Raw genomic sequence first — 56,461 nt, 5'->3', positions numbered from 1 at the left:
CAGCAGGAAGAGCGTGGCCAGGAAGTTCAGCACGCGTAGCTTGTGCGAAATGCGATCCAGACGCCAGATGACAAACAGCCATGCCAGCGTCGCCACATCCATGACGGCCACCGGCCATTTGCCTTTGAGCAGCATCAGCGGGATGCTGGGCAGGGCGGCGGCGCATCCCAGAATCATGACGATGGGAAGGATGGTCGCGAACACCTTGACGCGCCAGCGCGCGATGTCATCTGGAGGAACTGTCATGAAGCATCCTGTTCGGCACGCCGCACGGAGTTACTCCGGAGCATAGTATTTTTCTTGATACAAATTCTATGCAGTTGTCATGTTGCCTGTCACGCACAATCTGACAAGCTGTTGTTCCAATGAAACGGCGCGCATCGCGAAGGCGGTTCAGTCGCGCTATGTTCGTCAGTCGGGGCCCGCTTGCGCCAGCAAATCGCTCAATTGCACCGTGTTGATGGGCTTGACGAGGTAATGGTCGAACCCTGCCTGGGTTGCCTGTTCGCGGTCCTGCTGGCGGCCGTAACCCGTGGCGGCGATCAGCGTCGCGCCCTCCATCCCGGGCAATCTGCGCAGGCGCCGCGCCAGTTCATTGCCATCGATCTCGGGCAGGCCGATGTCGAGCAGGCACACCTGTGGTGTAAATACGGTGGCGACATCGATCGCATCCAGCGCGCCGTACACCACCTCCACCCTGTGCCCGCTCGCGCGCAGGAACAGGCTCAATGTGTGGGCGGCGTCGAGATTGTCGTCCACCACGAGGATGCGCAGCTGGCCGACGGCGCTGGCGCTGGCGCCCAGCGGCGACACCGCCGGACTGGCCAGATTCTCCTGGGCGAAGCGCGGCAGGCGCACGGTGAACGTGCTGCCCATTCCCGGACCGGCACTCATCGCGCCGACGCTGCCGCCGTGCAGTTCGACCAGGCTGCGGGCCAGTGCCAGGCCCAAGCCCAGGCCGCCCTGCGAGCGGTCCGGGGTGCGCTCGGCCTGCGTAAACAGGTCGAACACGCGCTCGACGAGGCGCGCATCCATGCCGATGCCGTCGTCCTTCACGTCGATGACCCACGCGTCGCCTTCCAGCGTCAGTTGCAAGGTGATGTGGCCGCCCTCCGGCGTGTACTTGGTCGCATTGCCCAGCAGGTTGGCCACGACCTGCACCAGGCGCTTGTGGTCGCCCTTGACGCTGGCCGGTTCTGGCGGCATGTCCAGCACCACCTTGTGGCGGCGGGCGAGCATCATGGGCCGGATCTGCTCGGCCGCGTCGTCGACCACTTTGCGCAGGTCGAGGATCTGGGTCGACAGCGTCACCAGGCCGCGTGTCACGCGCGAGACGTCCAGCAGGTCGTCGACGAGGCTCGTCATGTGCTCGACCTGGCGCGCGATGATGGCGCAGGTCTGCGTAATCTGCGCATTGTCCGAATGCAGCAGCTTGAGCAGATGGGCGCCGGTGCTGATCGGCGCGAGCGGGTTGCGCAGTTCGTGGGCCAGCATCGCCAGGAATTCGTCCTTGCGCTGGTCGGCCGCGCGCAGCTCGCGCTCGGCCAGGCTGCGCTGGGCTTCTTTCTGTTGCAGGTGTTCTGCCATCTCGTCCAGGGCCGCGGCCAGCCGGCCGATTTCCTCGCTGTTCGACCCGATGCCGGTACGGGCATCGAGTTCGCCGGCGGCGATCCGGCGCGCCACTGTCATCAGCGTGCGTACCCGCCGGACAATCAGCTTGTCGCCGGCCAGCCAGGCCGCCAGCAGGGCCAGGATGGTCGTCAGGCCCAGGCCGAGCAGCGACATCAGCTGGGCCTCGCGCGCCACGCGCGTGATGGTCTCGGTCGGCACGCCGATCGTGACCGTATAGTCCGACAGCGTGGGCGGGCCGACGCGCGCGAACGCATGCAGGCGCTCGACGCCGTCCTCGCCCTGGATCACGCGGGCCTTGTCGTGCGGGCCGCGCATCGCTGCAAACAGCGTGGCCGGAACACGCTTGCCGAACCAGCGCTCGGGATCGGGGCGGCGTGAAATCAGCTTGCCCGAGGCGTCGGCCGTTTCGAGGATCGAACCGGCCGGCAGGCTGATGTCGTTGACGAAGGTATCCAGGCCCGCCAGGTCCATCGCTGCGAACACGACCGCCACCACCTGGCCGTCGCGGTCGGTGACGGGGTAGGTCAGGTTGATCGTGTGCCGGCGGATCACGCGCCCGAAAATGTAGTCGCTGGCGATGAAGCGGCGTTCGGCGATGGCGCGCTTGAAGTGGGGGCGGTCGCCCAGGTTCACCGGATGCAGCATCGGCACCGCGCTGCAACTGACGTCGCCATTGAGCTGGATGAGGCCAAAATTGACATACAGTTCGTTGCGATCGAGCACGTTGACCAGCAGCGCATTGCAGTCGGCGGTATTGCCCATCAGGTCCGGCACGCTGGCCAGGTCGACCAAGATCTGGCGCGCGCGGTCGATCGACTGCGCTTCGTTGGCGGCAGCCAGTGCCGTCAGGCGTTTCAGGTTCTCTTCGGACGCGCGGATCGCGGCTTCGCGCTCGCGCAGCCCGCCGAGCACGGTGACGATCGCGATCGGCGTGATGGCCAGCAGCACCAGCAGCATCAGCCGGCTGCGCAGGCTGTTCAGGCGAAAGCGTCCAGGTGACTTGTTCATCGTTGCGGCCCCCGGTATGGTGTGCCGGCGACGGCGGGAAGCGCGATCTTCTGTGCGAGGCGGAGCATGGCTGGCGAACGATTCATCGATAAAAACCGCAACGTAATGCGAAGGAAATGACAGCGAAGTTTCCTGATTGTACTAAAAATTGACTTGTCCATCGTGGATCAGTCTCGCGTGCGCCACGCCCGTTGACATGTCGTGAAGCAGCACAGGTAAGATAGGCGCCATGCCAGTACAGGAGAGACCATGAACATCGTCTGCGTCGGCGGCGGGCCGGGCGGTCTGTACGCCGCCCTGCTCATGAAACTGCGCGATCCGCGCCGCACCGTCACGCTCGTCGAGCGCAACCGGGCTGGCGACACGTTCGGCTGGGGTGTCGTGTTTTCGGATCAGACGCTGGGCAATCTGGTGCTGGCGGATGCACCGAGCGCGCGCGCGATCGAAGGCGCGTTCAAGCGCTGGGATGCGATCGACGTCCTGATCGGCGGCGCCGCCGTTACCTCGCACGGCCATGGTTTCTGCGGCATCGCGCGCAAGCGCCTGCTCGGCATCCTGCAGGCGCGCTGTGAACAGGCCGGTGTGGCGCTCGTGTTCGATACCGAGGTGGCCGACGAGGTGGCGCTGGCGCGCCGCCATGGCGCCGACCTGGTGGTGGCCGCCGACGGCGTGCACAGCGCGATCCGTACGCGCCATGCGGCCGTGTTCCAGCCAGAGTTGCAAGAACAAAATTGCCGCTACGTCTGGCTCGGCACGCGGCGTCGCTTCGCCGCGTTTACGTTCGCGTTCGAACCGACCGAACACGGCTGGTTCCAGGCCCACGCCTATCAGTATGATGACCAACATGCGACCTTCATCGTCGAGACACTGGAATCGACCTGGCGCGCCAGCGGCCTGGCCGACATGGACCCAGCCGCCACGCTGGTGTTTTGCGAGCGCTTGTTCGCCAGTCTTCTTGGCGGCGAGCCGCTCCTGACCCAGGCCACCCGTGGCGGCGGCGCCATGTGGAATCGCTTCGCGCGCCTGGCCTGCCGCCAGTGGGTGGATGCGATCGACGTCGACGGCCGGCGCGTGCCGCTGGTGCTGCTGGGCGACGCCGCGCACACGGCGCATTTTTCCATCGGCTCGGGCACGAAGCTGGCACTGGAAGACGCCATCGCGCTGGCCGCCGAGCTGCCGGTGGACCAGGCTGGCGCCGCCGGCCTCGACGCCGCGCTGCTGCGCTACCAGGCGGCGCGCGCGGTCGACGTGAGCAAGCTGCAAAGCGCGGCGCGCAATTCGACCGAATGGTTCGAGAACGTGGCCCGCTACAGTGCCATGGACCCCAACGTGTTTGCCTACTCGCTGCTCACGCGCAGCCAGCGCCTGTCGCATGAAAACTTGCGCCTGCGCGACCCCGCCTATATAGACGGCTTCGAGCGCCGCTTTGCCGCGCAGGCGGCAGCGCAGGCCGGCGTGGCCGCGCCGACGGTGTCCACGCCGCCGATGTTTACGCCATTGCGGGTGCGCGACCTGCTGCTCAAGAACCGCGTGGTCGTCTCGCCGATGGCGCAGTACGCGTGCGTCGACGGCGTAGCGGGCGACTTTCACCTCGCGCATCTTGGCGCACGTGCGCTGGGCGGGGCCGGCCTGGTCATGGCCGAGATGACCTGCGTGTCAGCCGACGCGCGCATCACGCCGCGCTGCGCGGGGCTGTACCTGCCCGAACACACGCTGGCCTGGGCCCGCATCGTCGACTTCGTGCATGCGGCGAGCGACGCGAAGATCGGTATCCAGCTGGGCCACGCGGGCGCCAAGGGTTCGACCCGGCCGATGTGGGAAGGGATCGACCAGCCGCTTGCGCACGGCAACTGGCCGCTCGTCTCGGCGTCGCCCCAGCAGTATCTGCCCGGCGTGTCGCAGGTGGCGCGCCAGGCGAGCGAGGCCGACATGGCGCAGATCGAAGCCGATTTCGTGCGCGCCACGCTGGCGGCGCGCGAGGCGGGTTTCGACTGGCTCGAACTGCATTGCGCGCACGGCTATTTGCTGTCGAGCTTCATCTCGCCACTGACCAACCGGCGCATTGACGCCTATGGCGGCAGTCTCGAAAACCGTTGCCGCTTTCCGCTGCGGGTGTTTGCCGCCGTGCGCGCGGCCTGGTCGGCGCACCTGCCGATCAGCGTGCGCATCTCGAGCCACGACTGGGTCGATGGCGGCACCACACCGGGCGACGCGGTGGACATCGCGCGCCTGTTCCGCGCCGCCGGCGCCGACATGATCGATTGTTCGTCCGGACAGGTGAGCAAGGCCGAGCAGCCCGTGTATGGCCGCATGTACCAGACGCCGTTTTCCGACCGCATCCGCAACGAGGCCGGCATCGCGACGATCGCCGTCGGTGGCATCAGCGAGGCCGACCACGTCAACAGCATCATCGCCGCCGGTCGCGCCGACCTGTGCGCCGTGGGCCGCCCGCACCTGGCCAATCCGGCCTGGACGCTGAACGAGGCGGCGCGCATCGGCTACACTGGCGCCGCGTGGCCGCGCCAGTACGCGCCCGGCAAGCAGCAACTCGAACGCGCTCTGGCGCGCGGGCGTCCGGGCGCGTGACGCGCTCTTTCATTTTCCAATGCGTCATCAGGAGCAGTGCATGCATGATCCAGCGATCAATCGAACAAGCCTGACCGGCTACGCGGCGCAGCACGTCGGCTTTGTGCTTGATCCCGCGACGCGCGTGGCGACCCTGACGCTCAATCGGCTCGATCGGCCCGAGCGCAAGAACCCGCTCACGTTCGCCGCCTACGCCGAGCTGCGCGACCTGTTTCGCGCGCTGGCATATGCCGACGATGTCAAGGCGGTCGTGCTCACCGGCGCGGGCGAGAACTTCTGCTCGGGTGGCGACGTGCACGAGATCATCGGACCACTGACGCAACTCGACATGCCGGGCCTGCTGGCCTTTACGCGCATGACCGGCGACCTCGTGAAAGCGATGCGCGCCTGTGGGCAGCCGATCATCGCGGCGGTGGACGGCGTGTGCGCCGGCGCCGGTGCGATCCTCGCACTGGCCTCGGACATCCGCTATGCCACGGCGCGCAGCCGCACCGCCTTTCTGTTTGCGCGCGTGGGCCTGGCCGGCTGCGACATGGGCGCCTGCGCCTTGCTGCCGCGCGTGATCGGGCAGGGCCGCGCCACTGAATTGCTGTACACCGGTCGTTCGATGGATGGCGAGGAGGGCGAGCGCTGGGGTTTTTTCAATCGCCTGTGCGCGCCAGGCCAGGTGCTCGAACAGGCGCAACTGTTCGCCGCGCAGTTGGCCGCCGGCCCGACGTTCGCGCACGGCATGACCAAGAAGATGCTGCACCAGGAATGGAATATGGGCGTCGACGAGGCCATCGAGGCCGAGGCGCAGGCGCAGGCCATCTGCATGATGGCGCAGGATTTCCAGCGCGCCTACCAGGCGTTCGTGAACAAAGAGCCGCCGCGCTTCGAGGGCAATTGATGGCACACGATGCTCTCGACTGGCCGTTTTTCGATGCGCACCACGGCGTGCTGGCGCGCGAGCTGGACGCCTGGGCGGCCGTGAACCTGTCCGACGCGCACGGGGCCGATGTCGATGCGGTTTGCCGCGCACTGGTCGCGCGCCTGGGGCAGGGCGGCTGGCTGCGCCACGCCGTGGCCGGTGCCGAGCACGGCGGCGCGCACGCCGCGATCGACACGCGCGCCATTTGTCTGATTCGCGAAACGCTGGCGCGCCATGCGGGTCTGGCCGATTTTGCGTTCGCGATGCAGGGCCTGGGCAGCGGCGCGATCTCGCTGTTTGGCAGCGCTGCGCAGCGCCGCAGCTGGCTGCCGCGCGTGGCCGATGGCAGCGCCATTGCCGCCTTTGCGCTGTCCGAGCCCGCTGCCGGCTCCGACGTCGCGGCCCTGCAATGTGCGGCGCGGCGTGACGGTGACGCCTGGGTACTCGATGGCGAAAAAACCTGGGTCTCGAATGGCGGTATCGCCGACTTTTACGTCGTGTTCGCGCGCACGGGAGAACCGGCCGGGCGCAGCGCGCGCGGTATCTCGGCCTTCATCGTCGATGCGGCCACACCGGGCCTTGCGGTCGCCGAGCGCATCGACGTGATCGCGCCGCACCCGTTGGCGCGCCTGCGCTTTGCTGGCTGCCGGGTGCCGGCCGCCTGTCAGGTCGGCCTTGAGGGCGATGGCTTCAAGATGGCGATGGCCACCCTCGACGTGTTTCGCACATCGGTGGCGGCAGCAGCGCTGGGCTTTGCACGGCGTGCGCTGGCCGAAGCACTGGCGCATGCGCAGGCGCGGCCACTATTCGGCAAGTTGCTGGCCGACTTCCAGCTCACGCAGGCCCGGCTCGCGCAGATGGCGCTCGAGATCGACGCCGCCGCGCTGCTGACCTACCGGGCGGCGTGGCTGCGCGACAGCGGCAAGCGCGTCACAAAAGAAGCGGCAATGGCCAAGCTGGCCGCGACCGAATCGGCGCAGCGCGTGATCGACGGCGCGGTGCAGCTGTTCGGCGGGCAGGGCGTGCAGCGCGGTCAGGTCGTCGAGGGCCTGTACCGCGAAATCCGCGCCCTGCGCATCTACGAGGGAGCCAGCGAAGTGCAGCTCCTGATCATCGCGCGCGAACTGCTCGCGCAGGAAGCCTGAGGCCGCATGCCGGAAGAATCGATGGAGTTCTTGCAACCGCCCGGCTGGCCTCGTCCGAAAGGCTACGCCAATGGGGTCGTCGCGCGCGGCCGTCAGGTCCACGTCAGCGGGATGGTCGGCTGGACCCCGGCAGGGGTGTTCGAGACCGATGATTTCGTCGCGCAGTCGCGCCAGGCGCTGGCCAATATCGTGGCCGTGCTGCGCGAAGCCGGCGCCGGCCCCGAGCACATCGTGCGCATGACCTGGTATGTGCTCGACAAGCGCGAATACCTGGGCGCCGGGCCGGCGCTGGGCGCAGCTTACCGCGACGTCATTGGCCGCCATTATCCGGCCATGACGGCGGTGCAGGTCGCCGGCCTGATGGAAGATCGTGCGCGGGTCGAGATCGAGGTGACGGCCATCGTCCCGGACTGAACGCCGCCGGTCGGACCTTTCTGTTACCTTGGTCTTCAACCAACACCCAGGGAGACCAGCATGACCAATCCAATCGTCCGCATGATCCAGGATTTCGCGCTTGCAGAGCAGGTTCGGGACGATTTCCTGGCCGCAGGCTTTAGCAAGGACGCCGTCGTCCTGTCGCCAGTTGGCGACGAAGCCGGGCCGGGTCAGTCCAATTTCACCGTCGGCGATTCGTCCGAGGTCAAGGGCGGCACCGGCTACAACGATGTGTTCCGTCCCGAAGGCGACGTGCACGGCGCCTGCATCCTCAAGATCATGACGACCGACGCCAGCCAGGAAGACATGGCCAATGCTATTTTTGCCCGGCACCACGCGGCGTCCCCGCATGCAATGAGTGCGCAGGGCGTGCCATAACGTCTGGCGGGTAGCCTCGCTCCAAGTTCAGCCTGTCGACGAGCATCTCTGTTGAGCGTCGATCGGCACCCCTTGGTCCACCTTCAAACGAACGAACGGCCCCCAATTGGGGGCCGTTCGTTTTTACGCGGCATTCTCGTGGTGACTGCCTGGGGCAGTCACCACGGGTTGGCTTAGCGGCGGGTTGGGCCGCGTGCGTCACCGCGTTCGATGAACGCTTTCATCTGTGCCAGGTCGTCATCCATCTGGCGCTGTGGGTCGACACCCAGCATGCGCGCCACGCTATGGCCGAGCACGCCGGCTGGCGGGGTATAGCTGATGCGCACCGTCGCGCGCGTGCCGCCATTGCTTGGCTCGAACGTGACGCTGCCGTCCTGTTCGATTTCCGAACCCGGCTCGCTGCGCCACGACAGGCGATCCGGACGCGACTGCTCGGTCATGACTGCGTTCCACGCGTACTCCATACCGCCAGGGCCGCGCACGACCCAGTGCGAACGGCGATGGCCGAGGTCACGCACTTCGGTCACGTGCGACATGAAGCGCGGGAAGTTTTCGACATCGGACCAGGCATCGAACACTTCGCGTGGCGAGGCATCGATGAAGACGCTGTTCTCGACCTCGACCCGGCTCGCTTCGCCGCGGTGACGCAGCGAATCGACCAGGTTGCGGCCACGGTCGCTGCGCAGCAGCACTGCGAGCGCGCCCAGACCCAGCAGGGCGACGGCCGGCGAACGGCGCGCCAGGCCAACGACGCTCAGCGCGCTGGTGCCGAGCAGGGCCGAGTTGGTCAGCGTCGGGCCGCGCGCGCCGAAGGCTTGCGTCAGGTGATCGGTCCATTCGCGCACCTGGTTGCCCACGGCGTTGGCACGGGCACGGGCGCCGTTGCCGGCGCTGTGCGCGGCCTGCGCCAGGTTCTCACGGGCGGTGTCGGCGCGTTCGCGTGCGCGATCGGCAGCGTCATCGGCGCTGGTACGGGCCTTGTCGGCAGCGTCACTGGCGCTGCTGCGTGCCTTGTCGGCATTGTAGTTGGCGCGCTCGCGTGCATCGTTGGCGACGTGCTGCGCGCGCGAACGGACGTCGTCCGCGTAGTCGCGTGCATCGTCAGCGGCGCGGGCGGCGGCGCTGCGGGCCGTGTCGGCAGCATGCGAGACGCGATCACGGGCCGTGTCAGCGGCGTGCGAGACACGGTCACGGGCGTAATCGGCCGCGTGCACGGCGCGGTCGCGCGCATCGTATGACGCTTCGGCCAGGCGGCCGCGCGCGTGTTCGAGGCGGTCACGCGTCTGGTGCGATGCTTCGGTCAGGCGATCGCCGGCAGCATGGGCAGCGCCTGCCAGGCGCTCGCCTGCGCGCAGGTACACCGATTCGGCACGTTCGCGCGCCGAATCGAAGCGCTCACCGGCAGTATGAAGGGCGTGTTCGAGTTTGTCGGCGCCGCGATGACGCGCATCGCGCAGTGCGCCCTTGGCGCGCGCACGGCGTTTCGGGCCGCGGTCCGGGTCGAAGGCGTACATCAGCAGGGCGCCTGCCACTGCGGCGCCAATCCATTTGCCTGCGTTGTTTCCCTGATCGTTCGATTCGTTCATGTCGGCTCCTCTCGGTTAGATATACGGTATTGCGTCGGACCCAACCCCTACCGGGCAGTGCCACATGCAGCCTGGCGGTTCGGTCCGTCACTGGTCTGTGTTAGTTGAATGCATCGTGCATTCGCACCCATAAAAAAACCGCGCCGCTTCGCAATCATGCGTTGCAGTGCGGCCCGGCGAACCATTGCCCGGTTCACGAGGAACCTGATGCGCAGGTATCTGCGTGCATTGCATTTAGCATACACCACGGTTTCACCGCACCGGCGTTCGTTTGCCGCTGGGAAATTCGACGTGATTTGATCCTGCTCGACTTTGATTGCCAGGGGATCAGACTTCCTGGCCGGCATTGGCGAACAGCTGGGCCGTCCAGTCGGAGAATGCCCGCATCGCCGGCGACAGAAAGCGCTGATGCGGGTAGAGCAGTGATACCGGAACCGGGGCGGGGCGCTTGTCAGCGAGCACTTCGATCAACGCCCCTGTGCCCAATTGGTCTGCCACCAGAATCTCGGCCAGCTGCATCAGGCCGGTTCCGTCGAGGCCCAGCTCGATGTACAGCCCGGTTTCGTTGACCGCCACCGTGCCAGCGACCGCAACGGTGACGCTGTCTCCGTCTTCGGAAAAATGCAGCTCGCTGCCCCGCCGCGTCGTGCTGGAAAAATAGTGGACCGCCCGGTGTCGTGCCAGATCCACCAGCTCTTTGGGAATGCCTTGTTCTTCGAGATAGGACGGTGCCGCGCAGGTCACCCAACGCAACGCGCCCAAACGGCGTGCAACCAGCGTCGAGTCATGGAGATTGCCGGTACGGATAACGCAGTCGACGCCTTCCTGGATCAAGTCCACCTGACGATCATTTACGCCGATCATCAGGTAGACATCGGGGTAGCGCTGCTGAAACTGCGCCAGCTGCGGCAAGATCAAGGCATGCGCGATGCCGCCAGGCACATCCACGCGCAGCTTCCCCTGCGGACGCTCGGCAGGGCCTTGCAGACTGGATTCCGTGTCGGCAATCAGATCGAGTATCTCGCGGCAGCGGTGGAAATATTGCTCACCTTCCGGCGTCAAGCTGAGGTTTCTGGTGGAACGGTTCAGCAAGCGTACCTGCAGATGTTTTTCGAGCCTTTTGATGATGCCTGTCACCGATGATGGCGGTAAGCCAAGGGTATCTGCTGCGCGAACAAAACTTCGGCTGTCGACCACGCGAAGAAACACCTGCATTGCCTGAACGCGATCCATCGTAGGTCCTGATAGCGATAAAGAAAACGGCACTATAGCCCAACATTGTTCGCATTTTCTGCATGATGAAAACCGCCAGGGCTACTTTTTCCGCGTTGCCATACCCGCTACCGTGCAGCTATCGAACCCACAGGAGCAATCAACAATGTCCAATCAAGACCATCCACTGGCAGTGTCGCTGACGAACCAGGCCAATCCGAACGCCATGTCCCGGAACATTCTCGTGCTCGGTGCCGGCGAGCTCGGCCTGCCGGTGCTGCGCAGTCTTGCGCAGCGCGCCAGGAACTTCGACGGTGTGACCATCAGCGTGCTGCTGCGCGCTAGCGCCATCCAATCTACTTCGCCTGGCAAGCAAGGTGATATCGCCGAGATCCGGGATCTTGGCATCCAGATCGTCCCGGGCGACCTGGTGAAGAGCTCGATCGATGAGCTGGCCGCAGTCTTCGGGCAATATGACACGGTCATCGGGTGCGCCGGCTATGCGGCGGGCATCGATACGCCAATGAAGTTGGCGCGCGCTGCCCTGCAGGCGCAACTCCCAAGGTACTTCCCATGGCAGTTCGGCGTCGATTTCGACGTGATCGGTCGTGGCGGCCCGCAGGACATCTTCGACGCACAGCTGGACGTGCGCGAACTGCTGCGTGCTCAGGATCAGACCGAGTGGGTCATCATCTCGACCGGCATGTTCATGAGCTATCTGTTCGAGCCTGAATTTGGCGTGGTCGACCTCAAAGAACATGCCGTCCATGCCCTCGGCAGCCTCGACACCGCTGTGACGCTCACGACGCCGGATGATATCGGCATGCTTACTGCCGAGATCATGTTTGCCCAACCCCGTATCCGCAACGAGATCGTGTTTCTGGCTGGCGACACCGTGACGTACGGAGAAGTCGCCGACAAGCTGCAGGCGGCGCTTGGCCACCCTTTCAACCGTGCGGCATGGAGCGAAGCGGATTTAATGGACGAATTGGCGCGCGAGCCGGACAATATGATGCGCAAGTACCGCGCCGCCTTCGCGCAAGGACGCGGTGTTGCCTGGGACAAGAGTGGCACGTTCAACAGCCGTCGCGCGATTGCCGTGACCGACGTGGCAACCTGGATCGCTGCGAACCTGCCGTCTGGCCGCAGCGCGTAATCGTCAGGTAGCCGGCTCGGGCGCGTGCGCGCACCAACCCGGCGGATTCAGCCGAGCTGGCTGGCGTGGAAACGCAGATGGTCTTCGACAAACGTCGAGATGAAGTAGTAACCGTGGTCGTAGCCGCTCTGGCGGCGCAGCGTCAGCGGCTGGCCGATGCGGGCGCAGGCGCCTTCAAAGGCCTCTGGCCGCAGCTGCTCGGGCAGGAACTTGTCGCCCAGGCCCTGGTCGATCAGGATGCCGCCAGGGAAGGGCGCCGTCTCGTGCTTTGCCATCAGCGCGCTGGCGTCGTAGTGCTGCCAGGTGCTTTCATCCGGGCCCAGATAACCGCCAAACGCTTTCACACCCCATGGGCAGCGGCTTGGCGCGGCGATGGGCGCAAACGCCGACACCGAGCTGAACAGCTCAGGATGACGCAGTGCCATGACCAGCGCGCCATGGCCGCCCATCGAGTGGCCGAAGATGCCCACGCGCGCCGGATCGGCCGGCAGCAGATCGAGCACCAGCGCGTGCAGTTCGAGCAGGTAGCTGTGCATGCGGTAATGCGTCGACCATGGCGCTTCGGTGGCGTCCAGGTAAAAGCCGGCACCGACGCCGAAGTCCCAGCTGTCGGTCTCGCCCGGCACGTTCGCGCCGCGCGGGCTGGTGTCGGGCGCCACCAGGATGATGTCAAGTTCGCTCGCCACGCGCTGGGCGCCGGCCTTGGTCATGAACGTTTCGTCGGTACAGGTCAGGCCCGCCAGATAGAACAGCACGGGCAGCTTCTTGCCGTTTGCCTCGGGCGGCAGGTACACCGAAAACTTCATCGGCAAGCCGATGGCGCTGGAATCGTGCTGGTAGAAACGTTGCTCGCCGCCGAAGCAGGCATGTTGGTTCAGGAGTTCGGACATCGTCATGTGGTGGACAGTGAAAGATGCGGCCAGTATGCCGCGTCCTGCGCCAGCATGCCAACTACACCAGTCCAAGCGCGCCAAGCACGGCGCCGGCCGCCAGCATCCACAATATGTGCAGGCGCGTGCGCCAGATGACGAGGCAGCTCGCCACCGACAGCAGCCACAGCGGCCAGCGGTCCGGATCAACGCCCCCGCCGGTGGCCAGCAGCCACGCGGTCGACAGCAGCATCGCAATAACGAGCGGGGCCATGCCCTGCTTGAAGGCTCGCACGGCCCGCCGTTCACGATTGCGCTGTGCCCATTGCGCCACCTGATAGGTAAAGACGGTCGACGGCAGCATGATGCCCACCATCGCGATGACCACGCCGCACAGCGCGGCCAGCGTGCTGCCGTTGTTCAGGCCGACGTTCCAGCCCAGCAGCGCCACGAACAGCACATTCGGTCCGGGCGACGACTGCGCCAGCGCGACCGAGTCGTTAAATTGCGCCGGTGTCAGCCAGCCCTGGCGCTCGACCAGGTAGCGCTGCATTTCGGATGTGGTCGAGATCGCACCGCCAAGCGACATCAGCGACAGCGCCAGGAAGTGCGTAAACAGGCTGACCCAGTCGTGCCAGGTGAACACCAGCTGCGGCGCGCTCATGGCTTGAACCTGCGCCAGGCCAGCACGCAGCCCAGGCCACCAAGGCCGAACACGACCGTTGCCAGCGGCACCCGCACCCAGGCCAGCAGCACGAAGCCGAGCACGGCGATCAGCACGCAGGCCACGAGCGGCAGCACGTTCTTGCCCAGCGCGGCCGCCATCTTCAGGCCGGTGGCCGCCACCAGCCCCGCGGCCACGGCCGCCATGCCGCGCAGCGCGCCCTGGACCGCCGGCATGTCGGCGAAGCGGGCATAGACCAGGGCCAGCGCCAGCACCACGACCAGTGGCGCGGCCAGCAAGCCGGCCAGTGCGCTCATCGCGCCGGCCAGGCCGAAGTGGCGCTGGCCAATCATCATCGCCAGGTTGCACACGTTCGGCCCCGGCAAGATCTGCGCGACCGACCATTCTTCGATGAATTCTTCATTGCTCAGCCAGCGTTTGCGCTCGACCATTTCGCGCTGGATCACGGCCAGCACGCCGCCAAAGCCCTGTAGCGCAATCAGTGTGAATGAGACGAACAGGTCGGTGCACGATTCGGGAACGGGGTGGCTGGTGGCCGGTGCGCCCGGCTGCGCGCTCGGGGAGGGAAGGGGCGAAGGACTCATCCCGTTATTATCGCTGCTGCGCGGTATCCGCGCTTTCCACGAGCAATGTATTCGCACATTGATACAGCTTTGCCATTGACTTTGCATCTGCTTGGCCAATAATCGTGGTGCATGACACATCCACCATGATCGGAGATCAGCGATGAAATTACCGCACACGCAAGACATCCATCCATGCGTTGCCGGCGCGTCCGAGCTGCGATCCAATGCTGGCCAGCGTGATGTCGTCACGCGCGGGATTGCCACATTGGGCGAGCTCGGCGTCGTGCCGGCGGTCGAATACCTGAAGTCCAACGGTGTAAGGGCGAAGGTCATCGAGCGCGTGCTGCTTGAACCCGAACGGCGCCGCGCGCTGGCGTGATCTGCACGGTGGCGCGCTCGCTGTCAAGGGTGCGACTGCCTTTGTTTGCGCCCAATGTGCAGTTGTCACCGTCGTTGCCTTCCCAATAGGCAAATTGTTGAAAGCCGCCCCGCAGGCCGTGTTCAGCCTGTCAAGCCCCCTCTTTTCCACATAGTTATTCACAGACTTTGTGGATATCCAGAAAAGGTTTTATTTGTCCGGGGCTTACCGATGGCACTTCAGGTCGGGCCTGATCTTGCGAGCGGGCAAGCATGATGGTCGTGCGATTTAGCGCTTGCGGACCGATACTGGATAAATGTACAGTATCGCTTTCTCCGCTTGCCACTCCATGACCACCGCTACCGCCGCGCCCGCCATCGAAGACCCGTTCGCCAGCCTGAATCCGGCGCAGCGCGCCGCGGTCGAGCACGATATCGGTGTGGAGGCGCCGCGCCCATTGCTGGTGGTGGCCGGTGCGGGCTCCGGCAAGACCAACACGCTGGCGCATCGCGTGGCGCGCCTGATCGGGGCCGGCGCCGATCCGCAGCGCATCCTGCTGCTGACCTTTTCACGCCGCGCGGCTGGCGAAATGACCCAGCGGGCCAGCGGGGTCCTGCACCGGCTGCTGGGCCGCGCCAGCTCGGCCCGGTCCCAGGCGCCGGTGGCGCTGCCCTGGGCCGGCACCTTTCACAGCATCGGCGCGCGCCTGCTGCGCGAATTCGCCGGGCGCATCGGCCTCGATCCGCAATTCACGATCCACGACCGGGGCGACGCCGAAGACCTGATGGGCATGGTGCGCCACGAGATCGGCCTGTCCCGCACCGAAAAACGCTTTCCCATGAAAGGCACCTGCCTGTCGATCTATTCGCGCGTGGTCAATAGCCGCGATCCGCTCGATCAGGTCTTGCAGGCGTATTTCCCGTGGTGCGCAGAATGGGAGGCCCAGCTCAAGACGCTGTTTGGCGCGTATGTCGACGCCAAGCAGGAGCAAAACGTGCTCGACTATGACGACCTGCTGCTGTTCTGGGCCGAGATGGCAGCCGACCCGGTACTTGGGGCTGAATTAGGCAGCTGGTTCGACCATGTTCTGGTCGACGAGTACCAGGATACCAACCGTCTGCAGGCCGCGATCATCACCGGCATGAAACCCGATGGCAGGGGCGTGATGGTGGTCGGCGACGATGCCCAGTCCATCTATGGTTTTCGCGGCGCCACCGTGCGCAACATCCTCGACTTCGCGGGCCAGTTCACGCAGCCGGCGCACGTGATCACGCTCGAGCGCAATTACCGCTCGACGCAGCCGATCCTGGACGCGTCCAACGCCGTCATTGGCGCCGCGCTCGAGCGCCACGCCAAGACACTCTGGACCGACAAGGCATCGACCATCAAGCCGCAACTGGTTCTGATTCCCGACGAAGCCGAGCAGGCGCGCTGGGTCTGCAGTCGCATCCTCGAGCAGCGCGAAGAAGGCGTGCCGCTCAAGTCACAGGCGGTGCTGTTTCGCGCAGCCAGCCACAGCGCCGCGCTCGAACTCGAACTCATGCGGCGCAACGTTCCGTTCGTCAAGTTCGGCGGCCTGAAATTCCTGGAGGCCTCGCATATCAAGGATCTGCTGGCACTGCTGCGTTTTGCCCAGAACCCGAGCGGTCGTCTGGCCGGCTTTCGTGTGCTGCAACTGATTCCGGGAATCGGACAGGCCACCGCCACGCGCGTGCTCGATGCGGTGGGCGAGAGCAGCGATGTTGCCGCCACGCTGGCGGCGTTCCTCGTGCCGGCGCGCTGCAGCGGCGAGTGGCAAGCGTTCTGCGCGTTATACGCGCGGCTGCGCACGCCTGGCCTGCGCTGGCCGCAAGACCTCGAGCTGGCGCGCGACTGGTACGCACCGCACCTGGAGCGGCTGCACGACGATTTCCAGGTGCGCGCGCTCGACCTCGACCAGCTCGTCGCGCTGTCGGCTGGCCATGCCAACCGCGAGAGTTTCTTGGCCGATATCACGCTCGACCCGCCCGAAGCGACGAGCGACCGCGCCGGCCCGCCCTTGCTCGACGACGATTACGTCATCCTCTCGACCATTCATTCAAGCAAGGGGCAAGAGTGGAAAACGGTGCACGTGCTCAATGTCGTCGATGGCTGCATACCGTCGGACATGGCCACTGGAAAGCAGGACGATATCGAGGAAGAGCGGCGGCTGCTGTATGTGGCCATGACACGGGCGCGCGAGAACCTGCACCTGATCGTGCCGAACCGTTTCTTCATCAAGCAGCAGTCGAGCACCGGGGATCGCCATGTGTATGCGACGCGGTCGCGCTTCGTCACGCCCGTGATGCTCAAGCATTTCGAAGAATCCGCCTGGCTGAGCGCGGACAAGCGCGAGCTGCGCACGCCGATGCCCGACAGCGTACGCATGCTCGTGCGCGACCGGGCGCGCAGCGCCTGGAAATGACCGTAGATCAGGCCACGTTGTCGACTTATCCCCCATGTCATGCGGTTGTAGGAGTTGACCGCATATAAACTTGTTGCTCCCATGTGGTGCACATGCAAGTGCTTGATTTTATTGGAACAAAATTTTGCCTCTACAACGGGCAATTTGTTGAAACCCGCATCCCTTCTGGGCTGGTGGCTTGTCAAGTGGCGCTTGTCCACACAGTTATCCACAATTCTTGTGGATAGTATAAAACCCTGAACAAAATCAGCGAGTTAGCTGTTCGTGATGCTCACGAGCATGTTCCGCATGCCCGTCGATGTCCATCCAATCTTGTCAATAGGGTTGTTCTTTTGTTAATTAGAGAAAATTACTAATATGTTTGCTATCGAACAGTCGTGTTGTACGTATCCCTTTATCCTTTGCCAAGTTATTTAAAGATGTAGCCGACGCTGTCTTGCGTTGGCCAGCTTCGCGGTCGTCCGGACGGTGACGAAATGGGCCCGCCGCTTTTCCCCTTCCCGTCCATTTCCCACAAAGGATTCGTATGTCTTCAGCAGTTCCCCCGGCCGGCGCCCCGACGCCGCCCGATACCAAGGAAAGCCGCTTCGTCTTCAAGGTTGCCATCGTCGCCACGATGGGCGCTCTGGCCTTCGGCTACGACACCGGTGTGATCTCCGGCGCGCTGCCGTTCATGAGCGCGCCGCCATCCAGTGGTGGCCTCGGCTTGACACCGCTGACCGAAGGCGTCGTGACGTCCGCGCTCGTGTTCGGCGCCGCCGTGGGCTCGTTGATGGCAGGCTCGCTGTCGGACCGGTTCGGTCGGCGCATGACGCTGATCTGGCTGGCGCTGGTGTTCATGATCGGCGCGCTCGGCACGACCCTTGCGCCGTCGGTCGAAGTCATGGTCGCCATGCGCTTCGTGCTCGGCCTGGCCGTTGGCGGCGCGTCGTCCACGGTGCCGGTGTTCATCGCCGAAATGGCCGGCCCCAGCAGGCGTGCCAGGCTGGTCACGCAAAACGAGCTGATGATCGTCACCGGCCAGTTGATCGCCTATGTGCTCAATGCGGTGCTGGCGCACTATGCGCATTCGCCGGATGTCTGGCGCTATATGCTTGCGATCGCCGCCGTGCCGGCCCTGCTGCTGGGTGTGGGCATGATGTTCGTGCCGCCGTCGCCGCGCTGGCTGGCCAGCAAGGACCGGATGGAAGAAGCGCGCGCGGTCATGCAGCAGATCCGTTCGAGCGACGAGCAGATCGAACGCGAGATGGCCGAAATGACCAAGCTGAACCAGATCGAGCACGAGCAGGCCGGCTGGTCGGCCGTCATGGGCACGCCATGGATCAGAAAACTCCTGTGGCTGGGCATCGGCCTGGGCTTCATGGCCCAGTTCACGGGCGTGAACGCCTTCATGTACTTCACCCCGATCATCCTGCAATCGACCGGCCTGGGCACGAATGCCGCGCTGACCGCGACCATCGGGAACGGCGTGGTGGCCGTGATCGCGACCTTCATCGGTATCTGGCTGATCGGCAAACATGGTCGCCGCTCGATGCTGCTGTCGGGTTTGTCGGGCGTGGTCGTCATGCAGTTTGCGCTGGGCGCCGTGCTGCTGTGGATGCCGGATGGGATTACGCGCAGCTATGCTGCGCTGGCGTGCATCCTGTGCTTCCTGCTGTGCATGCAGATGCTGATTGCGCCGGTGTACTGGCTCTTGATGTCGGAGCTGTTCCCGATGCACCTGCGTGGCGTGCTGACCGGCACTGCGGTGGCGTGCCAGTGGATCTTCAACGCGATCGTGGCCTTGCTGTTCCCGCTGGCGCTGGCGCAGTTCGGCAGTGCGACGTTCTTCCTGTTCGCCGCCATCAATGTGGGCTCGCTGATCTTCGTTGCGCTGCGTCTGCCGGAAACGCGCGGCCGCTCGCTCGAGAGCCTGGAGAAGTATCTGGAAAAAGAACTGACCCCACGCGCGAAGGCGTAAGGTGGCGCGAAGAGGGGGCGGGCTTCAGGCTGCCGGCCTCACCGCTTCCTTGAGCCGTTCGAGCTCATACAGAAAACGTTCGCAGGCCAGCGTTGGCGGCCACGGTTCCCACGGCGCGCAATCATACTGACGCGCCAGCGGATCCTCCGGCAGGATCGCCGCACGAATCTTGAGCGTGCGCCGGACCTCGTCAGCCGACCAGCCTGCCACATGGACCGCTTCGCTGGCCGCGGCCAGCCGGTCGGCTTTCTTGTGCGCCGCGTGCGACTTCGCATCCCAGGCCGGCAAGCCGTAACGCAGGAATACCATGTGTTCCAGGCGCTGTGTCAGGGCGCGAAAGGCGTCGCCCAGAAACGGCTTGATGACCGAAATCGCATCGAATCCCAGCAAGCCTTCTTCGGCATCGTGCAGCAGTTCGCGCAATTCGTCGAGCGGCGATAGCGTCGGGGTGGCCGCACGCCGCAGCAGCATCACGCTGATTGAATGCTGCGCGACCGATAGCGGCAACGGCCATGCCGAGTGGCCGCCCCAGCGGTAGGTGCGGGCCAGGCCGAGCGCCAGGTCGGCGTCGTCCCAATCGAACGGGGTGGGGTCGAGCAGGTCCAGACGCCGGCCCGACGGCATGCGGACCCAGGCCCGTGTTGTCGTGTCAATCCTTGCGCCGGGCAGGGGAGCAGAAGTGGAAATGTGCATATGGCGATTTTACACACCGACTCTGCCATTTTGCGCATAATTGACCGGGGCAGCGCGCGCGCATCGGTTGCGTGCACTGGCCACGAGGGGGGGGAGGATGACAACGGACAGGTTCATCGATTGCGACTTGCTGGTGGTGGGCGCCGGCATCAATGGCGCCGGCATCGCGCGTGACGCCGCCGGGCGCGGGCTGAAGGTCATCCTGTGCGACAAGGACGACCTTGGCGCGCATACGTCGTCCGCATCGAGCAAGCTGATCCACGGCGGACTGCGTTACCTCGAACACCGCGAGTTCGGCCTGGTGCGCAAGGCCCTGGCCGAGCGCGAAATCCTGCTGCGCAGCGCGCCGCACATCACGCACCCGCTGCGCTTCATCATGCCCCATGTGCGTGGGGCGCGTCCGGCCTGGCTGATCCGGGCCGGGCTGTTCCTGTACGACCGGCTCGCGGCGCGCGATTTTCTGCCTGGCGCGCAAACCATCAATCTGGCCGGGCACGCCGCAGGCGCTGCACTCAAGCCCGAATATACGCGCGCCTTTGCCTATTCCGACGGCTGGGTCGACGATGCGCGGCTGGTCGTGCTCAACGCGCTCGATGCCCACGAACGCGGCGCGCAGGTCATGCCGCAGACGGCGTGCGACGACGTCGTGCGGCGCGCCGTGCATTGGGAGGCGCGGCTGTCGCGCTCCGGTGAGCCGCTTGCCGTGCGTGCCCGCGGGCTGGTCAATGCCACCGGGCCGTGGGCAGAGCGCCTGGCCGTGCGCGCTGGCAGCGCCACACCGCAACGCGCGCTGCGCCTGGTCAAGGGCAGCCACATCGTCGTGCCGCGCCTGTTCGATCATGCCTGCGGCTACCTGTTCCAGCACACCGATGGCCGGGTGGTGTTCGCGCTGCCGTACGAAGACGCGTTCACGCTGATTGGCACCACCGACGTCGAGTTCACGGGTGATCCGGGCCATGTCACCATTGCCGACGACGAACAAGCCTATCTGTGCGCGCTGGCCAACCTTTACTTCCGGCGCCAGATCGCACCAGGCGATATCGTCTGGAGTTACGCCGGCGTGCGCCCGCTGCTGGCCGACGAGGCTGGCACTGCGGCAGCGGTCACGCGCGACTACCATCTGGCGCGCGATGGCGATGGCCCACCGCTGTTGTCGGTGTTCGGCGGCAAGATCACGACCTACCGCAAGCTGGCCGAGGAAGCGCTCGACTGGCTGGCGCCGCGCCTGGGCCGGCCGTGCGCACCGGCGTGGACGGCAAGCGCCGTGCTGCCCGGCGGCGACCTGTTCGGCGCGACACCTGACCGCCGCGGGGTGCTCGAATTCGACGGCTGGGTGGCGGCGCTGCACCAACGTCATGACTGGCTCCCGAAGCCGCTCGCGCTGCGATACGCGCGCGCGTATGGCACGCGCGTGGCGCGCCTGCTGGCCGGGTGCCACGCGCTGGACGATCTGGGTCTGGAAATTGCGCCCGGCCTGTACGAGGCAGAACTGCGCTACCTGATGGCGCATGAATGGGCGTCCTGTGCGGCCGACGTGCTGTGGCGCCGCAGCAAGCTTGGCCTGCACGTGCGGCCCGGCGCCGCCAAGGCAATCGATGCGTGGATGGCAGCGGAGCAAGCGGCGCTGGCGATTGGCAGAGCGCGAGTGGCGCCCCCGGTCTGACGCACCCGCCGGTGCTATCCGGCTGCAGTGCGCATCTGGGATGCTGATCGTCGTGCGCCGGCCGCCGACTGTTTATCGATTCGATCCTCATACGGCCAAGAAGTGGTCGTATGCCGAAACGGCGCCAGGGGTGGGACGTGCTGCAGTCGCAACAGAATGTTTCATTGATCTACGTCAAGACACAAATTTTCTTTCTGCTAACAACGACATCACGGCGAACTGCATCACCGACATTGAAATTAAGTAAGCCCACGCATGATCGACAAACGCAATCTGCAATCAGGGCTGACCTGATAATAGTTGTTGTCATTACACGACATCAAATGAAATGGGTACGGATAAATTTCTTGATTGTTAATTTTCGAGGATTTTGATGGGGGGTGAACGGACTAGCATAGTGCTGATGCATATTCTTCCGACCCCATGATTGATACCGCCTTGCTACTCGAGTTGATGCAAGCCAGGGACGCGACCCAGTGGAGCGCGTCCCTGTTCAATCTCGCGCGCACACTGGGTTTCGACCAGGTGCTGTTCGGCGTGGTAGGTTCGCGCCATGCGCGCTTCGAGTCGGCCTTCTTGCGCAGTAACTACGCCGACAACTGGCGCGAGCGCTACGACCGCAATGGCTTTGCCTATGTTGATCCGACGGTCGCCCACTGCCTGACGAGCACCTTGCCGATGGTGTGGGAGCCTGGCCTGTTCGCTTCCGGCAGCCAGCAGGCGGGCTTGTACGAAGAAGCCAGCGCGCACGGTATCCGCAGTGGCGTCACGCTGCCGGTGCACGGCCCGCAGGGTGAATTCGGGGTCATCAGCTTCGCGTCCGATGCGCGGCCCGACATCGCCGCCCAGCGCGCCGTGATGGAGGCGCTGCCGATGCTGTCGCTGGTGCGCGATTACGCGTTTGCGTCGTCGCAGCGCTTTCGCGAAGAAGGTTCACGGCCCGAAGACGGCCGGGGCGCTGCGCCGCGCCTGACCAAGCGCGAACTGGAAGTCTTGCAGTGGGTCATGGCGGGCAAGTCGTCATGGGAGATTGCCCGCATCACCAACTGCTCCGAAGCGACCGTCAACTTCCACCTGGCGAATGTGCGTCAGAAGTTCGACGTGAACACCCGCCAGCAGGCAGTGGTCAAGGCCATCGGCCTTGGATTGATCACCCCTGAAGATCACCATCGCTGAGCTTGCCATTGACATACATGCGCAGCAGGATCGATACGGGCGTCGGGATGGCCAGGCCAGTCTCGAAGCGGGAGCCGCTCGACTGGGTGACGCCGAAGCGGCCCCAGAACTTTTCCTGGCTCTCGCGCTTGGTGATGCGCAGGCGGCGTAGTTCATGCGGCGCCATGCGCACGGCGCCAGCGGCCTGCATGACCTGGTTGGCGTGGTGGTCGGCGGCCAGAGCGTTAGACATCAGTTCGATTGCCATGATGATTCCTTTCAGGAAGGTGAAGCCAGTACTTCGGAAACTGCATACGCAAAAGTATTGCATCCCCGACATTGCTCGCCACCTATCAGAGCTGATAGTACCCAGGCTACCCGACTTGCATGGTGGTTTTATGCACCGTGCATTTTCCGATCGATCAGATGTCATTCCAGGGGGGAGGTAATGAGCATGCATATCCGGATCGCGCCACGCCGCGCCATTGCATCGAACGAGTTGTGCGAAATGCACTTGCTGCGCGCAAGGGTATTTCGCGGGCGCCTTGGCTGGGAAGTGCCGGTGTTGTCGGGCATGGAGATTGATGGCTACGATGCGCTCGAGCCGCGCTACATGCTGATGCGCGACGACGCCACGCTGCGTGGCTGCTGGCGCCTGCTGCCGACCGAAGGGCCGTACATGCTCAAGGATTCGTTTCCCCAGCTGCTCGATGGGCAGGCAGCGCCGAGCGACCCGCAGATCTGGGAGCTGTCGCGCTTTGCGCTGGAAACCGATGGCGTGACCGGCTACGGTTTTTCGGCCATGACGATGGCGTCGATTACCGCCATCATCGACGACGCCCACGAGCGTGGACTGTCGCGCTACATCACCGTGACCACGACGGCGATCGAGCGCATGCTGCGGCGCGCTGGCGTGGTCATCACGCGCATCGGTGCGCCTCAGGTTGTCGGGATCGAGCAGGCCGTGGCGCTGTACGTCGAGATCGCGCCGACCTGGGATGCACTGTCGGCCGCGCGCCTGGTCTCGTGAGCATGGGCCGCAGCCGTCACCCCCACGGGCTGCCCGCATGAGCGGCGATCTGTTGCTTGCGTGCCTCATCGGGATGGCGATCGGGATCGCGCCACGCCGGCGCACCGATATACTCATATCGACTATCACCACTAAGCGGGGCATGCATCGCCCGAGAGGGGAAGCATGAAGCGATCTGCCTTGCGCAGTGCCAGCGCCAGCGCCATCGAACTTGCCGCCGCGCGCGTCGGCAAGCCCATCTTGCTGTGGGGCGGCGGGGTCTTGCTGGCCCTGGCGATCGGCATGCTGCTGCATGCGGTGGCTGGCGCCGCCGTCGAGACCGACGCGCAGCGCCGCTTCGACAACCTGGCGCGCGGCGCGCAGGAAAGGCTCGACAATGCCATCGCCTCGTATGCCCGCGCCGTGCGCGCGATGGCCGCCCTGCATGCGGCCGGCGGCGGTAGCGCGGTGCCCGACCGCGCATCCTTCCACCGCTATGCGGCGGCGCTCGACCTGCCCAATAATTATCCGGCCATCGAAGCCCTGACGTTTGCCACCCGTGTGCCCGAGCGCGAGCGCGAAGCGTTTGTCACCGCCATGCGCGCCGACCGCAGCGTCGATGCGCGCGGTTACCCGGATTTCCAGATCTTCCCGGCCGGGCGCCGCCCGTGGTACGAAGTCGTGACGTACCAGTATCCGGCCGACAAGCCGACCCGGCGGCTCGGCTTCGACATGGCGTCCCGGCCGCTGGTCGCGCGGGCGATATCACAGGCGCGCGACAGCGGCACGATGGTCGCGTCGGGGCAGCCCGTGTTCCTGCCCGACCCGGTGCCGCACAATGCCCTCGGCATGCGCCTGCCCGTGTATGTCGGGGGCGTGCTGCCGCTGGGCGTGGCCGAGCGCCGCGCCGCCTATCTGGGTTCGTTCGGCATTTTCTTCTCGGTGCAGGAACTGGTGCGCAATGCACTCGTCTCCCTCGAGGCGCAGCCGCTGCGCGTGAGCCTGTACGGCACCGGACGCCGCTACACCAGCCGGCCGGGCGCGCCGGTGGCGGGAGACATCCTGCTGCATGGTGTGGACGTGCGCCGCACCGCCCCCGATCCGGCGTTGCACTTCGTGTCGGTGCTGGGTGTGGACTACGTCGGCAACGGCTGGAAAGCCTGCTTCTCGGCGCCCAAGGATGACATGCTGGTGGGCGTCGACCGCTTCGTGCCGTTCGGCGCGCTGGCCGCCGGGTTCATCGGCACGCTCCTGATGTACGGCTTGTTTCTGGCCCAGTACCGTTCGCGCCGCGCCACCGACGAGCAGCGCCTGCTGCTCGACACGGTGCTCGACAACCTCGACGCCGAGGTGTATCTGAAGGACGGCGCGCGCCGCATCCGCTATCTCAATGCCAAGGGCGCGGCGCGTCTCGGGCGCCCGGCGACGGACCTGATCGGCCGGCCCGATATCGAGGCGATGGACGCGGGCCAGGCCGACGCCACCTGGGAGCTCGACCGCGCCGTGCTGCGGGCCGCTCGCCAGAGCAGCGCGCAAGTGGCCCAGGCCGGTCCGGACGGCGCGACGCGCCAGTTGTGGAGCGTGCGCGTGCCGCTGCAGGTCGACGAAGAGCCAGCCGTGCTGTGCGTCTCGACCGATATCACTGAGCTGCACCGGCTGAAGGCGCGCGCCGATGCCGCCAGCAAGGCCAAGAGCGACTTTTTGTCGAACATGAGCCACGAGATCCGCACGCCGATGAACAGCATCATCGGCATGACGCATCTGGCGCTGCAGGCCGGGCCCGATCCGCGCCAGCGCGACTACCTCGAAAAGATCTACCACTCGGGCCAGCACCTGCTGGGCATCATCAACGACATCCTCGACTTTTCCAAGATCGAGGCCGGCATGCTCGAACTGGCCACCGAACGCTTCATGCCGGACGCCCTGATGCGCAACGTCGAGGCGCAGCTTGGCACGGCGGCCGCCGCCAAGGGCCTGGGCTTCGATATCGAGATCGCACCCGAATTGATGCGGCCCCTGTGCGGCGACTCCCTGCGCCTCGAACAGGTATTGCTCAATTTCGCAGGTAACGCCGTCAAGTTTGCCGAGCGCGGACGCATCACGATGCGCGCGCGGCTCGCGCACGCGTTTGGCCCGGAAATTCTGGTGCGCTTCGAAGTCGAAGACCGCGGCATCGGGATCGGCCCGAACGCGCTGCAGCACCTGTTTGCGCCGTTCCAGCAGGCAGACCAGTCGGCCACGCGCCGGTATGGGGGCACCGGCCTGGGCCTCGCAATCAGCCGCCAGTTGGCCGAGCTGATGGGCGGCGAGGTCGGCGTGACCAGTACCCCTGGCGTGGGCAGCATCTTCTGGTTCACGGCGCGCCTGGCGCTCGATGATGGCGCCGGCGCGCGGGTGGGGGCGGGCGCCAGTTCCGGCCTGGGCGCAGCGCCCGCGCCGGCCGAGGCGCGCCTGGACGGCTGCGCCGTGCTGCTGGTCGAGGACAACCCGTTCAACCAGCAGGTCGCGCGCGAATTGCTCGAACTGGCCGGCGCCGCCGTCGTCGTCGCGGGCAATGGCGAAGAGGCGCTGGCGGCGATGGCGCAGGCGCGCTTCGATTGCGTGCTGATGGACGTGCAGATGCCGGTGATGGACGGACTCGAGGCGACGCGCCGCATCCGGCGCGATCCGCACCTGGCCGGCACGCTCGTGGTGGCGATGACGGCCAATGCCGGCGTGGACGACCGCGCGCGCTGCATGGCGGCGGGCATGAACGAATTTCTCGCCAAGCCGGTGGTGCCGGAACTGCTCGCCGCCACGATCGCGCGCTGCCTGGGGCGCACCACGGCGCCGGTGTCGGACGTCGCCGTCAATCTGCCAGCCGCCATGGCTCCTGGCAGCGCGGTGCTCGACCTGGCACTGCTGGCCGCCACGGCTGGGGGCGACCCGGAACGGATGCGCAAATACGCGTTTCTGTTCCTGGATACCACGCGCGAGAACCTGGCCGGCATCGACACCGCACTGGTGTGCGGCGACCTGACTCACACCGCGAGCCTTGCGCACCAGCTCAAATCGGCCGCACGCGCGGTCGGCGCCACCGCGTTTGCCGCCATTTGCGAAGACCTGGAGGCGCAGCCGGTGCGCGACTTGCGCGCGGGCGGCACGGCGCAGGCAAGGGCATTGACGGCGCGCCTGCGCGCGCTGTTGATCCGCATCGAGCGCGAGGTGTCGGCGCAGTTCGGCGGCCGCGCCGGCGACAGCCGGTAAGCAGCCCGTTTGGCCCTACCGCCAGGGGGCCAAACGCGGTATGCTTTGGTCCCGATTGCCCACGCCCAGCGCATGTCTGCCCCGATCATTCCCGGTCTCTTGATCCTCCACGGTAACCAGATGGAGCTGCTGCGCAGCGCCGTCTTCGACTGGCTGCGCAATCACCCCCTGGGACCACTCGAAGAAGAGATTTTTCTGGTCCAGTCGAACGGTGTGGCCGAGTGGCTCAAGATCGCGCTGGCCGAGGAAAACGGCGTCTGCGCGGCCACGCGCGTGGCGCTGCCAGCGCGCTTCATGTGGGAAGCCTACCGGGGCATGCTGGGGCGCGAGCGCGTGCCGCAGCGCGCGCCGTTCGACAAGGCGCCGCTGACCTGGCGCCTGATGCGCCTGTTGCCGACGCTGCTGCAGGACGATGGCTACGCGCCACTTGCGCGCTTTCTCGCCGATGGCGACGCCGAGCGCCGCCTGCAACTGGCCGAACGCGTGGCCGACCTGTACGACCAGTACCAGGTGTATCGCGCCGACTGGCTCGCCGATTGGGCCGCCGGGCGCGACGTGCTGCGCCGCGCCGGGGGCGATGTGGTCCCGCTCGCGCCCGAGCAGCGCTGGCAAGCCTGCCTGTGGCGCGCCGTGCATGCGAGCCTGCCCGAAGCGCAGCGCCAGAGCGGGCGCGCCACCATCCACGACCAGTTCCTCGCCTTTGTAGCGGCCGATGCGACGCCGGCCAGCCGCCTGCCGCGTCGCGTGGTGCTGTTTGGGATGTCGACGCTGCCGTACCAGACCCTGCAAGCGATAGCGGCGCTGGCGCGCCACACGCAGGTGCTGTTTGCCGTGCCCAATCCGTGCCAGTTCTACTGGGGCGACATCATCGAAGGCAGCCAGTTGCTCAAGGCGGCGCGCCGCCGCCAGCCGCAGCGCGAGGGCGTCGACCTGGGCACGATTCCGATCGAGGAAATGCATGTCCACAGCCATCCGCTGCTGGCCAGCTGGGGAAGGCAGGGGCGCGATTTTGTCCGCATGCTCGATGAATTCGACCAGCAGCACGAGGCGAGTGAAAGCGACGAAGGCCAGCCGGCGCCGCTGCGCGTCGACCTGTTTACCGACGACGATGGCGGCACGCTCTTGTCGCAGGTTCAGGCCGCGGTGCGCGACCTGGTGCCGCTGTCCGAGCACCCGCACGTGCCACCCATGCTCGACGACCGCTCGATCGAGTTCCACGTCACGCACAGCGTGCAGCGCGAGATCGAAGTGCTGCACGACCAGTTGCTGGCGTGGTTCGCGCTCGATCCGACGCTGCGTCCGCGCGACGTGGTGGTGATGGTGCCCGACATCGATGCGTTCTCGCCCGCGATCCACGCGGTGTTCGACCAGCACCGGCGCCACGATCCGCGCCACATTCCGTTCGAGATCGGCGACGTGCGCGACCGCAGCGTCAATCCGCTGCTGGTTTCGCTCGAGTGGCTGCTGCGCCTGCCGCAGCAGCGCTGCCGCCAGAGCGAGGTGCGCGACCTGCTCGACGTGCCCGCCGTCGCGCGCCGCTTTGGTGTAACGAGCGACGATCTGCCGATCCTCGGCCGCTGGATCGATGGCGCCGGTGTGCGCTGGGGGCTCGACCAGGACCACCGCGCGGGCCTGGGGCTGGGCATGACGGGCGAGCAGAATGCCTGGATCTTCGGAGTGCGTCGTATGCTGCTCGGTTATGCCAGCGGCGCCGGTGCCAGCTTCGGCGACATCGAGCCGTACGCCGAAGTCGGTGGCCTGGATGCCGCGCTGGCCGGCTCGCTCGCCCAGCTGGTCGAGTGCCTGCTGACCTGGCGTGGCCGGCTCGATGCGTCGCTGCGGCCGGCTGCATGGGGCGAGGCGGCGCGCGAGATGCTGTCGTGCTTTTATGCGGCGGGCGACGAAGCCGACCGCCTGACGCTGTCGAACCTGGGCGAAGGCTTGCAATGCTGGCTCGAGACCTGCGCTGCGGCGGGCTTTGACGAACCGGTGCCGCTGGCGGTGCTGCGCGAAGCCTGGATGAACGAACTCGATGCGCCCACGCTGAACCACCAGTTCGTGTCGGGCGGCGTGACCTTCTGCACCCTGATGCCGATGCGCGCAGTGCCGTTTCGCGCCGTCTGCCTGCTGGGCATGAACGATGGCGACTTCCCGCGCCGCGCGCGCCCGTCGGATTTCGATCTGCTGGCGCTGCCCGGCATGGCGCGCCCGGGCGACCGCTCGCGGCGCGACGATGACCGCTACCTGATGCTGGAAGCCCTGTTGGCCGCGCGCGACAAGTTCTACGTGAGCTGGGTCGGGCGCAATGTGCGCGACAACAGCGAACAGCCGCCCTCGGTGCTGGTGGCGCAGTTGCGCGACTACCTGCAGGCCGGCTGGAACATCGACGATCTGCATCACATCACGACCGAGCATCCGCTGCAGCCGTTCAGCCGGCGCTACTTCCAGCGCGGCGGCCTGCTCACCTACGCGGGCGAGTGGCGCACTGCGCACGGCGCCGCGCACGGCACCGATGAGCACCCCGTCGACGACGCCTTGCCGGCCTACGAGCTCGAGCCCGACTTCGTCCTCAAGCTGAGCGAGCTGGCCAGTTTTCTGCGCCAGCCGGCGCGCTTTTTCTTCCGCCGCCGTCTGGGCGTCGTGTTTGCCGACGCCGCGCACGTGGGCGACGACGAAGAGCCGTTTGGCCTGGACGCGCTTGAGCGCTACCAGATCGAAGACCACCTGCTCGATGACAGCGGCGAGGCCGAGGCGATCGGCGACGTGCGCGCCACGCTGACGCTGCGCGCCGAACGCCTGGCACGCGAAGGCGTGCTGCCGATCGGCCTGATGGGCCGCATGTGGCAGGAGCAGCTCGTTGACAGCCTGGCGCCAGTGCGCACCGAGTGGCTGCGCCTGGGCGCGCGCTTCCCGCAAGCAGCGCCGAAGTTCGCCGTCAGCCTGCTGCTGGGTGAGATCAAGCTGGACGACTGGATCGATCGCCTGCGCTCGAACGGCGAGGGCAGTGCGTGGCTGATGCAGATCTCGTCGAAGGTGCTCGACCGCGCCGGCAATCCGCGCGGCGACAAACTGATTGCGCCGTGGCTGCGCCAGCTGGCAGCGGCTGCGGCCGGCAACCCGGTAACGGGCTACCTGGTGGCGCGCGACGCGGTGCTCGAGATGGCGCCTCTGGCCCAGGATGGGGCGCTGCAGACGCTGCGCGATCTGGTGCGCCTGTGGCGTGTCAATCTGGACAGCCCGCTGCCAGTGGCGTGCAAGACGGCCCTGGGCCATCTGGCGCAGGGCGATCCGCGCGCGACCTATGACGGCGGCTTCGAGCTGCGCGGCGAGGTCGACGACCTGTGCCTGGCGCGCCTGTGGCCTGACTTCGACGCCCTGAAGAACGCTGGCGGCTGGCCCGATCTGGCCGATGAACTGTATGGACCGCTGGCACGCTGGATGCAGGACTTCGTGAAGATCAAGCCGTTGCAGGAGTCATTTTCATGAGTAGCAAGCTTGAACCGGTGGATTTCCCCCTGCACGGCTCGCGCCTGATCGAGGCCTCGGCCGGCACCGGCAAGACCTGGACCATCGCCGCGCTGTATGTGCGCCTGGTGCTGGGGCATGGCGGGCAGGATGCGTTCGTGCGCCCGCTGCTGCCGTCCGAGATCCTGGTGATGACGTTCACGCGCGCCGCCACGCGCGAGCTGGCCAATCGCGTGCGCGAGCGGCTGGTGCAGGCCGCGAGCTACTTCCGCGGTGAGCTGGATATTGTCGATCCTTATTTGCAGGAACTGGCAGCCAGCTACCCGGCCGGCAGCGAGCGTCACATTGCCGGGCACCGCCTGTTCATGGCGGCCGAGACGATGGACGAAGCGGCGATCTTCACGATTGACGCCTGGTGCCAGCGCATGCTGCGCGAGCACGCCTTTGACAGCGGCAGCCTGTTCGACGAAGAACTGGTCAGCGACGAGCGCGCACTGTTCGAGGATGCCGCGCACGATTACTGGCGCCAGCAGGTGTACCCATTGAAAGCCGAGGCGCTGGCAGTCGTGATGGACAGCTGGCGCGACGTCGAGGCGCTCAAGGCGAGCGTGCGCGACCTGGTGCGGCGCGAGGCCTTGCTGGGCGCGCCTGCGGCCGAACCGCTGGGGCAACTGGTGGCGCGGCTGGCCGAGGCGCAGCGCGAAGAGCTCACGCGCCTGAAGGATGGCTGGTTCGAGCGCGCCCATGCGATGGAGCGCTGGATCGCCGGCCACCGCGAGCGCCAGCCCAAGTGCTTCAACGGCAACAAACTGCGCGCCGACTCGCTCGTCAAATGGTTCGAGGCGCTGCGCGCCTGGGCCACGGATCCGGCGCGCCATCTGCCGGACCTGACCGATACGGCGTGGCGCCGCCTGACGCCGGACGGGATCGTCGACGCGTTCAGCAAGGATTTTTCGGCCGAGGTGCCGGACTGTTTCGACGACACCGCCACGCTGCAGGCCGGCCTGGCCGCGCTCGATCCGATCGCCCACGCGCTGCTGCGCCACGCCGCTGGCCATATCGGCGCGCGCATGCAGGAACTCAAGCGGCGCAACCGCCAGTTCGGCTTTGCCGACATGCTCGAACGCCTGAAGGTCGCGCTCGAGGGCGAGAACGGCGCGGCGCTGCGCGCGCGCATCGTGGGCCAGTATCCGGTGGCGCTGGTGGATGAATTCCAGGACACCTCGCCCGACCAGTACCGTATCTTCGACCTGCTGTACCGGGTCGACGCGAACGACGCGGAGCATGGGTTGTTCTTGATTGGCGATCCGAAGCAATCGATCTACGGCTTTCGCGGCGCCGACATCCACAGCTACCTGGCGGCGCGCCGCGCGACGGCGGGCCGCCACTACCAGCTCGACACCAATTACCGCTCCACCGCGCCGCTCGTGAGCGCCGTCAACGGCCTGTTCCTGCATGCCGAGCGCGCGCATCCGGGCGCGGCGTTCCGGTTCCGGCGCGGCGAGGACAACCCGCTGCCGTTCGATGCGGTCAAGGCGCAGGGCCACCGCCGCCATCTCGTGGGCCTGGGCGACGCCACTGGCGCGCTGTCCGTCAACATCGTGGAGCGCGCCGACCTGAAGGCCGACGACTACCGCGATGTCTTTGCCCATTACTGCGCCGAACACATTGTCGGCCTGCTCAACGATGCGCGCGTGGGCTTTGACGACGACAGCGGAGAGACCGCTGGATTCACGCGCCTGATGCCGGCCGATATCGCGATCCTCGTACGCGACCGGCGCGAAGCCGGCGCGATCCGGCGCGCGCTGATGCGGCGCAAGGTGGCCAGCGTCTACCTGTCCGACAAGGATTCGGTCGTCGAAAGTGACGAAGCGGCCGACGTGCTGCGCTGGCTGTATGCGGTGGCCAATCCGCTCGATGGCGCGCTGGCGCGGGCGGCGTTTGCCACCGCGACCGCCGGCCTGGGGCTGGCCGAACTGGCACAGTTTTCGCACGACGAGATGGTCTGGGAAGCGCGCGTCGAACAGCTCAAGGCGCTGCACGGCAGCTGGCAGCGCCAGGGCGTGCTGGCGATGCTGCGCCGCTTCATCCACGAACTGGGTTTGCCGGCGCGCCTGCTGCGCGAACCGGGCGGCGAGCGGCGCCTGACCAATCTGCTGCACCTGGCCGAACTGCTGCAGGAGGCCAGCAGCCAGCTCGAAGGCGAACAGGCCCTGACCCGCTGGTTCGCCGAGCAGATCGACGGTCTGGGCTCGAGCGGCGACGAGCGCGTGCTGCGCCTGGAGAGCGACGCCGAACTGGTCAAGGTCGTCACGGTGCACAAGTCGAAAGGCCTGGAATACCCGCTGGTGTACCTGCCGTTTGCCGTCACGGCGCGCGCCACCAACCGCCGCAACCGCGCCTTCTTCGAGTACGTGGACGAGGAAGGCACGCGCCATCTCGATCTGGCCTTGACCGACGACGCGCTGGCGGCAGTGGACCGCGCGCGCATCGAGGAAGACCTGCGCCTGTTGTACGTCGCGCTCACGCGCGCGCGCCACTTTCTATGGCTGGGCGCGGCGGCCGTCTCCGGCACGCGCAAGGGCGAGAACAAGCTGCACGAGTCGGCGCTTGGCTATCTGCTGGCCGGTGGTGACGCGATTGCCGCCGAGGCGCTGCGTGCGCGTTTTGACGTCGTGGCCGGGGGCGCCGATGGCATCTCGCTGCACGAGCTGCCCGAGCTGCCCGAGCCGGACGGCGTGACGATGCTGTCGCGCCAGGACATCCGTCCCGACTTGCTCGATGCGCCGCGCTACCGCGCCGAATTCGAGCGCGACTGGTCGGTCGGCTCGTTCACGTCGCTCACGCGCCACGCGGTCGCGCCGCCCACGCCGATGCGTGCGCAGGACCAGACGCTGATGGAGGACGTGCCGCAGGCGGCCACGCCGCCCCGCATCGAGGACGCGCCATGGCATCGCTTCCCGCGCGGCTCGGTGCCCGGCAACTTCATGCACGAGCGGCTCGAATGGCTGGCGCGCGAAGGCTTTGACTGCCTGGACGATCCGACCTGCGAAGCGCGCCTGGTGCAGCATATCGAGCGTGCGGGCTGGGGGCATCGCCTGGCCGATGCGCTGGCGTGGCTGCGCGAGATCGTCGCTACGCCGTTGCCACCACTGAATGCGCGCCTGCGCGACCTGCGCGGCGTGCTGCCCGAGATGGAGTTCTGGTTCCCGAGCGAGCACCTCGACCTGCAACGCCTGGACGCGCTGTGCCGCACGCATCTGCTGGGCGGGCTTGAGCGCCCGGTGCTGCCCGAGCGTGTCCTGCACGGCATGCTCAAGGGCTTTGCCGACCTGGTGTTCGAGCACGAAGGGCGCTACTGGGTGCTGGACTACAAGTCCAATGCACTGGGGCCGGGTGATGCGTCGTACAGCCAGGCGGCGATGCAGGCCGGGATGGCCGAACACCGTTACGAAATCCAGGGCAGCATCTACCTGCTGGCCCTGCACCGGCTGCTGCGTGCGCGCCTGGGCGAGGCCTACGCGCCCGCAACCCAGCTGGGTGGGGCCGTCTTCATGTTCCTGCGCGGGATCGCCAACCCCGTCACGCGCGGGTGCTGGGTGCTGGCGCCCGACCTCGACCTGCTGGATGGACTGGAACGCTTGCTGGACAAGGATGAACATGGCGAAGCTTGATGCGGATATCGATGGTCTGTGGCGCGAGATCGGCGCGCTGACCGAGGCGGGCGAGCTGCGTCGCCTGTCGGGCGCCTTTGCGCGCTTCATTGCGCAACTGGGCGACGCGCCACCGGCGCTGATCCTGGCGGCGGCAGTGCTGTCCGAGCTCGAAGGCCATGGCCACAGCTGCCTGCAGCTGGACGACCTGGCCGCCGGGCCGGCGCTGCTGCTGGGCTGGAGCGACGACCTGTGGCGCCAGCTGGCGCAGGCGGCCGCGCCGCTGCCGCGCGGCGTGGCAGGCTGGAGCAAGCTGCTGGCGCACTGCCAGCAGGTCTGGATCCGCGGCGAATTCGATCTCGACCAGCCGCTGGTGCTCGATGGCCAGCGCCTGTACCTGCGGCGTTACTGGCGCGATGAGACGCTCGTCGCGCAGGCCGTGCGCGAGCGCGCGGCGGCGACGCACCCGGTGAATACAACGCTGGTGCGCAGCTGGCTCGACAAGCTATTCGTGGCGGCCCCTGGCGCGCAGGCGCCGGACTGGCAAAAGCTCGCCTGCGCCGTGGCGCTGCGCAGCTCGGTGGCGATCATCACGGGCGGTCCCGGCACCGGCAAGACCTACACGGTGGCGCGCCTGCTGGCCCTGTTGTTCGCGACGGCGCCGGAAGCGGGGCGCCAGCGCGTCGCGCTGGCGGCACCGACGGGCAAGGCGGCGGCGCGCCTGAAGCAGTCGATCGACAAGGCCCTGAACGAACTGGCGGATCGCGTCGGCGGCGACCTGCCGCTGCGCGAACTGACAGCGCGCATGGGCGCGGCGCGCACGCTCCACAGCCTGCTCGGGGCGCGCCCCGATACGCGGGCGTTCGCGCACCACCGTGGCAACCCGCTCGACGTCGACGTGCTGATCGTCGACGAGGCATCGATGGTGCACCTGGAAATGATGGCCAGCCTGCTCGATGCGCTGCCCGTCGGCGCGACCCTGATCCTGTTGGGTGACAAGGACCAGCTGGCCTCGGTGGAAGCGGGCGCGGTGCTGGGTGACCTGTGCCATGCGGCGCACCAAGGCCACTACAGCGCAGCGACGATCGCCTACGTCGAAGCCGCAAGCGGCGAGATCATCCCGGACATCTATCGCGGCGACGGCGGCGCGCTGGCCCAGCAAACGGTGATGCTGCGCTACAGCCGCCGCTTCGGCGGGCCGATCGGCCAACTGGCGCTGGCGGTGAATGGGGGCGACACCGCGCGCGCCGAACAGGTCCTTCGGGCCGGGGACGACAGCGTGCGCTGGCTCGAACATGCGCAGCCGACCCAGCTCCTGCAACTGGCGCATGCCGGGTATGCGCCGTACCTTCAGTTTCTGCGGGGCGGCGCCAGTGGCGGGCACGAAGACTGGGTGCGCCAGATCCTGCTCAGTTTCGAGACCTTCCGCATCCTGTGCGCGGTGCGCGATGGCGAGTGGGGCGTGGCGGGCCTGAACGAAGCCATTGAAAAACGGCTCGCGGCCAGTCACTTGCTGCGCCATGGCGCCGAGTGGTATGTCGGGCGCCCGGTCATGGTCACGCGCAACGATTACTCGACGCGCGTGTTCAATGGCGATATCGGCGTCACGCTGCCCGATCCGGCGCGCGCCGGCGCGCTGCGCGTCTACTTCCTCGAAGGCGACGCCGTGCGCAGCGTGCTGGCCACGCGCCTGCGCAATGTCGAAACGGCGTTTGCGATGACGGTGCATAAATCGCAGGGCTCGGAGTTTCGGCACACGGTGCTGGCGCTGCCGCGCGAGCGCAATGCCGTGCTCACGCGCGAGCTGGTCTACACCGGCATCACGCGCGCCAGCGAGGTGTTTACGCTGGTGACGCCGGGCGGCGACGTGCTGCAGCAGGCAATCGCCAGCCGCACGCACCGCACCAGTGGCTTGCGTGACCTGGTGGCCTAGGGACGTAAGGACGAGCCCGACTGCGAGTCTGACAGCTTTTCCATGACGTACGACAGCCACTTGTCATCCGCGTCGGGCCGGCCGCGCACCGTTGCGATGTGCTCGAAGCTGCGCCAGGTGGCAGGCTTGCCGCGAAAGATCAGATAGCTTTCTCCGACGATGAAGTCGGGTCGCAGCACGCAATCAGCATCGTTGTAGAGACGGCCTCCGCCGCGCTCCCAGAACGCGTCGTCGCTATGGTCAACTGACGACGGTGGAGGCCGGGTCATGCCTCGAGCACCGCTGATGGTGAAACCTTGCTCCGGTAAACCGAGGATGCGCTGCTGGACTTCAAACGTGTAGTCGACTAACTGGCGACCACCACCGGACCATAGCGGCGACGGTATCGCCTCGGTCACCCTGGCAACAGAGACATCAGTGGCCATCGCAATCTGCTGCTCTGGCGAGACGACTTGTGCGACCGGCGGCACCCTGCAGGCCTGAGCTGGCGCGCTGACCATGAGGTTGCATGCCAGTGAGAATGCCAGCGCGGCGCCGGCCCGGTGTACGACGGCTGAAGAAATGAATCGTGTCATGTTGCTGCGCCTCTTGCGATCATCCGGGAACCTATCGTATCAGTTGAGAAACACAAGCGGCATCCGCTCGATGCAAGTTCGCTAGAATAGCAATTTCAAATCTGGAAGGATCGATATGCGCGCCCTGCGACTTGCCCTCATCGCCGCCGCCCTGGTGGCCGGCCTTGCCAACGCGTCGCCAACCGCCCCGCGCGATGGCGCCGACTTCACGACGCTGGCCACGCCGCAGCCGACCCAGTCCGTGGGCAAGAAGATTGAGGTCATCGAATTCTTCGCCTATCACTGCGGCGCCTGCAACGCTTTTGAACCAACGCTGAAGAGCTGGACAAAGCAGCAGGGCGACCGGATCGTTCTGCGCCGCGTGCCGCTGCCGTTCCAGGGGGCGGCCGATCCGGAGGCGCGCCTGTTCCTGACGCTCGAGGCGATGGGCAAGCTCGATGCGTATCACGGGCGCGTGTTCAATGCCGTGCATGTCGAGCGCAAGCGCCTGATGAAGGATGCCGACATCATCGCGTGGGCCGGCGAGAATGGACTCGACAAGGCGGCGTTCGCCGCCACGTGGAACTCGTTCGGCGTCCAGACCCGGCTCAAACGCCTGAGCCAGATGGTCGACGCTTACAAGGTCACTGGCACCCCGACGGTCGTCATTGATGGCACGTATGTCGTGTCGCCCTCGCAGGTGCAGCAGGCGAACAGGATCCAGGATGCCGGTGACGTCATGGCGGCGACCGGGCAGGTGATGGATGCGCTGGTGATGAAAGCGGCTGTGGCAAAGTAGGTCCCTGTGAATCAGAGAGGCGGTTGAACGCGTGGACGGGAAACCCGTCCACCCTACCTCTGTTGTGAGCACAAGAAAAAGGGGCCTTGCGGCCCCTTGATCGTATCAAAGACTTGTTTAGTCGCGGCGCTTGCGCGTCGTCTTGACCTTGGCGACCTTGCGGTTCTTGGTCGCCTGGATCTTCGACTTGACGACCTTCGTACGGGCTTTTGCCTTCGCTTTCACACTGCGGGCACTGGCCTTGATGCGCGGCCCGCCGGTGGCGGCGCGGGCAGCGCGCGCGACGCGGGCAACAGGCGCCGCATCGCCGGTCATGAAGCGGCGGATGTTCAGTGCGTCGAGCACGCGGGCCGACGAGGCGCCGGCATTGAGCAGTACCAGGGTCGCCTTCTTGCCGGCGGCCGTGATGTTCATGATCAGGCAGCGGCCGGCTTCGTTCGTGTAGCCGGTCTTCGACAGGCCGATATCCCAGCCTTTGGCGCCGACCAGGCGGTTGGTGTTGTGGTACTCGACGCCGCGGCCATTGATGTCGATGGTTTCCCTGGTCTCGGTGGTCATGCGCACGATGTCCGGGTACCGCACCGAGGCGACGGCCATCTTGACCAGGTCGCCAGCAGTGGAGCGGTTGTGCGGCGACAGGCCGGTGGGTTCTTCGATCGTGGTCTGGGTCATGCCCAGTGCGCGGATCTTGCGGCGCACGGCGGCCTTGAAGCCTTCATTGCCGCCCGGGTAGGTGCGGGCCAGCGCGGCGGCGGCGCGGTTGTCCGACGACATCAGCGCCAGGTGCAGTACGTCGCTGCGCGAGATGCTGGCCCCCACCGGCACGCGCGAACTGCTGAACTTGACGCGGTCGACGTCGTCGCGGTCGATTTCGATCTGCTCGTTCATGTCGAGCTTGGCGTCGAGCACGACCATGGCCGTCATCAGCTTGGTCAGCGATGCAATCGGGACGACGGTATCGGCATTTTTTTCAAGGAGGATCTTGCCGGTGTCGTTTTCAACGACAAGGACGGACTGGGAACCGAACGGCACGGCGAATGCCGCGGCCGAAAACGTCATCAGGACCGTGGCGAACAGGTGTTTGATCATTGTCTGTCTGGAATCTGGGTTGAGGTTGATGGAGCTGGGCGCCGGGCGGCGCGGATCAACATCTGTTTCTAGAGCAACTAGAAGGCAGGCAAGATAGCATTTATCCGGCAGGCATGTCTATGGCGTACAAGAAAATTACCCTGTGAATCCGAAATTTTCTATTGGAATAGGGTGATTTAGGTGCAGATAATTAATAGGACATGTCCAGTAGAAATGTCGAGTGACGCTGATCGTATGCACCAATGCAAACAGCCCTGCACTTGGCAGGGCTGTTGAAGGGTGGTGAGGATTACTTGGCCGTGTAGATCTTGTCGAACTCGCCGCCGTCGTCAAAGTGACGCTTTTGGGCTGCGCGCCAGCCGCCGAAGACTTCGTCGACGGTGAACAGGCTGATCGGCTTGTAGTTGGCCGCGTACTTCTTCATGACGGCGTCCGAGCGTACGCGCATGAAGTGCTTGGCGCCGATTTCCTGGCCTACCGGGGTGTACAGGAAGTTCAGGTAAGCCGTGGCCGGCTGGCGCAGCTTCTCGCGGTCGACGACCTTGTCGACGACGGCCACCGGCGACTCGGCCAGGATCGAGCTGGTCGGGTAGACGACTTCGAAGTCGTTGCCGAACTCCTTGCGCACCATGCTCACTTCGTTTTCGAACGTCACGAGCACGTCACCGATCTGGCGCTGGGTGAAGGTAGTGGTCGCTGCGCGGCCACCGCCGTCCAGGATCGGCACGTTCTTGAAGATTTTCGAGACCAGGTCGCGCGCAGCCGCCTCGTTGCCGCCTTTCTTGATCACGGAACCCCAGGCGCCCAGATAGGTGTAGCGACCGTTGCCGGCAGTTTTTGGATTGGGGATGATGACGGCCACGCCGGGGCGCGCCAGGTCTTGCCAGTCGCGTACCTGCTTCGGGTTGCCTTTGCGGACCAGGAACACCATCGTCGAGTAGTAAGGCGCGGCATTGTTCGGAAACTTCTTGGCCCAGTCTTTTGCCACCAGGCCGCGGTCGGCCAGCATGTCGATGTCATTGGCCTGGTTCATCGTGACGACCGACGCGCCCAGGCCATCGGCCACGGCGCGCGCCTGCTTGCTCGAGCCGCCGTGCGACTGCTTGACTTCGACCGTCTGGCCGGTCTGCTGCTTGTACGATGCGATGAACGCCGGGTTGATTTCTTTGTACAATTCACGGGCGACGTCGTACGACACGTTCAGCAGCTCTTGCCCGGCTGCGCTGGCATGCAGCGGCACGGCGCTGCCGGCAGCCAGGACCAGCGCCAGGATCGAGCGGCGGAGCGTGTTCGGAGGGGTAGTGCGCATAATGGGTCTCGCTTGCCTGAAGTTAGAGTAACAGCGTGCATATTCCCCCACGCCGCCGTTGAACGGAACAATAGTTTCGTCATATGGTTATGCCGATCATCCGATTGCCCCTGCCGCCAGCAGGGTCGTTGGCTTTCGGTGTATAGTCGAGCCCGTGTTAAGTCCGGGGCGCCACCTGTCGCCACCTCACGTTTTTGTACCGTATTTATGTTGATGATCGATGTCCACGCGTATTGAAATCCGCAAGGCGCTTCCCGCCGACGCCGCGCCAGCCTGCAATCTGCTGCGCCGCTCCATCGAGGAAGGCTGCCGTGCCGACCACCAGGGCCAGCCGGCGGTACTCGACGCCTGGCTCGGCAACAAGACGCCCGCCACCGTCGCGGCCTGGTTTGCGGCGCCCACCAATTTTGCCGTGGTCGCCGAGAGCGAAGGGCGGCTGGTCGGGTTGACGCTGCTGACCCCGGCCGGCAAGGTGGCGCTGTGCTACGTGCTGCCCGATGCGCTGCGCTGCGGCGTGGGCCGGGCGCTGCTGGCGGCAGTCGAAGAGCAGGCGCGCGCCTGGAACATCAGCAAGCTGCATCTGCACAGCCCCGCTGGCGCCAGTGCGTTCTTCGAGCGCCACGGCTACAGCAATGCGGGCAAGGAAAAATCCTGTTTCGGCCTCGATAGCGACCTGATGTGGAAGCGGCTCGATGGCGCCTGCGAAGGCAGCGCGCGCAAGCGGTTCTGCAACTGCAGCGACTGAGAGCAACCGGGCATAGCACCCGCACGCCGTACCGCGCGATCCATGACGAATACGCTATAGTACGGCCCATCGATATTCACGAGTCACACCAACGCATATATGGCTTCCCGCAGAGACTTCCTCCATCAGGGCGCGCGCCTTGCCGCCATCGGTGTCATCGGCGCGCCGCTGGCCGCTGTCGCAACCGAACTCCAACCGCCACCCGACCTGTTCGATTCGCAGGCACTCGACCTCGATTTCTGGGTCAAGCCGCGCACCTTGTCAGTCACGCGTCCGCAAAGCGGCGAGACGGCCAACGTGCTGTACTGGAAAGACGGCGAAGTCATCGAGTCGGCCTACCAGGAATTGTGCCATCTGCTGCGTGACGTCAACGGCAAGGCCTCCGCACCGATCGATCCGAAACTGTTCGAGATGCTGTGGAGTACCCAAGCCTTCATCGCCCGTTTCGGCATCATCAAGCCGCTCGAGATTTTGTCGGGCTACCGTTCGCCGGCCTCGAACGCGCGCCTGCGCGAACAGGGCATCCCGGCGGCGCGCCAGTCGCTGCACCTGGTCGGCAAGGCGGCCGATATCCGCATCGCCAACCTGAACGAAGAAGTGCTCGGCGGCCTGATCAAGAGCTTCCGCGGCGGCGGCGTTGGCTATTACTACCGGGGCGGTCCACGCGGCGGCTGGATTCACGCCGATACCGGCCTGGCGCGTACCTGGAAAGGCTGAGTTCGCGGCCGCACGCCACCGTCGCTGCGGCCGTCTGCCCGCGCGGCAACGGTGCGTGCATGTTGGCTAACCTGGGCTAGTATGGACAGCAAGTGCCGGGGCGCCGCCCCGGTGGTGCGCACGTCTTTTTCCAGGAGGCTCTGATGTCAACAATCAATACCCCAACCATGGACCGCCGTTCGATTCCCGATCGCCGCGTCACGGCGCGCACGCATGGCCGCCCGGCCATGTCCGCACTGGATTACATCGCGATGGTTCTGTTGATTATTGGTGGCCTGAACTGGGGCATGGTCGGCCTGTTCGACGTCGACATGGTCGGCGTGCTGTTCGAGCCGGGCTCCACGCTCACCCGCGTCGTGTACATGCTGGTCGGCCTGGCGGCGCTGTACTCGGTCGTTACGATGGCCAAGATGGCTGGCAGCAAGCGTTCGTAGGTGGTCATTCGCATTGGCCTGATCTCCGATACGCACGGCCTGCTGCGTCCGCAGGCGCTCGACTTCCTGCGGGGCAGCGATGCCTTGCTGCATGCCGGCGACATCGTCGATCCGGCCACGCTAGAGCGCCTGGCCGAACTAGCTCCGCTCACGAGCGTACGCGGCAATAACGATAGCGGCGCCTGGGCACGTGCTTTGCCCGAGGCCGTCACCGTCACGTTCGGCGGCGTGGCCGTCCACATGCTGCACGACCTGAACGAGCTTGCCATCGACCCGGTGGCAAGCGGCGTGCGCGTTGTCGTCACCGGTCACACGCACAAGCCAGCCTGCGTCGAGCGGGACGGTGTGTTGTACGTCAATCCGGGTGCGGCGGGGCGCCGCCGGTTTACGCTGCCCGTCTCGGTCGGCGAACTCATCATCGACGATGGGCATGCAAGCGTGCGGCTCGTGACGCTCGACATTCCATAATGTCAGCATGAACCGGGGGGAGCATGGAGGCGGCGCGCGGCGATGGAAATTGCCGTAAGATACGCCCCGTCCCCTTTTGCTTGCAGCACATGACCCTCCTGCCCGAACAACCACCCCGCTTCAAACCCCGTCCCTGGACCGCGCTCGAGACGCCGCAAGACGTCGAGCTCTGGATCGACGAGCACAACGCTGCCATGCAGGAACTGATCACGCCGCAGGAAACGGGCGTTGGCATCTGCTTCGCCATTGCCGAAGGCGGCCTCGTGCACATGCAGACCACGGCCGACGCCATCCTGCTCGACGTCGACAGCGACGCCGCCTGGATTGCCCCGTTGATCATGGCCGCCACCGGCGCCGAACAGCCGCGTGGCCAGATCTGGGTGCTGCCGGACGATAAGCTCGTCCAGCTGATCCTGGGCTTGTCGACGCTCGTGCAGAGCACGACGCTGGTCACGGGCCACAACTTCGGGCCCGGTTCGCGCCCCAGCTGGTAGGCCGCTTCAGTAGGGAAGCCCCGTCACGTCCAGCGGCAGTTGCCAGACGGCGCCCGCGCCCGTGATGTACAGCGTCTTGCCGTCGCGCCCGCCGAAGGCGACGTTGGTGACATTGGCGTCGACCCGGATCGTCGCCAGTTCCCGGCCCTGTGGCGAGAACACGCGCACGCGCTGGGGCGCATGTTCCGTGACATACAGGTTGCCGTGGCAGTCGAGCGTCATGCCGTCGCCATTCTCGATGCCCTTGATCAGGTCGCGCCCGGCCTGCGGCACGCCATTCTTGATCGGGTAGGCGCGCACCGCGCCATCGCTCGCGTTCACGTACAACATCTTGCCGTCGAGAGACAGGGCGATTCCGTTCGGATTCTTGCGCGAGCCATCGACCAGTGTGACCGCGCCATCCGTGGCCGCGCGATAGATACCGGTGACCGGCTGGCCGCCGGGCGCCGCGGCCTTCTGATAATCCGGATCGGTGAAGTAGATCGTGCCATCGGCTGCGATGGCGATATCGTTCGGTGAATTGAAAACCTGCCCCTGGAATTGTGAAGCGACCGTCGTGCGCTTGCCATCGGTCAGGTCGTAGCGCGACAGCGCCTTGTACTTGTGGGTGGCCGCGACCAGTGCGCCTTTGGCGTCGAGCGCCAGGCCATTGCTGCCCGCATCCTCGATGGCCGTGGTGACGTCACCGCCTGGCGTGTACCTGCGCACGCGTGACGGGAAGCCCTGGCTGAAGCTGAAGTCCGAAAAATACAGTGCGCCGTTCATCCATACCGCGCCTTCGTACAGGCCCGGCTCGCTGCGCGATGGCGTGATCGCAGCGATGCGCTCGGCTTTCAGTTCGCCCGACGGGGCCTTGCCGCTGCAAGTGGCGGCCGGGGCGGCCGATGCTGCAGCCGACAGGATGGCGGCGACGCTGGCAGCCAGCACAAGACGGACGAGCGGAAAGCGACGGGTAGCACGACGGGGGGACAAGGACATGGGCAACTCCTGGCAAGGTGAACTGGGCGTGAAGGCGGTGATACCGCTATCATTTCAAATGAATCAATTGTATCCTTCTCTCCACAAGACGATAACATTCCCGCAACCCCAATTGGAGGAGACAAGCATGATCGATTTACCTCGGCGCAGCCTGGTCATGGCTGCAGGTGGCGTCCTGGCGGCAAGCGCAATGGGTCCGGGCTGGGCCAGCAACGGTCGCAAGCTCGGCTACGCGATCGTGGGCCTGGGTGGTTATGGCCTGGGCCGCATCATCCCGCAGTTCCAGAACTGCCAGCACAGCCGCCTGGTGGCGCTGGTCAGCGGCGACGCTGCCAAGGCGAAGAAGGTCGCGCAGGAATATGGCGTACCCGACAGCGGCATCTACGCGTACAACGATTTCGACCGCATCCGTGACAACCCGGACATCGACATCGTGTATATCTGCCTGCCCGTGTTCATGCACGCCGAGTACACGATCCGCGCCGCGCAGGCCGGCAAGCATGTCATGTGCGAAAAGCCGATGGCTGTCAGCCCGGCCGAGTGCGAACAGATGATCGTCGCCTGTCGCAAGGCCGGCAAGAAGCTGATGATCGGCTACCGCTCGCGCTTCGAGCCGCACAATGTCGAGGCCATCAGGCTGGCACGCGCCGGCGCGATTGGCTCGATCCGTTACTTCCGTTCGGAGCACGGTTTCGTTGCGGGCGACGCGAACACCTGGCGCATGAAGAAGGCGCAGTCGGGCGGCGGCTCGCTGATGGACATCGGCATCTATGCGCTGCAGGCGGCGCGCTACATGACCGGCGAAGAGCCGCTGGCCGTGTTCGCCAAAGAAACCACCAACCGCAACGACCCGCGTTTCCGTGAAGTCGAAGACATGATCGATTTCCAGCTCGAGTTCCCGTCCGGCGCGATCGGCTCGTGCATGTCGATGTACAGCGCGAACCGCAACCAGTTCGTGCTGATGGGCGAGAAAGGCCGGATCGAACTGGAGCCGGCCACTGCCTACAGCGGCCAGCGCATGTGGGTGGGCCAGGAACGCAGCGACAAGACCGAGGTCAAGCCGCCACCCGGGCCATACGCGAATCAGTGGGTTGGCCAGCTCGACCACATGGCGCAGTGCGTGATGCAGAACCGCGAGCCGCTCGTGCCTGGCGAAGAAGGCCTGCGCGATATTCGCATCATCGAGGCTGTGTACCGCTCGGCGCGCGAACAGAAGCGGATCGTCGTGCGATCCTGATCCTGGGCCATTCTGCTGCTTTTTCAGTTATAACAGGTGTTTGACCGCGCGGGGAGCAAGAGGATGGCCGAATGGATCGCGAACGCAGGACGGCGCCGGGCGCTGGGGCAGTTGCTGGGGCGATGGCTGGCGCTGCCAGCGTCAGCCGCGCTATGCACGTCATGGGCGAGTGCCGCGGGCTTGGCTGACCAGGCAGACGCACCCGGCACGCGGGGTACACTGCGCATCGCACTCGAGGGCACCTATCCGCCGTTCAATTTCACAGACCCGGTAAGCGGGCAATTGACCGGCTACGATGTCGACGTGGCGCGAACGGTCGCCACGCGCATGGGCCTCGAGCCCCAATTCGTGCCGACCGAATGGAGCGAAATCCTGACAACGCTGCGCGCGGGCAGGGTGGATGTCGCCATCAGCCAGGTCATCATCACGCCGCAGCGCGCGAATGCATTCGATTTTTCAGCACCATACTGCTATTCGCAGTCCCAGCTCATCGTGCGCGAGAACGAGCGCGCAACCTACCGCACGCTTGCCGATCTCAAGGGCCGCAAGCTGGGCGTGCACCAGAACAGCGTGTTCGAGGCGCAGGCCAGGGCGGTCCCGGGCATCGAGATCAAGCGCTATCCGGCCGTCCCCGAAAAGTTGCAGGACCTGGCCTTTGGCCGGATCGACGCCTTGCTCGACGATAGCCTCCTGATCGGTTACCTGATCAATCAGACGCAGCTGCCGCTCAAGGCTGGCGCCCGCATCGGCCCGCCCTTGCGCGTGGGCATTGCCATGCGCAAGGGCCGTTCAGGGTTCAAGCTGGCGATCGACAAGGCACTGCGCGAGGCGCGCGCGGATGGCACGCTGCGCGCGCTGTCGCTCAAGTGGTTCGGTCACGACGCCAGCAGCATGGCACGGTCGTGACGGCCGTAAAAAAGCGCGGCCCAGTGAAGGTGCCGCGCTTTTGCGTGGACAGTGCCACGTCAGCGTTGCTTGTCCTGCTTGCCGTCCCAGCCGCTCTGCTGGTCCATCTGCCGGGACTCGCTGCCCGGCGAACCCTGGTCGCGGCTGGCGCGGTCGGCGTTCAGGTCATCCAGCGCCGGGGTGCCGCCTGATGCATGCTGGCCACCGTGTTGCTGGTTCTGGTGTTGGCCACCGGTGCCTTGCTGGCCGCGGGTGTCGTGCTGCTTGCCCTCTTGCGTGCGGCCACCTTGCTGGCCGGTCGAGTGCTTGTCGCCAGCAATATCCTGCTTGTCGCTTTGCAGATTGCCGCTTTGCAGATTGCTGTTTTGCCCCATAGCGGGGTCCCGCTGCTTGCCTTTGTTGTCTGTGGAATCATTCATCGCTGTCTCCTGCCACTGGTGTGGGAGCAACCGATGCTACGCCGTTCGCGTCAGCCGCCAATCAGCAGATTGGCGGCGTTGTTGCAGGATGATTCCTACAAAGTCAGCAGTAAAAGCGGAAGGAACGGGCAATCACATGTTCGGATAATTCGGGCCGCCGCCGCCCTCCGGCGTCACCCAGACGATGTTCTGGGTCGGGTCCTTGATATCGCAGGTCTTGCAGTGCACGCAGTTCTGGGCGTTGATCTGCAGGCGATCTCCGCCATCTTCGCGCTTGACGTACTCGTATACCCCGGCCGGACAGTAACGCTGTTCGGGCCCGGCATACTTGGCCAGGTTGACATCGACCGGAACGCTCGCGTTCTTCAGCGTCAGGTGGATCGGTTCGTCTTCGCGGTGGTTGGTGTTCGAGATGAACACCGACGACAGCTTGTCGAAGGTCAGCTTGCCATCCGGCTTCGGATAGACGATCGGCTTGAAGTGCGAGGCGGGCTTGAGGCACTCGTGGTCGGCATGCTTGTGGTGCAGCGTCCATGGCGCCTTGCCACGGAACACGATCTGGTCGATGCCCGTCATGATCGTGCCCAGCACCAGGCCCTTGCTCATCCACGGCTTGAAGTTGCGCGCCACATGCAGCTCTTCGTGCAGCCAGGATTGTTCGAACGCCGCCGGGAAGCTCGTCAGCTCGTCGCCCGTGCGGCCTTCGCCCAGCGCGGCAAACGCCGCCTCGGCCGCCAGCATGCCGGTCTTGATCGCGGCGTGGCTGCCCTTGATGCGGCTGGTGTTCAGGAAGCCCGCATCGCAGCCGATCAGCGCGCCGCCCGGGAACACGGTCTTGGGCAAGGATTGCAGGCCACCGGCGGTAATCGAACGCGCGCCATACGAAATGCGCTTGCCGCCTTCGAAGAAGCCGCGGATGGCCGGGTGCGTTTTATAGCGCTGGAATTCTTCGTACGGCGACAGGTACGGATTCTGGTACGACAGGCCGACCACATAGCCGACCGCGACCTGGTTGTTTTCCAGGTGGTACAGGAACGAGCCGCCGTAGGTGTCGTTCGGCAGCGGCCAGCCGGCCGTGTGGATCACCAGGCCCGGCTGGTGCTTGGCCGGATCGATTTCCCACAGCTCTTTGATGCCGATGCCGTAGGTCTGCGGATCCTTGCCCTTGTTCAGTTCGTACTTGGCCATCAGCTGGCGGCCCAGGTGGCCGCGCGAGCCTTCGGCAAAGAACGTGTATTTCGCATGCAGCTCCATGCCGAGCTGGAATTCCGGGCCGGGCTCGCCAACGCCATCGGGAGTGCGGTGCATGCCCATATTGCCGGTGGCAACGCCCTTGACCGAGCCGTCTTCGTGGTACAGGATTTCGGCTGCCGGAAAGCCCGGGAAGATTTCCACGCCCAGCGCTTCGGCTTGCTGGCCCAGCCAGCGCACCACATTGGCCAGCGAAATGACGTAGTTGCCGTGATTGGCCAGCGCCGGCGGAATGGCAAACGCCGGCGTGGCGAACGATTTCGTTTCAGTCAGGAACAGGACGCGGTCTTCGGTCACGGCGGTATTGAGCGGCGCACCTCGTTCTTTCCAATCGGGGAAGAGCTCGTCCATCGCGCGTGGGTCCATCACGGCGCCGGACAGGATGTGCGCGCCCAGCTCGCCGCCTTTTTCCAGCACGCAGACCGTGACTTCCTGGCCTTTATCAAGGGCCAGTTGTTTCAGGCGAATCGCCGCCGACAGGCCGGCCGGGCCGCCGCCGACGACCACGACGTCGTATTCCATCGCTTCGCGCGGGCCGTATTGTTCGAGAAGGTTTGTTGTCTCAGTCATGGTGTTTTTGGGATAGGGAGGACGGGAATCAGAAAATAGCACGAGTGTGCGGGTTTTTGCTGTTCATTGCAATATCGCGGCCATTGTAAAGGCATTATTAGAAGGGACAATCGAATACCCTGCATTTGTGGGATCATGGTGCTTTCGCAACTCGTGATCGTACTTACATCGGGGAGTCGGACGTGGGCATTGAAGTCAATTTTGAAGGAAAGATCGCCATGGTCACTGGCGCATCGAGTGGGCTCGGCGCCCGTTTCGCCAAGGCCCTGGCCGGCGCCGGTGCCCAGGTCGTGCTGGCCTCGCGCCGGGTCGAGCGCCTGAAAGAGCTGCGCGCCGAGATCGAAGCCGACGGCGGCGCCGCGCACGTGGTGCGGCTCGACGTCACCGATCTTGGCAGCATCAAGGCGGCGATCGCCCATGCCGAGACCGAGGCGGGGCCGATCGATATCCTGATCAATAACTCGTCGGTGTCCGCGACCCAGCGGCTGATCGACGTGGGCGAGGATGACTACAACTACATCATGGACACCAATTTGCGCGGCGCGTTCTTCGTGGCCCAGCAAACCGCCAAGCGCATGATCGCGCGTGCCAAGGGCGATCCGCGCAAGCAGCATCGCATCGTCAATATCGCCTCGGTAGCCGGCCTGCGGGTGCTGCCGCAGATCGGCGTGTACTGCATGAGCAAAGCCGGTGTGGTGCAGATGACCAAGGCGATGGCGGTCGAGTGGGGCAAGTACGGCATCAACGTCAACGCCATTTGCCCAGGCTATATCGCCACCGATGCGAACGAAGATTATTTCGAGACCGAGCAGGGCCGCAAACTTGTCGAGATGTTGCCGCGCAAGCGCGCCGGCCGGCCCGAAGACCTCGATGGCCTGCTGCTGCTGCTGGCCGCCGAAGAAGCCCACTTCATCAACGGCGCCATCATCACGGCCGACGACGGCATGATGGCCCACTAAACGCCAGGAACCACAGAATGAGTAGTGAGACTACCGCACCGATGCTGGTGCACACGATGCGCATGCCGATCCGCTGGGGCGACATGGACGCCATGGGGCACGTCAACAATACCAATTACTTCCGTTACATCGAGTCGGCCCGCATTGCCTGGCTCGAGCAGGTCGGCGGCTTGCCCGATTCGCGGGGCGAAGGCCCCGTCATTGTCAACGCGTCGATGAACTTCCTCAAGCAGCTGACCTATCCGGGCGAGATCGAGGTGCGTACCTTCGTGGCGCCGCCGGGGCGCTCGAGCGTCGAGGTGTCACACGAGATCCGTTTGCTGGATGCGAACGGCGCTCCGGGCGAGCTGCACGCGAACGGGATGGCCAAGGTGGTGTGGGTCGACTTTACTGCGGGCAAGTCGGCCCCGTTGCCGGCTGCGCTGCGCAGCGTGCTGCCGACCGAGTGAACGCCGTGGTTTGTTTCGACCGCAACCGCCTCGCGCTGGAAGACGTTGTCGCCATTGCACGCGGCGCGGCGCGGCCAGTGCTCTCGCCGGACCCGGCCTTTCGCGCCTTCATCATGCGCGGCGCCGACTTTCTCGACCGGCTGCTGCTTGAAGACGGCGCCATCTATGGCGTCACCACCGGCTACGGCGATTCATGCACGGTGCGCGTACCGCTGGCGCTCGTGACGGAACTGCCGCGCCACCTGTACACCTACCATGGCTGCGGCCTGGGCAGCTTTTTCGACCCCACCGAGACGCGCGCCGTCATGGCCGCGCGCCTTGCGTCGCTGGCAAAAGGGTTCTCGGGCGTCAGCATCGACCTGCTCGAGCAGATCGTGCGTTTGTTCGACGCTGACCTGTTGCCCCTGATCCCGAGCGAAGGCTCGGTTGGCGCCAGCGGCGATCTCACGCCGCTGTCCTACTTGGCGGCGGTGCTGTGCGGCGAGCGCGAAGTGCTGCGTGCCGGCGTGCAGATGCCGGCTGCCGACGCGCTGCTCGAGGCCGGCATTGCGCCGCTGCGCCTGCGGCCGAAAGAAGGCCTGGCGATCATGAATGGCACCGCTGTCATGACGGGCCTGGCCTGTCTGGCCTGGGACCGCGCCGCCTACCTGACGCGCCTGGCCACGCGCATCACGGCGATGGCCTCGTTCGCGCTGGATGGCAACGACCATCACTTCGACGCAACGCTGTTCTCGGTCAAGCCGCATGCCGGGATGCAGGACGTGGCCGCCTGGCTGCGCGCCGACCTGGCCTATGCCGGCCAGCATGAGCGCAACGGCGAGCGCCTGCAAGACCGCTATTCGATCCGCTGCGCGCCGCACGTGATTGGCGTGCTGGCCGACGCGTTACCGTTCTTCCGTACCACCATCGAGAACGAACTCAATAGCGCCAATGACAATCCGATCATCGACGCCGAGGGCGAGCGCGTGCTGCATGGCGGGCACTTCTACGGCGGGCATATCGCGTTCGCGATGGACAGCATGAAAAATGCCGTTGCCAACCTGGCCGACCTGCTCGACCGCCAACTGGCGCTGCTGGTCGACCCGCGCTACAACGCCGGGCTGCCCGCCAACCTGTCGGGCATGCAGGGCGAGCGCGCCGTGATCAACCACGGCCTCAAGGCACTGCAGATCAGCACCTCGGCCTGGACCGCCGAAGCACTGAAACTGACGATGCCGGCGTCGGTCTTTTCGCGCTCGACCGAGTGCCATAACCAGGACAAGGTCAGCATGGGCACGATCGCCGCGCGCGATTGCCTGCGCGTGCTGGAACTGACCGAGCAGGTGGCCGCGGCGCTGCTGATCGCGGTGCGCCAGGGCGTGTGGCTGCGCTGCCGGCAGCGCCCCGCGCGCGCACTGCCGGCGCCGCTGGCGCAGATGCTCGAACAATTGGGTCAGGACATTGCGCCGGTGATTGAAGACCGCCGGCTTGATGGTGATCTGCGTCTGCTGCTTGAACGCATGCGCGCACAGCACTGGACGCTGTACCGCTGATCGGCGGGGCGAGCCGTGTCGCCCTGCGACGGCACGCTGGCCTCAAGCGACGGTGGCAGGGGACCGGTCAGCCCGCACCCACCAGCTTGTGCACCAGTTCCACCGACGTCGATGCCGCAAACTTGCGCATCAGGCTGGCCCGGTGCATTTCGACCGTGCGGGGACTCAGGTCGGTCTCGCGCGCGATGATCTTGCTGGTCTTGCCCTCGACCAGCAGCGCGGCGATTTCGCGCTCGCGCGGTGTCAAATGCGCCGTCACGGGACGCTTTTCGCTGACATCCTCGAAGATCCAGACGCCGGCGCCGAGGGGCTCGAGCGGCGACAGCGCACGGCCCGTCACGTGGCACCAGAACAGCTCGCCACTCGCGCGGCGCATGATGCGCTCGTCCGAGTAGCGCCCCTTCGCATTCATGATGGGAATGATACGGTCGCCCGTGCGCAAGAATTCGTCCATCGTCGGATACAGCACCGAGAAAGACGAGCCGGTCAGGTGGCCGGCCCCATAGCCGAACATCGTCGCCAGCGCGCCATTGCAGGCCTGGATCACGCGGTCGCGCGAGATGCACATGCCCACTGGCGCGTGCTGGAAAATCATCTCGTAGTCAATCGTGTGCGGCAGGTTCATGTGAGGCGGGTCAGGGCGGTGTTCATTGGCGTACATGTGGCGGGGCATGGCGGTAGTTCTACGGTATTGTGCATGGGCTGTCGGTATTCTATGCTGAGACGGGTTCTCAAACTTATAAAAGGGACAGGTATGAATAAAGTGTATCCAGACGCGCGCTCGGCACTTGACGGTGTCGTGCAGGACGGCCAGACCATTGCCGTGGGCGGGTTTGGTCTGTGCGGTATTCCGGAAGCCCTGATCGCGGCATTGCGCGATTCGGGCGTCAAGCAACTTACCGCCATCTCCAACAACGCGGGCGTCGACGGCTTCGGCCTGGGCCAGTTGCTCGAGACACGCCAGATCAAGAAAATGATTGCGTCGTACGTCGGCGAAAACAAGGAGTTCGCGCGCCAGTTCCTGGCCGGCGAACTCGAACTCGAATTCACGCCGCAAGGCACGCTGGCCGAAAAGCTGCGCGCCGGTGGTGCCGGCATCCCGGCCTTCTTCACCAAGACGGGCTTCGGCACCATCGTTGCCGAGGGCAAGGAAACGCGCGAATTCAATGGCGAGCATTATGTGATGGAGCATGCGCTGTTCCCCGATGTGTCGCTGGTCAAGGCGTATATGGCCGACCGCTCGGGCAATCTCGTGTTTCGCAAGACGGCCCGCAACTTCAATCCCAACGTGGCCACGGCCGGCAAGATCTGCATCGTCGAAGTCGAGAAGCTGGTCGAGACCGGCGAGATCGATCCCGACCACGTGCACACGCCGGGCATCTTCGTGCACCGCATCGTCCACAACCCGTCGCCCGAGAAACGCATCGAGCAGCGTACCGTGCGCACCGCAAGCAACGTGAGCAACTGAGCGCAATCACCCGACGACAGAAACGGAGACAACAACATGGCATGGACTCGTGATGAAATGGCCGCGCGCGCGGCGCTGGAGCTGGAAGACGGCTTTTACGTGAACCTGGGCATTGGCTTGCCGACCCTGGTAGCAAACTATGTACCGAAGGATATCGAGGTCTCGCTGCAGTCCGAAAACGGCCTGCTCGGCATTGGCCCGTTCCCGACGGACGATGCGGTCGATGCCGACCTGATCAACGCCGGCAAGCAGACCGTGACGGCGCTGCCGGGTTCGGCGTACTTCAGCTCTGCCGATTCGTTCGGCATGATCCGCGGCGGCAAGATCAACCTGGCGATCCTGGGCGCAATGCAGGTCTCGGAAGAGGGTGATCTGGCGAACTGGATGATTCCGGGGAAAATGGTCAAGGGCATGGGCGGTGCGATGGACCTGGTGGCCGGCGTTAAGCGGGTGGTCGTGGTGATGGAGCATGTCGCCACCGCCAAGGATGGCACCACCAGCCACAAGCTGCTGAAAAAGTGCGATCTGCCGTTGACGGGCGTTGGCGTGGTCGACCGCATCATCACCGACCTGGGCGTGCTTGATGTGACGGCCACCGGCTTGAAGCTGACCCAGCTGGCGCCCGGCGTGAGTGTGGACGAGATCGTCGCAGCGACCGGTTGCGAACTGGATGTGTCGTCTGTCCAGCAGGCATAGCCGTCGCTGGCGGGGACGCTGGCATTCCGGCGAATGCCGTCGCTGAACGTAGGGTGGGCGGCTGTGCCGCCCACGCGTTCAAGCGGCGTTTGCGGCGTTTGCGGCGTTTGCGGCGCGGCGACGTACGTTGAACGCGTGGACGGGAAACCCGTCCACCCTACGATATTGCAATGCCGCACCGACCGGCATGATTGACATCCCTGCGCGTGCAATCAGCTCGCGACCCACACGTACTGCACTTCGGCCCACTGTTCCTTCGGCGCGCCATTTACCGTGCCGGGCTGGAAGCTGCATTTGGCGAGGGCGGCGCGTGCTGCCTCGTCGAGCGACCCATTGCCGCTGGTCTTGCGCACCAAGGATTCGCGCACCTTGCCATCGGCGCTGACCAGCATCGCGAGTGTCACGGTGCCTTCGACCTTGGCCGCCAGCGCATCGGCCGGGTACACGGGCCTTGCGCACGAATTGAACTTCGCGACCGGCACCGTCGTGTCGTTGTCGGGCATCGCGGCAAACGGGTTGACCGGCGCCGTGCTCGTGCAGCCGGCCAGGGCCGCCAGAGCCAGGCCGAGCACTGGCAGCGCGGCTTTCCAGTTCAGTGCCTGCGTGTCGGGACGAACGAGTTGTTTGATGCGTTGCATGAGATTGCCTCCATTGGCCGCCTGGGCCAGATGCTGGGTTGAAAACTGGAATCGTTCCAGTTCGGATAGCGCAAGAGCCAGGCGCCGCGGTTCGCCCAGTTGTCTTGCTGCGACGGTGTCGGCAACCAGTTCCCGTTCGGCGCGGATGCGTCCCGAGATCCACCAGATTGCCGGGTGATAAAACAGCAGCGCCTCGACCACGTTCTGCAGCAGGTTGACGAGGTAGTCATGACGCCGGATATGGGCCAGTTCGTGCGCCAGCAGCGCTTCGAGCAAGTGAGGCGGCATGCCGGACACGAGCGAAGCTGGCACCAGTACCACCGGCCGCCACCAGCCGAAGGTGACGGGGCTTGCCAGTCCCGCAACAATGCGCAGTCGCACCAATCGCGCAATGCCGGCGGCCTGCGCCATCCGGTCGAGTCGAGCTTGCCAGACAGGCTCACTGGCCTCGAGCGCCGCAGTGCGGTGCAGCCACAGCAATCCCGCGATCATCCGCAATGCGAGCACGACGGCGCACACGCCCCACGTGCCGACAATCCAGCCCAGGCTGCGTTCGAAGAAGGCGCGCCAGCTCTCATCGAGCGGACTGGCAATGAACCCGCTGGCAAAGGTTGCCATCGGCTGGGCCGCCAGATCCTGCGTGCCGACCAGGCGCGCCACCAGTTCGGCGGCGGGCCAGAGCAGGCACAGCAACAGGCCGGCGCAGGCGAGCGCATACCGGTGCTCGGCGCGCGCGTTGCGCAGCAGGCTCATGGCCAAGGCCACAGCGCAGCCGATCAGCGCGCCTTGCCAGATGAATTCGACGAGTGTCCAGCCGATGCTGGCGACGAGGTGGGCGGCGGTCATTGGCCGTCCCCATCCTTCAGCAGTTGTTCGATCTCGGCCCGTTCCTTTTTCGAGATGCCGCTCTTGAGCGCCGCCAGCACCAGCGCCTTGGCCGAGCCGGCAAACGCCCGCTGCATCAGGTCGTTGAGCAGATTGCCCTGCAGCGCATCGCGCGCGTGGACCGGGCTGTAGACGTGCGAGCGTTCGCTTTCGTCCCGCGCCAGCAAACCTTTGGCGTGCATGACCTGCATCAGCCGCAGTACCGTCGCGTAGGTCACATCGGGGCGTTGCGGCAGCATTGCCTCGTGCACCTGCTTGGCGGTGGCGGCGCCCAGCGGCCACAGCACCTGTAGCAAGTCGAGCTCGGCGGGCGTGGGCTTGGGCGCGTCAGGGGAGTGGGGCATGACATCCTCGGGTAGGCAAGATGATGGTAGATTATCTTGTCTAGATCGAGTTGTCTACGAAGATTTTCTTGGTCGCGCCGCAAGCAGCGTCGTCCATGGGCGATGCTGCGCCCCAAAAAAAGGCGCAGTCAACGTTAAATAGAGCTGAGCTTTGAACTGATGAGCGGCCCCACGGTCCAACCCCTGTCGCCAGTGTCAGGAGTCAATCATGAAAGCGCCACGTTTCAAACGTTGGTTCGCAACATTGCCATCGCTGAATGGGGCCCAGCGTCGTCAAGTGCTCGATGCGCTGCACCCTGCGGCCGGCCTCGACCAGGTCGTTGCGCTCATCGCCCAGGCCAGGGCGCCAGGGCGCTGTTGCCCCAGCTGTGGCAACGCACGCTGCAACCGGCACGGGTTTGCCAACGATCTGCAGCGTTTTCGCTGCTGCAATTGTGGGCGCACTTTCAACGACCTGAGCGGCACGCCACTGGCGCGGCTCAGGCTCAAGACCAAATGGCTCGCCTACTCCCAGGTGCTGCTGGACTCGCTCCCCGTGCGCAAAGCCGCAGATCGGGTCGGCGTGCACCGCAATACCGCCTTCCGATGGCGCCACCGCTTTCTCGCGTGGGTCAAGCTCGACCGGCCCGCGGCGCTGAACGGCATCGTCGAGGCTGATGAGACGTTCCTGCTCGAATCGCAGAAGGGCTCGCGCGCACTCGACCGCCCACCCCGTCGGCGGGGCGGGCGCGCCGCCCGGCGCGGCATTTCCCGTGAGCTCGATTGCATCCTCGTGGCGCGCGACCGCAACGGGGGCACCATTGACGCCGTCACTGGCCGCGGTGCGCTGACGGCCGCGCAACTCGAACGCGGCTTGCTGCCCAGGCTCGATCCACAGGCGCTGCTGGTCAGCGACAGCCATGCCGCCTACCGCGCCTTTGCACGCAAGCACAGGATCGCGCACGAGGTGGTGAATCTGCGCGCCGGCGTGCGCGTCAGGCGCCTGGGCAACCTGGCTATCCACGTACAGAACGTGAACGGGTATTACCAGCGCTTCAAGGCCTGGCTGATGTGCTTTCGTGGCGTGGCGTCACGCTACCTGCCCAATTACCTGGGCTGGCGCTGGGCCCTCGATGGGGGACGGGTAAGTTCCCCGAAACACTTGCTGCGCATCGCAGTCGGCGTCATCAACAGATAACGTTGACTGCGCCCCAAAAAAAGCCGCACCCCGGTGAGGTGCGGCTTTTCGGCCAGACACAGTGCTGTCGTTACGCCGCTTCGCGCACGGCCTGCATCGTGTTCTGGTCTTCGACGATCACGCGGCCATGCAACACGTCGTCCATGCGCTTGACGTCGAGTTCGTTTTCCCATTTTGACACGACGACCGTGGCCACACCGTTGCCGATGAAGTTGGTCAGCGCGCGTGCTTCGCTCATGAAGCGGTCGATGCCCAGAATCAGCGCCATACCCGCCACCGGGATCGTCGGCACCACGGCCAGCGTCGCGGCCAGCGTGATGAAGCCGGCGCCGGTGATGCCCGATGCGCCTTTCGAGGTCAGCATCGCCACCAGCAGGATGGTCAATTCCTGGGTCAGCGTCAGTTCGGTGTTGGTCGCTTGCGCCACGAACAGGGCCGCCATCGTCATGTAGATATTGGTGCCGTCCAGGTTGAACGAGTAACCGGTCGGGACGACCAGGCCGACGACTGGCTTGGAGCAACCCAGGCGCTCGAGCTTGCGCATCAGGTTCGGCAGCGCGCTTTCCGACGACGAGGTACCCAGCACGATCAGCAGTT

The 56,461-nt window shown here is 65.5% G+C and carries 50 protein-coding genes (2 of these 50 cut by a window edge); 31 read left to right on the top strand and 19 right to left on the bottom strand.

The genetic code is table 11. The annotated features are described in order from the left end of the window. Both RCH14_RS16130 and RCH14_RS16125 read right to left on the bottom strand, forming a co-directional pair. Window positions 1–246 carry the 5' end (the start) of an EAL domain-containing protein gene (locus tag RCH14_RS16130; RefSeq protein WP_343027113.1) on the bottom strand. Its footprint begins 2,076 nt before the window's first position, so 246 of the gene's 2,322 nt are visible here — the first part of the coding sequence; the start codon lies at window positions 244–246; its stop codon lies beyond the left edge, outside the window. A 165-nt stretch (window positions 247–411) separates the two neighbouring features. Continuing rightward, window positions 412–2,640, bottom strand: coding sequence for an ATP-binding protein (locus RCH14_RS16125; RefSeq protein ID WP_343027112.1), 2,229 nt, complete (start codon window positions 2,638–2,640; stop codon window positions 412–414). A gap of 249 nt (window positions 2,641–2,889) precedes the next feature. On the opposite strand from RCH14_RS16125, the gene RCH14_RS16120 reads away from it, so the two are divergent. From RCH14_RS16120 to RCH14_RS16100, 5 genes are read left to right on the top strand one after another with little or no spacing between them, the layout of a single operon-like run. After that, the gene (locus RCH14_RS16120) at window positions 2,890–5,226 is read left to right on the top strand and encodes a bifunctional salicylyl-CoA 5-hydroxylase/oxidoreductase (protein WP_343027111.1); all 2,337 of its coding nucleotides are present in this window, start codon (window positions 2,890–2,892) and stop codon (window positions 5,224–5,226) included. Between the two features lie 40 nt (window positions 5,227–5,266). Beyond that, window positions 5,267–6,115: an enoyl-CoA hydratase family protein gene (locus tag RCH14_RS16115; protein ID WP_343027110.1), complete on the top strand. Its 849-nt coding sequence runs from the start codon at window positions 5,267–5,269 to the stop codon at window positions 6,113–6,115. Beyond that, window positions 6,115–7,281, top strand: coding sequence for an acyl-CoA dehydrogenase family protein (locus RCH14_RS16110; RefSeq protein WP_343027109.1), 1,167 nt, complete (start codon window positions 6,115–6,117; stop codon window positions 7,279–7,281). Before RCH14_RS16115 ends, RCH14_RS16110 begins: the two co-directional genes overlap by 1 nt. Before the next feature lie 21 nt (window positions 7,282–7,302). After that, window positions 7,303–7,695 carry a RidA family protein gene (locus tag RCH14_RS16105; RefSeq protein WP_343027108.1) on the top strand — a complete coding sequence of 131 codons (393 nt, stop codon included), beginning with the start codon at window positions 7,303–7,305 and terminating at the stop codon, window positions 7,693–7,695. Between the two features lie 60 nt (window positions 7,696–7,755). Beyond that, window positions 7,756–8,094, top strand: coding sequence for a hypothetical protein (locus RCH14_RS16100; protein ID WP_343027107.1), 339 nt, complete (start codon window positions 7,756–7,758; stop codon window positions 8,092–8,094). 173 nt (window positions 8,095–8,267) lie between these two features. Here RCH14_RS16100 and RCH14_RS16095 read toward each other — a convergent pair whose 3' ends face one another. Together RCH14_RS16095 and RCH14_RS16090 are read right to left on the bottom strand one after the other, a co-directional pair. Beyond that, window positions 8,268–9,680 carry an SRPBCC family protein gene (locus tag RCH14_RS16095; RefSeq protein ID WP_343027106.1) on the bottom strand — a complete coding sequence of 471 codons (1,413 nt, stop codon included), beginning with the start codon at window positions 9,678–9,680 and terminating at the stop codon, window positions 8,268–8,270. 327 nt (window positions 9,681–10,007) lie between these two features. After that, on the bottom strand, window positions 10,008–10,913 hold the full coding sequence (locus RCH14_RS16090) for a LysR family transcriptional regulator (RefSeq protein ID WP_343027105.1): 906 nt from the start codon (window positions 10,911–10,913) through the stop codon (window positions 10,008–10,010). Window positions 10,914–11,058: 145 nt separating this feature from the next. On the opposite strand from RCH14_RS16090, the gene RCH14_RS16085 reads away from it, so the two are divergent. Continuing rightward, on the top strand, window positions 11,059–12,048 hold the full coding sequence (locus tag RCH14_RS16085; protein WP_343027104.1) for an aromatic alcohol reductase: 990 nt from the start codon (window positions 11,059–11,061) through the stop codon (window positions 12,046–12,048). 47 nt (window positions 12,049–12,095) lie between these two features. Here RCH14_RS16085 and fghA read toward each other — a convergent pair whose 3' ends face one another. The 3 genes from fghA to RCH14_RS16070 all read right to left on the bottom strand — a co-directional run bounded on the left by fghA (window position 12,096) and on the right by RCH14_RS16070 (window position 14,186). Beyond that, window positions 12,096–12,938 (bottom strand): S-formylglutathione hydrolase, encoded by an 843-nt coding sequence (gene fghA / locus RCH14_RS16080; RefSeq protein WP_343027103.1) that lies wholly within the window; start codon window positions 12,936–12,938, stop codon window positions 12,096–12,098. A gap of 61 nt (window positions 12,939–12,999) precedes the next feature. Continuing rightward, window positions 13,000–13,581: a chromate transporter gene (locus RCH14_RS16075; RefSeq protein ID WP_343027102.1), complete on the bottom strand. Its 582-nt coding sequence runs from the start codon at window positions 13,579–13,581 to the stop codon at window positions 13,000–13,002. Then, window positions 13,578–14,186, bottom strand: a complete 609-nt coding sequence (locus RCH14_RS16070) for a chromate transporter (protein WP_343027101.1) — start codon at window positions 14,184–14,186, stop codon at window positions 13,578–13,580. The genes RCH14_RS16075 and RCH14_RS16070 overlap by 4 nt, the downstream gene beginning before the upstream one ends. A 142-nt stretch (window positions 14,187–14,328) precedes the next feature. Between RCH14_RS16070 and RCH14_RS16065 the strand changes: the two genes are divergently transcribed. From RCH14_RS16065 to RCH14_RS16055, 3 genes are all read left to right on the top strand, one after another. Further along, window positions 14,329–14,547: a hypothetical protein gene (locus RCH14_RS16065; protein WP_343027100.1), complete on the top strand. Its 219-nt coding sequence runs from the start codon at window positions 14,329–14,331 to the stop codon at window positions 14,545–14,547. A gap of 328 nt (window positions 14,548–14,875) precedes the next feature. Next, on the top strand, window positions 14,876–16,969 hold the full coding sequence (locus RCH14_RS16060; RefSeq protein WP_343027099.1) for an ATP-dependent helicase: 2,094 nt from the start codon (window positions 14,876–14,878) through the stop codon (window positions 16,967–16,969). 526 nt (window positions 16,970–17,495) lie between these two features. Beyond that, entirely contained in the window at window positions 17,496–18,929 is a 1,434-nt protein-coding gene (locus RCH14_RS16055; protein WP_343027098.1) for a sugar porter family MFS transporter, read from the top strand. Between the two features lie 24 nt (window positions 18,930–18,953). Here RCH14_RS16055 and RCH14_RS16050 read toward each other — a convergent pair whose 3' ends face one another. Then, on the bottom strand, window positions 18,954–19,553 hold the full coding sequence (locus tag RCH14_RS16050) for a phosphohydrolase (protein WP_343027212.1): 600 nt from the start codon (window positions 19,551–19,553) through the stop codon (window positions 18,954–18,956). A 166-nt stretch (window positions 19,554–19,719) separates the two neighbouring features. Between RCH14_RS16050 and glpD the strand changes: the two genes are divergently transcribed. The 3 genes from glpD (at window position 19,720) to RCH14_RS16035 (ending at window position 22,461) form a co-directional block, all read left to right on the top strand. Beyond that, window positions 19,720–21,285, top strand: coding sequence for a glycerol-3-phosphate dehydrogenase (gene glpD / locus RCH14_RS16045; protein WP_343027097.1), 1,566 nt, complete (start codon window positions 19,720–19,722; stop codon window positions 21,283–21,285). A 40-nt stretch (window positions 21,286–21,325) separates the two neighbouring features. Continuing rightward, entirely contained in the window at window positions 21,326–21,532 is a 207-nt protein-coding gene (locus RCH14_RS16040) for a hypothetical protein (protein ID WP_343027096.1), read from the top strand. Between the two features lie 176 nt (window positions 21,533–21,708). Beyond that, window positions 21,709–22,461 carry a LuxR family transcriptional regulator gene (locus tag RCH14_RS16035; protein WP_343027095.1) on the top strand — a complete coding sequence of 251 codons (753 nt, stop codon included), beginning with the start codon at window positions 21,709–21,711 and terminating at the stop codon, window positions 22,459–22,461. On the opposite strand, the gene RCH14_RS16030 is transcribed toward RCH14_RS16035, so the two are convergent. Next, entirely contained in the window at window positions 22,436–22,651 is a 216-nt protein-coding gene (locus RCH14_RS16030; RefSeq protein ID WP_332530918.1) for a helix-turn-helix transcriptional regulator, read from the bottom strand. The two genes, RCH14_RS16035 and RCH14_RS16030, sit on opposite strands and share 26 nt — an antisense overlap. Window positions 22,652–22,888: 237 nt before the next feature. On the opposite strand from RCH14_RS16030, the gene RCH14_RS16025 reads away from it, so the two are divergent. The 5 genes from RCH14_RS16025 to recD all read left to right on the top strand — a co-directional run bounded on the left by RCH14_RS16025 (window position 22,889) and on the right by recD (window position 35,746). Continuing rightward, window positions 22,889–23,470 carry an acyl-homoserine-lactone synthase gene (locus RCH14_RS16025; protein WP_343027094.1) on the top strand — a complete coding sequence of 194 codons (582 nt, stop codon included), beginning with the start codon at window positions 22,889–22,891 and terminating at the stop codon, window positions 23,468–23,470. A 165-nt stretch (window positions 23,471–23,635) separates the two neighbouring features. After that, complete coding sequence (locus tag RCH14_RS16020; protein ID WP_343027093.1) at window positions 23,636–26,695, top strand: CHASE domain-containing protein; 3,060 nt, start codon at window positions 23,636–23,638, stop codon at window positions 26,693–26,695. 72 nt (window positions 26,696–26,767) lie between these two features. After that, window positions 26,768–30,181, top strand: coding sequence for an exodeoxyribonuclease V subunit gamma (recC, locus tag RCH14_RS16015; protein WP_343027092.1), 3,414 nt, complete (start codon window positions 26,768–26,770; stop codon window positions 30,179–30,181). Further along, on the top strand, window positions 30,178–33,834 hold the full coding sequence (recB, locus tag RCH14_RS16010) for an exodeoxyribonuclease V subunit beta (protein ID WP_343027091.1): 3,657 nt from the start codon (window positions 30,178–30,180) through the stop codon (window positions 33,832–33,834). Before recC ends, recB begins: the two co-directional genes overlap by 4 nt. Next, on the top strand, window positions 33,821–35,746 hold the full coding sequence (gene recD / locus RCH14_RS16005; RefSeq protein ID WP_343027090.1) for an exodeoxyribonuclease V subunit alpha: 1,926 nt from the start codon (window positions 33,821–33,823) through the stop codon (window positions 35,744–35,746). The genes recB and recD overlap by 14 nt, the downstream gene beginning before the upstream one ends. Here the strand turns inward: recD and RCH14_RS16000 are convergent. Continuing rightward, window positions 35,743–36,321 (bottom strand): hypothetical protein, encoded by a 579-nt coding sequence (locus RCH14_RS16000; protein ID WP_343027089.1) that lies wholly within the window; start codon window positions 36,319–36,321, stop codon window positions 35,743–35,745. The genes recD and RCH14_RS16000 overlap by 4 nt on opposite strands. 115 nt (window positions 36,322–36,436) lie before the next feature. On the opposite strand from RCH14_RS16000, the gene RCH14_RS15995 reads away from it, so the two are divergent. Continuing rightward, window positions 36,437–37,099, top strand: coding sequence for a thiol:disulfide interchange protein DsbA/DsbL (locus tag RCH14_RS15995; protein ID WP_343027088.1), 663 nt, complete (start codon window positions 36,437–36,439; stop codon window positions 37,097–37,099). 117 nt (window positions 37,100–37,216) lie between these two features. Here the strand turns inward: RCH14_RS15995 and RCH14_RS15990 are convergent, their stop codons facing one another. Together RCH14_RS15990 and RCH14_RS15985 are read right to left on the bottom strand one after the other, a co-directional pair. Then, the gene (locus tag RCH14_RS15990) at window positions 37,217–38,188 is read right to left on the bottom strand and encodes a serine hydrolase (RefSeq protein WP_343027087.1); all 972 of its coding nucleotides are present in this window, start codon (window positions 38,186–38,188) and stop codon (window positions 37,217–37,219) included. Window positions 38,189–38,477: 289 nt separating this feature from the next. Next, a complete protein-coding gene (locus RCH14_RS15985; RefSeq protein ID WP_343027086.1) occupies window positions 38,478–39,497 on the bottom strand; it encodes a sulfate ABC transporter substrate-binding protein in 1,020 nt (339 codons plus the stop codon). 220 nt (window positions 39,498–39,717) lie between these two features. On the opposite strand from RCH14_RS15985, the gene RCH14_RS15980 reads away from it, so the two are divergent. The 5 genes from RCH14_RS15980 to RCH14_RS15960 all read left to right on the top strand — a co-directional run bounded on the left by RCH14_RS15980 (window position 39,718) and on the right by RCH14_RS15960 (window position 42,355). Continuing rightward, entirely contained in the window at window positions 39,718–40,242 is a 525-nt protein-coding gene (locus tag RCH14_RS15980; protein WP_343027085.1) for a GNAT family N-acetyltransferase, read from the top strand. 99 nt (window positions 40,243–40,341) lie between these two features. Beyond that, window positions 40,342–40,959 carry a DUF882 domain-containing protein gene (locus tag RCH14_RS15975; protein WP_343027084.1) on the top strand — a complete coding sequence of 206 codons (618 nt, stop codon included), beginning with the start codon at window positions 40,342–40,344 and terminating at the stop codon, window positions 40,957–40,959. Window positions 40,960–41,102: 143 nt separating this feature from the next. Further along, a complete protein-coding gene (locus RCH14_RS15970; RefSeq protein WP_343027083.1) occupies window positions 41,103–41,393 on the top strand; it encodes a DUF378 domain-containing protein in 291 nt (96 codons plus the stop codon). A 6-nt stretch (window positions 41,394–41,399) separates the two neighbouring features. Beyond that, a complete protein-coding gene (locus tag RCH14_RS15965) occupies window positions 41,400–41,861 on the top strand; it encodes a metallophosphoesterase family protein (protein WP_343027211.1) in 462 nt (153 codons plus the stop codon). A gap of 89 nt (window positions 41,862–41,950) precedes the next feature. Beyond that, a complete protein-coding gene (locus tag RCH14_RS15960) occupies window positions 41,951–42,355 on the top strand; it encodes a hypothetical protein (RefSeq protein WP_343027082.1) in 405 nt (134 codons plus the stop codon). Window positions 42,356–42,361: 6 nt separating this feature from the next. Here the strand turns inward: RCH14_RS15960 and RCH14_RS15955 are convergent, their stop codons facing one another. Next, window positions 42,362–43,333 (bottom strand): SMP-30/gluconolactonase/LRE family protein, encoded by a 972-nt coding sequence (locus RCH14_RS15955; protein WP_343027081.1) that lies wholly within the window; start codon window positions 43,331–43,333, stop codon window positions 42,362–42,364. Between the two features lie 127 nt (window positions 43,334–43,460). On the opposite strand from RCH14_RS15955, the gene RCH14_RS15950 reads away from it, so the two are divergent. Continuing rightward, the gene (locus tag RCH14_RS15950; protein WP_343027080.1) at window positions 43,461–44,570 is read left to right on the top strand and encodes a Gfo/Idh/MocA family oxidoreductase; all 1,110 of its coding nucleotides are present in this window, start codon (window positions 43,461–43,463) and stop codon (window positions 44,568–44,570) included. 180 nt (window positions 44,571–44,750) lie between these two features. After that, the gene (locus RCH14_RS15945; RefSeq protein ID WP_343027079.1) at window positions 44,751–45,476 is read left to right on the top strand and encodes a transporter substrate-binding domain-containing protein; all 726 of its coding nucleotides are present in this window, start codon (window positions 44,751–44,753) and stop codon (window positions 45,474–45,476) included. Window positions 45,477–45,535: 59 nt separating this feature from the next. On the opposite strand, the gene RCH14_RS15940 is transcribed toward RCH14_RS15945, so the two are convergent. Both RCH14_RS15940 and RCH14_RS15935 read right to left on the bottom strand, forming a co-directional pair. After that, a complete protein-coding gene (locus tag RCH14_RS15940) occupies window positions 45,536–45,895 on the bottom strand; it encodes a hypothetical protein (protein ID WP_343027078.1) in 360 nt (119 codons plus the stop codon). 132 nt (window positions 45,896–46,027) lie between these two features. Then, on the bottom strand, window positions 46,028–47,716 hold the full coding sequence (locus RCH14_RS15935) for an electron transfer flavoprotein-ubiquinone oxidoreductase (protein WP_343027077.1): 1,689 nt from the start codon (window positions 47,714–47,716) through the stop codon (window positions 46,028–46,030). A 182-nt stretch (window positions 47,717–47,898) separates the two neighbouring features. Here RCH14_RS15935 and RCH14_RS15930 point away from each other — a divergent pair, with 182 nt between their 5' ends. The 3 genes from RCH14_RS15930 to RCH14_RS15920 are packed head-to-tail and all read left to right on the top strand — an operon-like array spanning window position 47,899 to window position 50,656. Further along, window positions 47,899–48,675 (top strand): SDR family oxidoreductase, encoded by a 777-nt coding sequence (locus tag RCH14_RS15930; protein WP_343027076.1) that lies wholly within the window; start codon window positions 47,899–47,901, stop codon window positions 48,673–48,675. 17 nt (window positions 48,676–48,692) lie between these two features. Further along, window positions 48,693–49,124, top strand: coding sequence for an acyl-CoA thioesterase (locus RCH14_RS15925; RefSeq protein ID WP_343027075.1), 432 nt, complete (start codon window positions 48,693–48,695; stop codon window positions 49,122–49,124). Further along, a complete protein-coding gene (locus RCH14_RS15920) occupies window positions 49,121–50,656 on the top strand; it encodes an aromatic amino acid ammonia-lyase (protein WP_343027074.1) in 1,536 nt (511 codons plus the stop codon). The genes RCH14_RS15925 and RCH14_RS15920 overlap by 4 nt, the downstream gene beginning before the upstream one ends. A 67-nt stretch (window positions 50,657–50,723) precedes the next feature. On the opposite strand, the gene RCH14_RS15915 is transcribed toward RCH14_RS15920, so the two are convergent. Next, entirely contained in the window at window positions 50,724–51,281 is a 558-nt protein-coding gene (locus RCH14_RS15915; protein ID WP_343027210.1) for a PAS and helix-turn-helix domain-containing protein, read from the bottom strand. Window positions 51,282–51,410: 129 nt separating this feature from the next. Between RCH14_RS15915 and RCH14_RS15910 the strand changes: the two genes are divergently transcribed. Both RCH14_RS15910 and RCH14_RS15905 read left to right on the top strand, forming a co-directional pair. Next, a complete protein-coding gene (locus RCH14_RS15910) occupies window positions 51,411–52,124 on the top strand; it encodes a CoA transferase subunit A (RefSeq protein WP_343027073.1) in 714 nt (237 codons plus the stop codon). A 36-nt stretch (window positions 52,125–52,160) separates the two neighbouring features. Then, entirely contained in the window at window positions 52,161–52,820 is a 660-nt protein-coding gene (locus RCH14_RS15905) for a 3-oxoacid CoA-transferase subunit B (RefSeq protein WP_343027072.1), read from the top strand. A gap of 212 nt (window positions 52,821–53,032) precedes the next feature. On the opposite strand, the gene RCH14_RS15900 is transcribed toward RCH14_RS15905, so the two are convergent. Continuing rightward, on the bottom strand, window positions 53,033–54,304 hold the full coding sequence (locus tag RCH14_RS15900; RefSeq protein ID WP_343027071.1) for a M56 family metallopeptidase: 1,272 nt from the start codon (window positions 54,302–54,304) through the stop codon (window positions 53,033–53,035). Next, window positions 54,301–54,687 carry a BlaI/MecI/CopY family transcriptional regulator gene (locus RCH14_RS15895; RefSeq protein ID WP_343027070.1) on the bottom strand — a complete coding sequence of 129 codons (387 nt, stop codon included), beginning with the start codon at window positions 54,685–54,687 and terminating at the stop codon, window positions 54,301–54,303. Before RCH14_RS15895 ends, RCH14_RS15900 begins: the two co-directional genes overlap by 4 nt. Window positions 54,688–54,895: 208 nt before the next feature. Here RCH14_RS15895 and RCH14_RS15890 point away from each other — a divergent pair, with 208 nt between their 5' ends. Beyond that, the gene (locus tag RCH14_RS15890) at window positions 54,896–55,864 is read left to right on the top strand and encodes an IS1595 family transposase (RefSeq protein ID WP_343027069.1); all 969 of its coding nucleotides are present in this window, start codon (window positions 54,896–54,898) and stop codon (window positions 55,862–55,864) included. Window positions 55,865–55,934: 70 nt separating this feature from the next. Here RCH14_RS15890 and RCH14_RS15885 read toward each other — a convergent pair whose 3' ends face one another. After that, window positions 55,935–56,461 carry the final stretch of a dicarboxylate/amino acid:cation symporter gene (locus tag RCH14_RS15885; RefSeq protein WP_343027068.1) on the bottom strand. 775 nt of this gene lie beyond the right edge of the window, so the window shows 527 of its 1,302 coding nt (coding positions 776–1,302); the start codon falls outside the window, past its right edge — the gene reads right to left on this strand; the stop codon is at window positions 55,935–55,937.

It is taken from the genome of Massilia sp. MP_M2 (genome assembly GCF_039123635.1).
Lineage (GTDB): Bacteria > Pseudomonadota > Gammaproteobacteria > Burkholderiales > Burkholderiaceae_D > Telluria.
This window is presented reverse-complemented; position numbering and strand designations above follow the sequence as displayed.

What these genes read in the sequence shown, in the direction of transcription:
- RCH14_RS16125 (WP_343027112.1), bottom strand. Translation starts at nt 2,640, where the DNA reads ATGAACAAGTCACCTGGACGCTTTCGCCTGAACAGCCTGCGCAGCCGG.
- RCH14_RS16120 (WP_343027111.1), top strand. Translation starts at nt 2,890, where the DNA reads ATGAACATCGTCTGCGTCGGCGGCGGGCCGGGCGGTCTGTACGCCGCC.
- RCH14_RS16115 (WP_343027110.1), top strand. Translation starts at nt 5,267, where the DNA reads ATGCATGATCCAGCGATCAATCGAACAAGCCTGACCGGCTACGCGGCG.
- RCH14_RS16110 (WP_343027109.1), top strand. Translation starts at nt 6,115, where the DNA reads ATGGCACACGATGCTCTCGACTGGCCGTTTTTCGATGCGCACCACGGC.
- RCH14_RS16105 (WP_343027108.1), top strand. Translation starts at nt 7,303, where the DNA reads ATGGAGTTCTTGCAACCGCCCGGCTGGCCTCGTCCGAAAGGCTACGCC.
- RCH14_RS16100 (WP_343027107.1), top strand. Translation starts at nt 7,756, where the DNA reads ATGACCAATCCAATCGTCCGCATGATCCAGGATTTCGCGCTTGCAGAG.
- RCH14_RS16095 (WP_343027106.1), bottom strand. Translation starts at nt 9,680, where the DNA reads ATGAACGAATCGAACGATCAGGGAAACAACGCAGGCAAATGGATTGGC.
- RCH14_RS16090 (WP_343027105.1), bottom strand. Translation starts at nt 10,913, where the DNA reads ATGGATCGCGTTCAGGCAATGCAGGTGTTTCTTCGCGTGGTCGACAGC.
- RCH14_RS16085 (WP_343027104.1), top strand. Translation starts at nt 11,059, where the DNA reads ATGTCCAATCAAGACCATCCACTGGCAGTGTCGCTGACGAACCAGGCC.
- fghA (WP_343027103.1), bottom strand. Translation starts at nt 12,938, where the DNA reads ATGTCCGAACTCCTGAACCAACATGCCTGCTTCGGCGGCGAGCAACGT.
- RCH14_RS16075 (WP_343027102.1), bottom strand. Translation starts at nt 13,581, where the DNA reads ATGAGCGCGCCGCAGCTGGTGTTCACCTGGCACGACTGGGTCAGCCTG.
- RCH14_RS16070 (WP_343027101.1), bottom strand. Translation starts at nt 14,186, where the DNA reads ATGAGTCCTTCGCCCCTTCCCTCCCCGAGCGCGCAGCCGGGCGCACCG.
- RCH14_RS16065 (WP_343027100.1), top strand. Translation starts at nt 14,329, where the DNA reads ATGAAATTACCGCACACGCAAGACATCCATCCATGCGTTGCCGGCGCG.
- RCH14_RS16060 (WP_343027099.1), top strand. Translation starts at nt 14,876, where the DNA reads ATGACCACCGCTACCGCCGCGCCCGCCATCGAAGACCCGTTCGCCAGC.
- RCH14_RS16055 (WP_343027098.1), top strand. Translation starts at nt 17,496, where the DNA reads ATGTCTTCAGCAGTTCCCCCGGCCGGCGCCCCGACGCCGCCCGATACC.
- RCH14_RS16050 (WP_343027212.1), bottom strand. Translation starts at nt 19,553, where the DNA reads ATGCCGTCGGGCCGGCGTCTGGACCTGCTCGACCCCACCCCGTTCGAT.
- glpD (WP_343027097.1), top strand. Translation starts at nt 19,720, where the DNA reads ATGACAACGGACAGGTTCATCGATTGCGACTTGCTGGTGGTGGGCGCC.
- RCH14_RS16040 (WP_343027096.1), top strand. Translation starts at nt 21,326, where the DNA reads ATGCTGATCGTCGTGCGCCGGCCGCCGACTGTTTATCGATTCGATCCT.
- RCH14_RS16035 (WP_343027095.1), top strand. Translation starts at nt 21,709, where the DNA reads ATGATTGATACCGCCTTGCTACTCGAGTTGATGCAAGCCAGGGACGCG.
- RCH14_RS16030 (WP_332530918.1), bottom strand. Translation starts at nt 22,651, where the DNA reads ATGCAGGCCGCTGGCGCCGTGCGCATGGCGCCGCATGAACTACGCCGC.
- RCH14_RS16025 (WP_343027094.1), top strand. Translation starts at nt 22,889, where the DNA reads ATGAGCATGCATATCCGGATCGCGCCACGCCGCGCCATTGCATCGAAC.
- RCH14_RS16020 (WP_343027093.1), top strand. Translation starts at nt 23,636, where the DNA reads ATGAAGCGATCTGCCTTGCGCAGTGCCAGCGCCAGCGCCATCGAACTT.
- recC (WP_343027092.1), top strand. Translation starts at nt 26,768, where the DNA reads ATGTCTGCCCCGATCATTCCCGGTCTCTTGATCCTCCACGGTAACCAG.
- recB (WP_343027091.1), top strand. Translation starts at nt 30,178, where the DNA reads ATGAGTAGCAAGCTTGAACCGGTGGATTTCCCCCTGCACGGCTCGCGC.
- recD (WP_343027090.1), top strand. Translation starts at nt 33,821, where the DNA reads ATGGCGAAGCTTGATGCGGATATCGATGGTCTGTGGCGCGAGATCGGC.
- RCH14_RS16000 (WP_343027089.1), bottom strand. Translation starts at nt 36,321, where the DNA reads ATGACACGATTCATTTCTTCAGCCGTCGTACACCGGGCCGGCGCCGCG.
- RCH14_RS15995 (WP_343027088.1), top strand. Translation starts at nt 36,437, where the DNA reads ATGCGCGCCCTGCGACTTGCCCTCATCGCCGCCGCCCTGGTGGCCGGC.
- RCH14_RS15990 (WP_343027087.1), bottom strand. Translation starts at nt 38,188, where the DNA reads ATGATCAAACACCTGTTCGCCACGGTCCTGATGACGTTTTCGGCCGCG.
- RCH14_RS15985 (WP_343027086.1), bottom strand. Translation starts at nt 39,497, where the DNA reads ATGCGCACTACCCCTCCGAACACGCTCCGCCGCTCGATCCTGGCGCTG.
- RCH14_RS15980 (WP_343027085.1), top strand. Translation starts at nt 39,718, where the DNA reads ATGTCCACGCGTATTGAAATCCGCAAGGCGCTTCCCGCCGACGCCGCG.
- RCH14_RS15975 (WP_343027084.1), top strand. Translation starts at nt 40,342, where the DNA reads ATGGCTTCCCGCAGAGACTTCCTCCATCAGGGCGCGCGCCTTGCCGCC.
- RCH14_RS15970 (WP_343027083.1), top strand. Translation starts at nt 41,103, where the DNA reads ATGTCAACAATCAATACCCCAACCATGGACCGCCGTTCGATTCCCGAT.
- RCH14_RS15960 (WP_343027082.1), top strand. Translation starts at nt 41,951, where the DNA reads ATGACCCTCCTGCCCGAACAACCACCCCGCTTCAAACCCCGTCCCTGG.
- RCH14_RS15955 (WP_343027081.1), bottom strand. Translation starts at nt 43,333, where the DNA reads ATGTCCTTGTCCCCCCGTCGTGCTACCCGTCGCTTTCCGCTCGTCCGT.
- RCH14_RS15950 (WP_343027080.1), top strand. Translation starts at nt 43,461, where the DNA reads ATGATCGATTTACCTCGGCGCAGCCTGGTCATGGCTGCAGGTGGCGTC.
- RCH14_RS15940 (WP_343027078.1), bottom strand. Translation starts at nt 45,895, where the DNA reads ATGAATGATTCCACAGACAACAAAGGCAAGCAGCGGGACCCCGCTATG.
- RCH14_RS15935 (WP_343027077.1), bottom strand. Translation starts at nt 47,716, where the DNA reads ATGACTGAGACAACAAACCTTCTCGAACAATACGGCCCGCGCGAAGCG.
- RCH14_RS15925 (WP_343027075.1), top strand. Translation starts at nt 48,693, where the DNA reads ATGAGTAGTGAGACTACCGCACCGATGCTGGTGCACACGATGCGCATG.
- RCH14_RS15915 (WP_343027210.1), bottom strand. Translation starts at nt 51,281, where the DNA reads ATGAACCTGCCGCACACGATTGACTACGAGATGATTTTCCAGCACGCG.
- RCH14_RS15910 (WP_343027073.1), top strand. Translation starts at nt 51,411, where the DNA reads ATGAATAAAGTGTATCCAGACGCGCGCTCGGCACTTGACGGTGTCGTG.
- RCH14_RS15905 (WP_343027072.1), top strand. Translation starts at nt 52,161, where the DNA reads ATGGCATGGACTCGTGATGAAATGGCCGCGCGCGCGGCGCTGGAGCTG.
- RCH14_RS15900 (WP_343027071.1), bottom strand. Translation starts at nt 54,304, where the DNA reads ATGACCGCCGCCCACCTCGTCGCCAGCATCGGCTGGACACTCGTCGAA.
- RCH14_RS15895 (WP_343027070.1), bottom strand. Translation starts at nt 54,687, where the DNA reads ATGCCCCACTCCCCTGACGCGCCCAAGCCCACGCCCGCCGAGCTCGAC.
- RCH14_RS15890 (WP_343027069.1), top strand. Translation starts at nt 54,896, where the DNA reads ATGAAAGCGCCACGTTTCAAACGTTGGTTCGCAACATTGCCATCGCTG.